We start from the raw sequence: 56,006 nt of genomic DNA, 5'->3' as shown, positions 1-56,006 counted from the left end.
GGCGGTGAGCTTTGCGCAAAGAACAGATAAATCAGCGAGGCACCCGCCATGGCAATGGCCACCGGGATACCGCCACTCATGAGGATGAGAAAAAGAATTTTCAGCATGGAAACTTTCGAGAGGGGCGGTTTTTCAGCGGTCAGTCATTTCAGATTCGGGGCGTTCCAGCACGGTGTAGCCGCGCTGCCAATGCACACGCATCACCCAAATGGCGCGCAAACACATGGCGGCAAAGCCTGCCATCACCACGCCATACACCAGGTTCATGGGCAAATCGATGATGGTCATCTTGTAGCTGCCCAGCTTTTCCATCATCTGACCTGTGAGGAAAGTGGCGATCGCAAAAAATGCGATGCGCATCACATCGACCACAGTGGCCATGGTGCGCGACAGCCAGGGGGGCATGAAACGGAAAAAGAAATCAACCTGAATGTGGTTGTTCTTGGCCACGCCAATGGTGGCACCTGTGAAAACAGTGGCGATCAATAAATAGCGTGCGATTTCTTCGGTCCATGAGGCCGAGTTGTTCAGCACATAGCGCGTGAAAAATTGGTAAAAAACCGTCAGGCCCAGGGCCCAAAAGAAGGCCAGGGAAAACCAGGCCTCAATGGGCGTTCCCGACAAGTCGACCTCTTCATCGATCGCATGGAATTGGCCATCGTCGCCCATGACTTTCGGCATGGCGTCCAGGTCGGGAATGTTGCTCATCGGCTGTCCTAGGGTTCAAAAACAATGCAGGCTGGGGTCGGCAGAGCCGACCGATCGTGGTGTCGCTGACCGACCCGAGGTCGGCAGCGACACCCAGGCTGTGCGCAAAGCACAGCCACTGGCTCACTTGGCTGCTTGAATTTTGTCGAAGTCAGCTTGCGTGAAACCCATCGAGGTGAGGGGTTTGTTTTTCAGAACGGCGTCTTGAAATGATTTGCGGTCAACCTGAACAATTTGCAGGCCTTTTTTCTTGAACTCGTCCACCAACTCGGCTTCGCGGGCCTTGATCTTGGCCGTGGCACGCACAGCCGCCGCCTGCGTCACTTCCGTGAACATTTTCTTTTCATCGGCGCTGAGTTTGTTCCACAGGTGAGGGGCCACCTGGGTGGTCAGGCCGTCCACGATGTGACCGGTCATCATGATCGCTTTTTGAACTTCAAAGAACTTTTTGGCTTCGATGGTGGTTAAGGGGTTTTCTTGCGCCTCGACAGTGCCGTTTTGCAGGGCCAGATACACCTCGGCAAAAGCAATCGGGGTGGGGTTGGCACCGCAGGCTTCAGGCGTGGCGCGGTAGGCAGGTACATCGGGCACACGGATCTTGATGCCTTTCATGCCCGCACAGTTGGTGAAGGCCTTTTGGGCCGTGGTGTGGCGCGCACCGTAGTAGGTGTAGGCCGTGACCTGGATGCCGGTTTTGCTGCGGAACTCATTCACCATTTCTTGAAAAACGGGGCTCTTGGAGTAGGCGATCAGGTGATCCCCATCACGGAAAATGAAGGGGTAGTAAGCGATGCCAAAACGTGGATACGTGCGGGCTGCAAAAGAAGGGCCGCTGATGATCATGTCAACCGTGCCCAGGGTTAGGCCCTGGTTGATGTCGGTTTCCTTGCCCAGCGTGGACGCAGGAAAGACCTGGATGTCGAACTTGCCGTTGCTGCGTTTTTTGATTTCCTCGGCTGCCCAGACCGATTCGGTGTGGTACGGCTCTGAGGTTTCATAGACGTGCGCCCATTTGAGTTTTTGCTGCGCGTACACGGTCGCGCTGCCAAACATGGCCATGGCGCCGGCGGCGATAGCGCCTGCGGTGGCCAGGGTTTTCAGGGTGAATCTTTTGCTCATTTCGGTCTCCTTTGGGTTTAAAAAATTGCTGACGCGTTAAAACTGCATACCCCTAGCGGGCGGGAGCGCGGCGCCAGCTCGCGCTGTATCTCTTGTGGGCTTGTTTCAGGTGCTTTTGCATGGCTTTGCGCGCAGCCGAGCTATCGCGTGCCTCGATGGCATCCAGCACAGCCTGGTGTTCGCCAATGGCCGTTTGCCAGGAGGCCGGGTTTTCAAAATAGTCGCCCAGTCGCTCAAACAAGGGCCCGTTGCGGGCTTGCCAGAAGCGCTGGACGGTGTCGAGTAAAACGCTGTTGCCACAAGCCTGTGCAATGCCTTCGTGAAAGGCCTCATCGCCCCGGCGGGGGACCTCATCGCGCGCAGCTTCCAGCTTCATTTTTTGCAAGCCGTTGCGGATGGTTTGCAGTTGTTTTTTTTGGGCGTTCTGGGCGGCCAGTGCCGCGACTTCAGCCTCCACCAGAATTCGGGCACTCATGACTTCCAGGGGGCCCCAGTCCGCTGGGGTGTCGGTCATCTTGGATGTCAGTGCATTTTTGGAGCGAGTTGTGCTTTGCACATAAATGCCCGAGCCGGTGCGCACTTCAATCATGCCTTCGACCTCGAGTGCAATCAGCGCTTCTCTCACCGAAGGGCGGCTCACACCCAGTTGGGTGGCCAGGTCGCGCTCGGCGGGCAAACGTGAGCCCACCGTGAACTCGCCCGAGCTCATCAGTTGCCGAAGTTGTTCGGCAATCTGGCGATACAGGCGTTGGGGTTCAACGGTTTGGATGGGCATTGGGCAGATCAGGGATAACGTGAATTGGACAAGTGGTCAGACCAGTTGCACAATCATCACATGTTCATATTTGCCCGGTCAAGCCATTTCGACTCCGCACAAACCCGCATGACCGCTGTCGCAAAAACGACCGGTGATGTTGCCCATCAGGCTCAAGCTTAGATCTCTGTCTTCTACATTTCGCCAAGTTTTTCATGTCCTCTGTCACCATTGACCGCGTGAGCCTACGGCAAGTCAATCTGCCGCCCAAGGTGCTGCGCACCGATGCCATTCAGTCCTTCGTGACCCAAGAAACCATCTTGCTCAGTTTGCACTGCAGCGATGGCATTGAGGCCACGGGTTATGCCTACACCATCGGCACCGGGGGCTCTTCGGTCATCGCCTTGCTCAAAGACCACTTGGCGCCACGCCTGATCGGTCGCGACCCGGTGCGTGTTGAGGCGATTTGGAAGGATCTGTTTTTTCACACCCACGCCACGGCGGTGGGCGCGATGACCAGCCTGGCCTTGGCCTGCGTGGACACGGCCTTGTGGGATTGGCGTGCGCAAAGTCAGGGCTTGCCTTTGTGGCAACTGCTGGGTGGCGCGCAAACGCGTGTGCCGCTCTACACCACTGAAGGTGGCTGGTTGCATTTGTCGCCGCAGGCGCTGGTGGACCAAACCCTGCAAGCGCAAGCGCAGGGTTTCAAGGGTGCCAAGATCAAAATTGGCAGACCCCATGTGAGTGAAGATGTGGCGCGCCTGAGTGCCGTGCGCAACGCGGTCGGCCCCGGCTTTGAATTGATGACCGATGCCAACCAGGGCTTTAATCGTGCCGAATCGGTGCGCCGTGCGCGGGCCTTCGATGGCTTGGGCCTGGCCTGGATCGAAGAGCCCATGCCCGCTGAAGATGTGTCGGGCCACCGCCAGTTGCGCGAGCACTCCACCATACCGGTGGCGGTGGGCGAGTCCATGTACCACCCGATGCAGTTTCGTGAATATCTGGAGCAAGGCGCTTGTTCCATCGTGCAGCCCGATGTGGCGCGCATCGGCGGCATCACGCCCTGGCTCAAGACCGCGCACTTGGCCGAAACCTTTGATGTGGCGGTGTGCCCGCATTTTCTGATGGAATTGCACGTGAGCCTTTGCGCGACTGTGCCCAACGCCACCTGGGTCGAATACATTCCGCAACTCGATGACATCACCACCTCGCGCCTGCACATCGCGGATGGTTTTGCACACCCACCCGATTCCCCCGGCCTGGGCATTGCCTGGGACTAGGCCGCCATCAACCAAAAACAAACCACTTATTTGGAGATCAAGACACCATGAGACTCAAAGGAAAAATCGCACTGATCACAGCAGCCGGGCAGGGCATTGGTCAGGCTGCTGCGCTGGCCATGGCCGCAGAGGGCGCCACGGTTTACGCGACCGATGTGAACCCCGATTTGCTCAAGTCCTACCAAGGTGTGGCCAATGTGCACACCGCTGTGCTGGACGTGCTGGACAAGGCGGCTATTGCCCGCCAGGTCGCCAGCATGGATCGCATAGATGTGATCTTCAATTGTGCAGGCTTTGTGCACAACGGCAACATTGAGCAGGCGACAGACGACGACTGGAATTTTGCTTTCAACCTGAACGCTCGCTCGCAGTTCTGGATGATTCAGGCGGTCATCCCCAAAATGCTCGCCCAGTTTGAAAAAGATGGGCACGGCGGCAGCATCATCAACATGGCCAGTGTCTGTTCCAGCGTGCGTGGCTTGCCCAATCGCTTCATTTACGGGGCCAGCAAGGCCGCGGTCATCGGCTTGACCAAGAGCGTGGCAGCCGACTACGTGCGCCAGGGCATTCGCTGCAACTGCATTTGTCCCGGCACGGTGGACACGCCCTCGCTGCAAGACCGCATCAACAGCTATGCCGATCCGGTGCAAGCCCGCAAGGATTTCATCAACCGCCAGCCCATGGGCCGATTGGCTCAGGCGCACGAGATCGCGCCCATCGTTACTTTCCTCGCGTCTGACGAGTCTATCTTTGCCACCGGTAACGCCTACATGGTGGACGGCGGCATGACCATTTAACCTTCAACAGCCCCCTTTTTAAGAAAGCCAGATATGAACTTGTTGGACATGAAAGGCCGCCATGCGGTCATCACCGGTGGCGCCACCGGTTTGGGTTTTGCCATTGCCCAGCGCATGCTGGCCTCAGGTGCCCGTGTGACCTTGTGGGACCGCGATGCGCCGGGCATGACGACGGCGGCGGAACTGCTGAAAAAAGAGCATCCGGGCGCAGTGGTCAACACGGTACAGGTCGATGTGGCCAGCCACGACTCTGTGGTCAAGGCCACGGCCCAAACCACGGCTTTGGCCGGGGTGGATGTGCTGGTCAACAGCGCGGGCATCACAGGCCCCAACACCAAGCTCTGGGACTATCCGGTGGATGACTGGAAGCAAGTTTTTGATGTCAACGTGCACGGACTTTTCTATTGCTGCCGGGAGATCAGTGCCCACATGAAAGCGCGCAACTATGGCCGCATTGTCAACATCGCATCGGTTGCGGGCAAAGATGGCAACCCCAATGCCAGCGCATACAGTGCGAGCAAGGCGGCTGTCATTGGCTTGACCAAATCACTGGGCAAAGAACTGGCGGAAACCGGTGTGCGTGTGAACTGTGTCACGCCGGCGGCCGTGAAAACCACTATGTTTGATCAAATGTCGCCTGAGCACATCCAGTTCATGCTGTCCAAAATTCCGATGGCGCGTTTTGGCTTGCCCGAAGAGGTCGCGGCCATGGTGACTTGGCTGAGTACCGAAGATTGTTCCTTTTCCACCGGCGCGGTCTTTGACCTCTCAGGTGGTCGTGCCACTTATTGATTCTTTTTAAAAACTGAAAGGCAGTTATGAAACTCGTTCGTTATGGCCAACCTGGCAAAGAAAAACCCGGATTGATCGATGCCGATGGCCGTTTGCGCGATTTGAGCGGCGTGGTCAAGGACATCTCCCCCGATCTGCTCAATGACAAGGCGCTGGCCAAGCTGGCCAAAGTCAAGACCGACAAACTGCCCTTGGTGCGTGGCAAAAAGCGCTTTGGCACGCCCATCTCCTACACCAGCAAGTTCATTGCCATTGGCCTGAACTACGCCGACCACGCGGCCGAATCGGGCATGCCCATTCCGTCGGAGCCGATTGTGTTCACCAAGGCCATCTCCTGTATCCAGGGCGCTGACGACGACGTCATGCTGCCCAAGGGCTCCAAAAAGTCCGACTGGGAAGTTGAGCTGGGCATCGTGATCGGCACCCGTACACGTTATGTGTCCCAAAAAGACGCTTTGAACCATGTGGCAGGCTATTGCGTGGTCAACGATGTGAGTGAGCGCGAATACCAACTCGAGCGCGGTGCCACCTGGGACAAGGGCAAGGGCTGCGACACCTTTGGTCCCGTCGGTCCATGGCTGGTTACACGCGACGAGGTGCCCAATCCGCAGGCCTTGGGCATGTGGCTGGATGTGAACGGCGTGCGTTATCAAACCGGCAACACCAAGACCATGATTTTTGGCGTCGCCAAATTGGTCAGCTATGTGAGCCAGTTCATGACGCTGGAGCCAGGTGACATCATCACCACCGGCACACCTCCTGGCGTGGGCATGGGCGTCAAAGTCGATGGCAAGTCAGCGCCGGTCTATCTCAAGCGGGGCGATGTCATGCGCCTGGGCATCGACGGACTCGGTGAACAAAGCCAGAAAGTCGTGGCTTTCAAGGCCTGATCAAGCCTGTGCAGGTGTCCGTCGGTGCTTTGGCACTGGCGGTGCCTGAATCCTGATTTACCCTCGTCTCTGGGGGTTCTTTGATTTTGCGACGCTTTTTGGTGCAAAATAGAACGATCGTTCTTTTTTAATCGCCATGACAGATCGCAAAACCCTCTCCAAAGTTGAAAGCGTGCCTGCTCCCGAGGCCGGTCGTCGCGTGCTCATCAAGGGCCAGCAAACCAAGGCCGTGATCGTCCAAGCTGCTTTGGGCCTGGCCTCGCAAATTGGTCTGGATGGCTTGTCCATTGGTGCTGTGGCCGAGGTCACGGGCATGAGCAAGTCGGGCGTGTTTGCCCACTTCGGTTCGCGCGAAGAGCTGCAAATTTCAGTCATCCGTGAATACCACGACCGCTTTGAGGCAGAGGTTTTTTATGCGGCCATGCAAAAACCCCGCGGTGTGCCCCGCCTGCAAGCGATGTTTGACAACTGGATGGTGCAGACCTCTGCCGAAATCGATTCGGGCTGTATTTACATCAGCGGCGCCGTAGAGTTCCACGACCGCACTGGCCCTGTGCGGGATGCTTTGGCCTCTTCGGTGGCGACTTGGCTGACCGCCTTGCGCAGGGCTGTAGAGCTGGCCCAGGCGTCTGGGCAGCTCAGCCATGAAGCCGATGCCCACCAGATCGCCTTCGAAATCCACAGCCTGATCCTGGCTTTGCACTACGAAGCGCGCTTTCTGCGCAACCCTGTCGCCACCGAGTTGGCGCGTCGTGGTTTTTCAAACATATTGGCCCGCTATGTGGCAGGGTCGACTACCCCATCGTCGGTAAAGACGAGCGCTGCCAAATCCGCCAAGCTCGTGGCGGTGCCCAAGCCCCGGCGCAAGGCCACCAGCGACTGATTTCTCCCCAACCCGCTTTTTGACTCTCTCAAGGAATTGCCATGCCTGTCTACAACCCGCCCCTGCGCGACATGCAGTTTGTGTTGCACGAATTGCTCAATGTGTCTGCCGAATTCAAGGCCCTGCCCAAGCACGCAGACACCGATGCCGACACCATCAATGCGGTGCTTGAAGAAGGCGGTAAGTTTGCGGCCGAAGTGGTGTTCCCCATCAACATTTCGGGCGACACCCAGGGCTGCCAGCTCAACCGCGACACGCACGACGTCAAAGCCCCTGATGGTTTTCAGGCTGCTTATGCGCAATATGTGGCCGGAGGCTGGCCCTCACTCAGCTGCGATCCCGAATTTGGCGGACAAGGCCTGCCCTTTGTGGTGAACCAGTGCTTTTACGAAATGCTCAATTCGTCCAATCAGGCCTGGACCATGTACCCTGGTTTGTCGCACGGCGCATACGAGTGCCTGCATGCCCACGGCACAGCCGAGCAAAAAGCGCTGTACCTGCCCAAGCTGACCAGTGGCGAATGGACTGGCACCATGTGTCTGACCGAGCCGCATTGCGGCACCGACCTGGGCATGTTGCGCACCAAGGCCGAGCCACAGGCCGATGGCACGTACAAGCTCAGTGGCCAGAAGATTTTCATCAGTGCCGGCGAGCACGACCTGGCCCCCAACATCGTGCACTTGGTGCTGGCCCGATTGCCCGATGCGCCCCCCGGTAGCAAAGGCATCAGCCTCTTCATCGTGCCCAAATTCAAGGTGGTAGCCGATGGCAGCATGGGTGAGCGCAACAGCATTTACTGTGGTGGCCTTGAGCACAAAATGGGCATCCACGGCAATGCGACTTGCCAGATGGTGTTGGACGAAGCTGTGGGCACCCTGGTGGGCCAGCCCCACAAGGGCCTGGCGGCGATGTTCGTGATGATGAACGCCGCACGCTTAGGCGTGGGTAACCAGTCGCTGGGCCTGACCGAAGTGGCCTATCAAAACGCACTGGCCTACGCCAAGGACCGCGTGCAAATGCGCTCGCTTACCGGCGTGAAGGCGCCGGGCAAACCGGCCGATCCGATCATCGTGCACCCCGATGTGCGCCGCATGCTCATGACGGCAAAGGCCTATGCCGAGGGGGGGCGCGCGCTGGCCTGCTACTGCGCCTTGTTGCTCGACAAAGAACTCCATCACCCTGACGAGGCCGTGCGGGCCGAATCGGCTGAAATCGTGGCCTTGCTCACGCCCATCGTCAAAGCCTTCACCACCGACAACGCCTGGGAGGCCACATCGGCATGCCAGCAGGTCTTTGGTGGGCACGGCTACATCAAGGAGTGGGGCATGGAACAGTTCGTGCGCGATGCCCGCATCAACATGATTTACGAAGGCACCAACACCATTCAATCGCTCGACTTGCTGGGCCGCAAGGTGCTGGGCAACCAAGGCGCCACGCTTAAAAAATTCGGCAAACTGGTCGAGCAATTGGTCAAGGCTGAAATGGCCAACGAAGCCATGGGCGAGTTCATCAAGCCGCTGGCCGATCTGGGCCAAAAGCTGACGCAGCTGACTGGCGAAGTGGGCATGAAAGCCTTGAGCAACGCGGACGAAGTGGGCGCAGCAGCGGTGGATTACTTGCGCGTGGTGGGCCACCTGGTGTTGGGCTATTTCTGGGCACGTTCGGCGCAAATTGCACTGGCCAAATTGGCCGAGGCCGAAGAGCAAGCGCAACGTCCTGATCCGTTTTACCAGGCCAAACTGCAAACAGCGCGCTTTTACTTCACGCGCCTGATGCCCGAGACCTCCAGCCTGATGCGCCGCATCCGTGCAGGCAGCGATGTGCTGATGGACACCGACGCCGCGCTGGCCTGATTTATTTCACACATCAACAGGAAGACCTCCATGATCAAATTTGCCCTGGCCTTGAGCTTCAGCTTGTTCGCGTTGGCTGCACAAGCCCAGTTGAGTCCGGTGGGTTTGTGGCGCAGCATCGACGATGACAGCAAGCAGCCCAAGGCTGAAATTCGCATCAGCCAAAACGCGGCAGGGGGCTTGTCGGGCGTGGTGGAAAAGTCATTGCTGACGGCGCCCAGCCCCGAGCCGAACTGCAATTTGTGCACCGATGACCGCAAGGACAAACCAAAAATCGGTTTGGAAATCATCCGGGGTGGTCAACAAAGCGAAGGAAAAGCCGTATGGGAAGGCGGGAAAATTCTCGATCCCGAGAATGGGAAAAACTACAGTGCGCGTTTGACACCGATTGAAGGTGGCAAGAAGCTCGAAGTCCGGGGTTACATCGGCACGCCTTTGTTGGGGCGCTCCCAAACCTGGATTCGGGTCCAATAAGCCGTTCTGCAAAGCACAACCCCACACCACATACCCTCAAGGAACACCATGTCTGACATCCTGACCCACATTGACGCGGGGGTGATGACCATCACCTTCAACCGCCTGGACAAAAAGAACTCCATCACAGCGGCCATGTATGCCGTCATGGCCGACGCGGTGGCTCAGGCTGCAGCGGACGCCAGCGTGCGCGTGGTGCTGTTTCAGGGACACGAAAGCATCTTCAGTGCGGGCAACGACATCGGTGACTTCCTGAACCAGCTACCGACCACGCAAGAGTCGCCAGTGTTCCGTTTCCTGCGCGGCATCGCCAGCTTCGAAAAACCCATGCTCGCTGCCGTGGCCGGCCCTGCGGTGGGCATTGGCACCACCATGCTGTTCCATTGCGACTTGGTCTATGCCGGAGACAACGCAGCTTTTTCCATGCCCTTTGTCAATTTGGGCCTGTGCCCCGAAGCTGCGTCCAGCCTGCTGGTCCCACGCATGTTTGGCTACCACCGCGCTGCAGAAGCATTGCTCATGGGCGAGCCTTTCTTTGCCGAAGCTGCGCAAGAAGTGGGGCTGGTCAACCGGGTTGTACCGCCCACCGAGGTCAATGGCTACGCCCAGGCCCAGGCGCGCAAGCTGGCAGCCAAGCCCTTGTCGTCGCTGATCGAGACCAAGCGCCTGATGAAGGGTGGTACCCAGCAAGAGGTGCTGAAAATCATGGACGAAGAGGGCAAAAGTTTTGGCCGCATGCTGCGTGAGCCCGCCGCCAAAGAGGCCTTTGGGGCCTTCATGGCCAAGCGCAAGCCGAATTTTTCCGCGCTGTAAACTGCCATCCAGCTTGGTCGGGCATTCGGGCCCGACCACACACTTCCTTCTGAAATGTCTGCATGCCCCATCGTCCAACCGAACCCATTGTTCTTGAGCCCGAGTACATCGAGGGCTTTCGCCAGATCTACGAAGAAAAAATCGTTTTCAACAAGTCACTGGGCCTCAAACTGGTCAAAGTCACGCCCGAAGGGGTAGAGGCCCGCATCGACATGCGGCCTGATCTTGTGGGTCACTTTGCCTACAACCGCATCCATGGTGGCGTCATCAGCGCTGTGCTGGATGCCATTGGGAGCGCGGCGGTCATGGCCGCACTGGCCGCCAAACACATGGATGAAACGCCCACCAAGCGGCTGGAACGCTTTGCCAAACTGGGCACCATCGATTTGCGCGTGGACTATCTGCGGCCGGGCATTGGTGAGTACTTCACCATCACCGCAAATGCTCTGCGTGTGGGCTCCAGGGTAGGCTCTTCGCGCATGGAGTTTTGCGGCCCCGATGGCAGCTTGATGTCCACCGGCGCTGCGGCTTACATCGTGTCTTGATGGGGGTATGCAGCCCGGGCTTTTGCCCAGGCTTCTCGTGTGACCGGGATCAGCCGGTGGCTCAGCCTCAGCCTTAGCGTCAGCTTCAAGCTTTAAGCCAGGCTTTCACTCAGCAGGCACTGCCCTCGGCTGACCCTGGTCATCGACCGCCACATAGGTCAGGTGCGCCTCGGTCACCTTGATGTACTGGCCCTGCAGCTGAAAGCGTTCAGCGAACACCTCGACCTTGACCGTGACCGAGGTCCGACCGACCCGCACGATGCGGGAAAAGAACGACAGGATGTCGCCCACCTTGACCGGTTGCTTGAAGATGAATTCGTTCACGGCCACCGTGACCATGCGGCCCCTGACGCGCCGTGCGGGCAAGACGGCGCCGGCCAAGTCGACCTGGGCCATCACCCAGCCGCCAAAAATGTCGCCACTGGCATTGCAGTCAGCGGGCATGGGGATGACCTTGAGCACCAGCTCCTGGTCAGTGGGCAAAGCCACGGTGTGGGTGCTGTGGGTTTCAGACATGGGCACAATCGGTGGTAAACGAAAAACCGGATTGTCCCTTATGCGCCACCACGGCGAAACCGCTGCCCCTGCTTCACCTGCCACGCCAAGGCCTGGCTTGCCTGGAGGCGCTGCGCCCTCAGCGCCTGCAGGGGGTGACTGGAAGACGCTGTCGCGCCTCTTGCCTTATTTGTGGCAATACAAATGGCGCGTTGTCATTGCCCTGAGCTTGATGGTGGGTGCCAAGCTGGCCAACGTGAGCGTGCCCTTGCTGCTCAAGGAGTTGGTCGATGCCATGAACATCAAGCCTGGCGATGCGCAAGCGGTGCTGGTGGTGCCGGTGGCCTTGCTGGTGGGCTATGGCGCATTGCGCCTGCTGACCTCGGCTTTCACCGAGTTGCGTGAACTGGTATTTGCCAAAGCCACGCAGGGCGCATCGCGCAGCATCGCCTTGCAGACCTTTGAACACCTGCATGCCTTGAGCTTGCGCTTTCACCTGGCGCGTCAGACCGGTGGCATGACGCGTGACATCGAACGCGGCGTGCGCGGTATCGAGTCGCTGATTTCGTATTCGCTCTACAGCATCATCCCGACCCTGATCGAGGTGGGCCTGGTGCTGACCATTCTGGCGGTCAAGTTTGATGCCTGGTTTGCGGGCATCACGCTGCTGGCTTTGGCGCTTTACATCTTTTTCACAGTGCGCATCACCGAGTGGCGCACGCAGTTTCGCAAACAGGCCAACGAGTTTGATTCGGCTGCCCACACACGGGCCATTGATTCGCTGCTGAACTACGAAACCGTCAAGTATTTCGGCAACGAGACGTTCGAGGCTGGGCGCTACGATGAAAGCCTGGAAAGCTTGCGCGTTGCGAGGCTCAAGTCTCAGACGACCTTGTCGGTGCTCAACACAGGCCAGCAGCTCATCATTGCGGCAGCTTTGGTCGCCATGTTGTGGCGCGCCACCGAGGGCGTGGTGGCCGGGCGCATGACCCTGGGCGATTTGGTGATGATCAATGCCTTCATGATCCAGCTCTACATACCGCTCAATTTTCTGGGCGTGCTGTACCGCGAGATCAAGCAAAGCCTGACCGACCTCGACAAGATGTTCGTGTTGATGGACCGCGAACGCGAAGTGGCCGATGCGCCAGGCGCCCAGGCGCTGGCCTTGCAAGGCGCACCCGATGTGGTGTTTGACAGGGTTTCCTTTGCCTACGAAAGCGACAGGCCGATCCTCAAGGGCATCAGCTTCACCATCCCCGCAGGCAAGACGGTGGCCGTGGTGGGCCCCTCGGGTTCGGGCAAGTCCACACTGGCGCGGTTGATGTTCCGTTTTTACGACGTGCAGCAAGGCTTCATTCGCATTGCGGGGCAGGACATCCGGCAGGTCACGCAATCGAGCGTGCGCAAGGCCTTGGGCATCGTGCCGCAAGACACAGTGCTGTTCAACGACAGCGTGGCCTACAACATCGCCTATGGCCGCCCCGGCGCCAGCCAGGCCGAGATCGAGGGCGCCGCACGTGCTGCGCGCATCCACGACTTCATCGCTTCCACCCCCAAGGGTTATCAGACTTCGGTGGGCGAGAGGGGCCTGAAGCTCTCGGGGGGCGAGAAGCAGCGCGTGGCCATTGCCCGCACCTTGCTGAAAGACCCTCCGATCCTGGTTTTTGACGAAGCCACTTCGGCCCTCGATTCAGCCAATGAGCGCGCCATTCAGGCCGAGTTGGCCAGCGTGGCGCAAAACAAGACCACCCTGGTGATCGCCCACCGCTTGTCCACCGTGGTCGATGCGCACGAAATCCTGGTGATGGAAGCTGGGCAAATCATCGAGCGTGGCAACCACTCCGAACTGCTGGCCAGCCAGGGGCGCTACGCCAGCATGTGGGCGCTGCAACAAAATACCGAATCATCGCCAGCAGTGGCATCCATCGCGGCCGCGACATAATCCGGCATGGAAACCAAGTGGCTTGAAGACTTTGTGAGCTTGGCTGAAACCCGAAGTTTCAGCCGCTCTGCGCAACTGCGGCACGTGACGCAGCCGGCGTTCTCCCGGCGCATCCAGTCCCTGGAGGCGTGGGCAGGTGCCGACCTGGTGGACCGCAGCTCCTACCCCACCAAACTCACCCCAGCCGGAGAGACCTTGTTTGACCAGGCGCTGGAGCTGCTTCAGTCCTTGCAAAACACCCGGGCCATGCTGCGCGGCCACAACTCGGCGGGGCAGGACTTCATCGAATTTGCCGTCCCGCACACTTTGGCTTTTACCTTTTTCCCGTCCTGGATGGCCAGCTTGCGCGAGAGCTTTGGCCCCATCAAAAGCCGTTTGATCGCCCTCAATGTGCACGATGCGGCCATGCGCTTGGCCGAAGGGGGGTGTGACCTGTTGATCGTCTACCACCACCCCTCGCAACCCTTGCAACTGGATGCCGAGCGTTACGACATGGTGGTGCTCGGGGCGGAGTCGATTGCCCCTTACGTCAAGGCGCAAGCCGACGGCAGCCCTGTGCTTGGCCTGCCTGGAACACCCTCCCGGCCCTTGCCCTATCTGGGCTATGCGCCAGGGGCGTACCTGGGTGGCGTGACCGACTGGATCCTCAAGCAAGCGGGCACACCGATTCATCTGGACCGGGTCTATGAAACCGACATGGCCGAAGGCCTGAAAGTCATGGCCATGCAAGGCCATGGCCTGGCGTTCTTGCCAGAGAGTGCGGTGCGCAAAGAAGTCCAGAGCAGAGCTTTGGTGGAAGCGCGTTTGCCGGGCGGTCAAGTCTTGTCCTTGACGATGGAGGTCAGGGCCTACAGGGCCAAACCAGGACCGAAAACCAGCGGCCACCATCCAGCCCATGAGCTGTGGGCGCACTTAACCCAGGAATCGCCACGCCCAGCTTGATCTGGCGCCTGAAGGCATTGTGTTATGCTTTTTTTGCATGATGATCTGGGGTACACCCTGATGTGGGTTGGCTGTTCAAATCACTATAGTTGTTGCTTGTTTAAAGCGGGCATATTTTGCAGGGCAGCTGCTAAAACAAGTCTGTCTAAGTGTCATGATGGTGCAACCGCGCACCGTCACGGCATGGTTTAACTTTCGCCTTTTGGCAATTTTTGGAGAACTGAATGAAAAAGCAATTGTTCGCTGTCGCGATCACCGCCCTGGCCTGCATGTCTGCTCAAGCCGACACCATCGCCAAGGTCAAAAATGCCGGCGCCATCACCATGGGTGTGCGCGACTCTTCGGGCGCCCTGTCTTACACCCTGGGTGATGGCAAGTACGCTGGTTTTCACTATGAAATTTGCCAGCGCATCATTGGCAACCTGGAAAAGACTGTGGGCAAAAAAGTCGATGTCAAGTTCCAATCTGTGACTTCGCAAAACCGCATTCCATTGGTTCAAAACGGCACGGTCGACATTGAGTGCGGCTCGACCACCAACAACACGGCACGTCAAAAAGACGTGGCTTTTGTGGTCACCACCTACGTGGAAGAAGTGCGCATTGCCACCAAAGTCGCATCAGGTATCACCAACATTGCACAACTGAAAGACCGCAACGTGGCCACCACCACCGGCACCACCTCGGTCCAGTTGCTGCGCAAGCACGAACGTGCCAATGGCATCGACTTCAAGGAAGTCTTTGGCAAAGACCACGCAGACAGCTTCTTGCTGCTTGACTCAGGCCGTGCCGATGCGTTTGTGATGGACGGCTCCATTCTGGCGGGCAACATTGCCAACGCCAAGAACCCAGCGGACTTCCGCATCGTGGGTGAGGTGCTGGCCGTTGAGCCGATTGCCATCATGATCCGCAAAGACGACCCAGCTTTCAAGAAGCTGGCCGATGACACCGTGCGTGACCTGGTCAAGAACGGTGACATGGCCAAATTGTGGGACAAGTGGTTCTTGCAAGCCATCCCACCCAAAAACGTGAAAATTGGTCTGGCCTTGAGTGAAAGCACCAAAACAGCTTGGGCTACCCCCAACGACAAGCCTGCTGAAGACTACGCCAAGAAGTAATCCCGTCGGTTGGAGCACAAACCCCGCCGAGGATGACTCGGGCGGGGTTTGTTTTTTTTGTATCTCCAAGGTTTCCAGTTTGTAAAAGGCTAAAAAAATGACATGGGATTGGCAGGTCTTTTTGACCGATGACGGCAGTGGCCGCACTTATCTGGAATGGATGCTGGAAGCCTGGCGTTGGACGCTGGCCGTTGCAGGAAGTTCCTGGCTGGTGGCGATGGTGGTAGGTGCCGTGGTGGGTACTCTGCGCACCTTGCCTGGCCGGCCCGTTGTGGCGGCGCTGGCCAATGCCTGGGTGGAGTTGTTTCGCAATATTCCTTTGTTGGTGCAAATTTTCTTGTGGTACTTCGTGGTGCCCAAAATATTCCCAGCGTTCCAGCAAGTGCCAGGCTTTTTGCTGGTGGTGTTTGGGCTGGGTTTTTTCACCTCGGCGCGCATTGCCGAACAATTTCGAGCGGGCATTCAGGCTTTGCCCAAAGGTCAGCGTTATGCGGCCATGGCCATGGGTTTCACGACCGCACAGTCATACCGCTATGTGATTTTGCCCATGGCAGTTCGCATCATCTTGCCGCCGCTGACCAGCGAGTCGATGAATCTGCTGAAAAATTCCTCGGTTGCCTTTGCTGTGTCGATTGCGGAACTCACCATGTTTGCCATGCAGGCACAGGAAGAGACTTCTCGCGGCATTGAGGTGTACTTGGCCGTGACGGCGCTGTATGCCTTCTCAGCATTTTCCGTGAACAGGGTGTTTGCTGTGATTGAAAAGAAAATGCGCGTGCCTGGCTTCATCGTCTCGGCCGGAACGGGGGGGCATTGACATGTTGGGACTCGATTTTTCTTATTTTGATCTGGACGTCTTGCGCAAGTTCGTTTGGGGTGGGCTGGTGTTCAGTTTGCAACTGACCATCGCTGCCACCATCGGCGGCATGATCTTTGGCACCTTGCTGGCACTCATGCGCTTGTCGGGCAACAGAATACTGGCTGTGCCAGCCACTTTCTATGTGAACGGTATGCGCTCCGTGCCTTTGGTCATGGTGATCCTGTGGTTTTATTTGCTGATGCCGTTTTTGATCGGCAGACCCATTGGTGCCGAATGGTCGGCCATCATCACCTTTGTGGCCTTTGAGGCGGCGTATTTCAGCGAGATCATGCGCGCGGGCATCCAGTCCATTCCTCGTGGGCAGGTGTTTGCCGGTCAAGCCATGGGCATGACCTATGGGCAGAACATGCGCCTGGTCATCTTGCCCCAGGCCTTCAGAAACATGCTCCCAGTGCTGCTCACGCAGACCATCATCCTGTTTCAGGACACCTCGCTGGTCTATGCCATCGGGGCTTACGATTTGCTCAAGGGCTTTACCAACGCCGGCAAGATATATGGCCGTTCTGAAGAGGCTTATATCCTGGCCGCGGTCGTTTATTTTGTGATTTGTTTTGCACTGTCTTGGAGCGTGAAACGCTTGCAGGCCAGGATTGCCATCGTGCGTTGATGCGCGCATTGAAAGTGGGAAAAGAAAATGATTGAAATCAAAAATGTATCCAAATGGTATGGCCCAGTTCAGGTACTCAACGACTGCTCAGTCAGCATCAACAAGGGCGATGTCGTGGTGGTGTGCGGTCCTTCGGGCTCGGGCAAGTCCACCCTCATCAAAACCGTCAATGCGCTCGAGCCCGTACAACAAGGCAGCATCCATGTGGATGGCGTGTCCTTGATGGATGCAGGCACCGACTTGCCAAAACTGCGTTCGCGCGTTGGCATGGTGTTTCAGAGCTTTGAGCTGTTTCCGCACCTGTCGGTGACCGAGAACCTGACGATCGCCCAGATCAAGGTGCTGGGCCGATCTGAAGCTGAAGCCAAAGAGCGAGGCCTCAAGATGCTCGACCGCGTGGGCCTGCTGGCGCACAAGGACAAGTTTCCGGGGCAGTTGTCAGGCGGTCAGCAGCAGCGCGTGGCCATTGCGCGTGCCTTGTCGATGGACCCGATCGTCATGCTGTTTGACGAGCCCACGTCGGCGCTAGACCCCGAAATGGTGGGCGAAGTGCTGGATGTGATGGTGCAACTGGCCAACGAAGGCATGACCATGATGGTGGTCACGCACGAAATGGGCTTTGCACGCAAAGTGGCCAACCGCGTGATCTTCATTGACGTGGGCGGGCGCATCCTGGAAGACTGCTCCAAGGACGAGTTCTTCAACCAACCTGAAAACCGCCAGCCGCGCACCAAAGACTTCCTGAACAAGATCCTGCAACATTGATCGGGGCCTGCTGCCCCATCTCTGGCGCCGGTAGTGGTCATTCACCCTTAGCCACAGGTTTGAGACAATACGTCCCATGACCCAAGAAATTACCATCATTCGCCCGGACGACTGGCACCTGCATGTGCGCGACGGCGCAGCACTGAACGTTGTGGTGCCGCACACCGCAGCCCAGTTTGCTCGCGCCGTCATCATGCCCAACCTCAAGCCGCCGGTGACCACCGCCGAGCAGGCGCTGGCCTACAAGGCCCGCATCCTGGCCGCTGTGCCCAAAGGCATGGTGTTTGAGCCTCTGATGACGCTGTACCTGACCGACAACCTGGCCCCGGCAGAAATAGCCCGCGCCAAAGCGGCCGGTGTGCTGGCCTGCAAGCTGTACCCGGCGGGCGCCACCACCAACAGCGATGCGGGCGTGACCGATCTGCGCAAGATTTACCCCGTGCTCGAAGCCATGCAGCGCGAAGGCATGCTGCTGCTGGTGCACGGTGAAGTCACCTCGCCCGACATCGACCTGTTTGACCGTGAAGCGGTGTTCATCGAGCAGCAACTCAAGCCCTTGCGCCGTGATTTCCCTGCGCTCAAGATCGTGATGGAGCACATCACCACGGCTGAAGCCGCGCAGTACGTGGCCGAAGGCGATGCCCATCTGGGTGCCACCATCACCGCCCATCACCTGCTGTACAACCGCAACGCCATCTTCACTGGCGGCATTCGCCCGCATTACTACTGCCTGCCTGTGCTCAAGCGGGAAACGCACCGACTGGCGCTGGTCAAGGCGGCCACCTCGGGCAACCCACGTTTCTTTTTGGGCACCGACAGCGCACCGCACCCGGCACACCTGAAAGAGCACGCCACCGGTTGCGCGGGTTGCTACACCGCGCACGCGGCCATCGAGATGTACACCGAAGCCTTTGACCAGGCCGGCGCACTCGACAAACTGGAAGGCTTTGCCAGCTTGTTCGGGCCCGACTTTTACGGCTTGTCGCGCAACACCGGCCGCATCACGCTGCGCCGCGAAAGCTGGACACCCGCTGAAAGCTTTGCTTTGGGCGAGGCCGAGCTCAAGCCCCTGCGCTCAGGAGAAAGCTTGCCGTGGCGTCTGTTGACGGCCTGAGTCTGGGTCCGTCCCCCAACGCCGATTTGACAGACGGGCGCTGCGCCCAAAACCTTTTGCGTGGCGTGGCCGATATCGACTGGTCGGTTCCTTGGCTCAATGGTTGGCGAGGTGTGGGGGAGCCCATTGCACGTCAGATCAAGGCCGGCTGCCCGCAGCCCCAAGCGCTGAACGAGGCAGGCCTGGCGCCCGTGCGTTTTGTGCCGCAAGGCGACTTGCCCGAAGGCCAGGCGTATGAAGACTTCATCTTTGACCGTGGCCAGGTGCCTACCCGCGAAGGTCTGCACGATTTCTTCAACGCCCTGTGCTGGATGCATTTTCCGCAGACCAAAAAACGCTTGAACCAGCTGCAGGCCACAGAGATTGCCCGGGCTGGCGTGGGCCAGGTGCGCGGCCCGGTGCGCGATGCCGCCACCGTGTTCGACGAAAACGCCTTGCTGATCCAGCCCTCGGATGACTTGTGGGCGGCGCTGACAGAACACCGCTGGCAAGATGCGTTTGTGGGGCTGCGCGAAGCGTGGACAACCACCCGCTTGTGGACTTTTGGCCATGCCGCGCTTGAAAAAACGGTCCAGCCCTACAAGTCGATCACCGTGCACATGTGGCGGGTGCCCCCATCGGTGCGGCCGGGCGACATCGACGCCTGGTTGGCGCAGGACCTGAGCGCCGACAAGCTGTCATGCAAACCTTTCAGCCCCTTGCCCTTGTTGGGCGTTCCCGGGTGGTGGCCTGCCAACCAAGACCCGGCTTTCTACGATGACAGCAGCGTCTTCAGGCCCTGCCGCGTCAAGCCGCAGACTGAAAAACCGTACGCCGTTGAGGAAATCGTTCCCCCCGTTTGATTTTGCCCGGCAAGCCCCTAACATTCCCCCCAATGAACCCGCGCCTTTCGGGTTGAAAGTGAAAAAAACCATGAAACGAATTTTCTTGTTTGTCATGACCAACCTGGCCGTTGTGGTCGTGCTGGGCATCGTCGCCAACTTGCTGGGCGTGAACCGATTCCTCACGGCCAACGGCCTGAACCTTGGCGCACTGCTCGGTTTTGCGCTCATCATGGGCTTTGGGGGCGCCATCATCTCCTTGCTCATCAGCAAGCCCATGGCCAAGTGGACATCGGGTGTGAAGGTTATCAACCAGCCCGCCAATGCCGACGAAGCCTGGATCGTGGAGACCGTGCGCAAGTTCGCCGACAAGTCCGGCATCGGCATGCCCGAGGTCGGCATCTTTCCAGGCGACCCCAACGCCTTTGCCACTGGTGCTTTCCGCGACTCGGCCCTGGTGGCGGTGTCTACTGGCTTGCTGCAAAACATGACCCACGATGAAATCGAAGCCGTCATTGGCCACGAAATTGCGCACATTGCCAACGGCGACATGGTCACCATGACCCTGATTCAGGGTGTGATGAACACCTTTGTGGTGTTCATTTCTCGCGTGGTGGGTTACGCAGTGGACAGCTTTCTGCGCAAGGGCGACAGCGAAAACACGGGCCCCGGCATCGGCTATTTCGTGACCACCATCGTGATGGACATTCTGCTGGGCTTCGTGGCCGCCATCATCGTGGCCTGGTTCAGCCGTCAGCGCGAGTTTCGTGCTGACGCGGGTGCTGCAAAGCTTATGGGTCGCAAGCAGCCCATGATCAATGCACTGGCCCGCTTGGGTGGCGTGCACACCGCCGAGCTGCCCAAGAGCATGGCCGCCATGGGCATTGCCGGTGGCATCGGTCAGTTGTTCAGCACCCATCCACCCATTGAAGAACGCATTGCCGCGCTTCAGTCCAGCGCGCAATAAGCAGTCAATAAACAGGCAATCAGGCCCCTTAAGCCAAGTCTGGCCAAGCCAAGGCCCCGCTGGACGGGGCCTTTTTACTTGTTGCGCTGTACCTTGAGGGGCCAACTGTTCCATGGCAAATGCCAGTCCTTGATGGACAAAAATCTGCCATGCAGTCAAGGCGTAACCCAAGCGACTGGTGATCAGGGTGGCCCCATTTAAGATGGCCGAGTGACCGATCACCTCTTGTTCGGGCTTGCATGAAACCGCGCAAGCCCTTTTTCTTTTTTCTGCGTCAATGGGCGCTTGCGCACCGACGCAATCTGCGCACCTTTGCCGCCTGGCCTCCAGCCGTGCGAGGCATGGTCTGGATGGTCCTGGGGGGCCTGCTTTTTTCTTTGCTGAACACCGTGGCCCGCGAACTGACTTTGCATCTGGATGTTTACCAGTCGCAGTTCTTGCGTCATGTGTTTGGCCTGCTGGTCATCCTGCCCTGGGTGTTTCGGGATGGTTGGCGCACGTACATGCCCGTCAACATGGCTGGGCAGTTCTGGCGTGGTGGCGTGCACACCCTGGGCCTGATTTTGTGGTTCACCGCTTTGCCAAAAATCCCCTTGGCCGACATGACGGCCATCGGCTTCACCGGCCCGATTTTCATCATGATCGGGGCCGCCTGGTTTTTGGGTGAGCCCATGCGCAAAGACCGCTGGATTGCTGCCGTGATTGGTTTTGCCGGTGTGCTGGTGGTGGTCTTGCCCAAGATGTCGGGCGATGGGGGCTGGTACAACCTGGTCATGCTGGCCTCGTCGCCCGTATTTGCCGCCTCGTTCCTGATCACCAAAGCCCTGACCCGTTACGAAAAACCCGGCGTCATCGTGCTGTGGCAAGCCCTCACGGTCTCTGTGCTCAGCCTGCCCATGGCCTTGCCGCATTGGCAAATGCCCACCGCCATGCAATGGGTCGGTTTTGCCGCCACGGGGGTGCTGGGTACGCTGGCCCACTATTGCCTGACGCGGGCCTTTGCCATGGCCGATATCTCGGCCACCCAGTCGCTGCGCTTTTTGGACTTGGTCTGGGCTTCCATCCTGGGCTGGCTGGTGTTTGCCGATGTGCCCAGCCAGTCGACCTGGTTGGGCGCATTTGTGATTTTGTGGGCCACCGTGTGGATTGCCCGCCGCGAGGGCCGGAGAAAGATCCCCGCGCCCGATTGACAGGGTATATTGCCGCGTCAACACCGGGAGTTTTCGTGATCGATATTGAGCCACTGCGCTTTGCATGGACCCAAGGGGACGCTGACACGCTGGTGCTCGGGCGTTTGCACCTGGACCCAGGCCAAACCGTTTTTTTGTATGGCCCCAGCGGCTGTGGCAAAAGCACCTTGCTCGGACTTTTGTCCGGCGTTTTGTCGCCCCGTCAGGGTCGCGTGTCTTTGCTGGGGCAAGACTGGGCGGCTTTGCGTGCGGGCCAGCGCGATGCCTTTCGGGCCGACCATGTGGGGGTGATTTTTCAGCAGTTCAATCTGCTGCCTTACATGAGCGTGCTGGACAACGTGACACTGCCTTGCCGGTTTTCGGCCTTGCGGCTGCAGCGCTGCAAGTCCGCAGGGGGGCCGCAGGCATCGGCGCAAAGCTGGCTGCAACGCATGGGCTTGTCCGCCGATCTGTGGCCGCGTCGGGCCGATGCCTTGTCGGTGGGCCAGCAGCAGCGCGTGGCCGCCGCCCGTGCCCTGATCGGGCAACCCGAATTGATCTTGGCGGACGAGCCCACCTCGGCACTCGACGCCGCCTTGCGCCGCGACTTCATGGACCTTTTGTTGCAGGCTGCACGCGATGCCGGCAGCACCCTGGTGTGCGTCAGCCACGACGAGCAGCAAGCTGCGCGCTTTGATGTGCAATGGTCTTTGCCTGCATTGCAAACCGCAGGGGGCCTCGCATGAACAGCTTGCTGGGCATCGCCCGCCGAAGTGCCTGGAACCGGCGCAGCACCCTGGTTTGGGTGGTGGTGTCGCTGGCGCTGGCCACCGCTTTGCTCTGGACGCTGGAGCGTTTGCGGCACGACATTCGCACCAGTTTTTCACAATCGGTCAGTGGCGTTGATTTGATCGTGGGCGCTCGCAGCAGCCCGGTGCAGCTGATGCTGTTTTCGGTGTTTCACCTGGGCAGCGTCCCGCAAACCATGTCGATGGACAGCGTGCGCGCCCTGTCGCAGCACCGCTCGGTGTCGTGGGTGGTGCCCTTGAGCCTGGGCGACTCGCACCGTGGCTTTCCGGTGCTGGGCACCACACCCAATTATTTCCAGCACTTTGCCTACGGCGACAAGCAACCACTACAGTTGCAGCAAGGCCAGGTGTTTGCAGGCACGCTGGATGGTTTGTACGAAGCGGTGATCGGCGCCGAGGTGGCGCGCCAATGGGGCTATGGCCTGGGGCAAAACATCACCTTGGCGCATGGCCTGCACGACCACGACCATGACCACGACCCGGCTCATGAAAACGCTGCAGACAAAGCCGATGACCATGCCGACAAGCCTTTCAAGGTGGTGGGCATTTTGGCGCCCACCGGCACGCCCGTTGACCGCACCGTGCATGTGAGCCTTCAGGCCCTGGAAGCCTTGCACCTCGACTGGGCCGGGGGCACGCCTTTGCCGGGCGGGCAGATCCCCGCCAACATGGCGCGCAAGTTCAACCTGGAGCCCCTAGAGGTCACAGCCGCTTTGGTCGGCCTCAAGAGCCGTGCAGCGGTGTTCAATGTGCAGCGCTTTGTGAATGTTTACGAGGCCGAAGCCCTGATGGGGGTGATGCCAGGTGTGGCCTTGGGCGAGTTGTGGTCGGTGCTGGGCATGGGCGAAAACGCCTTGCTGGCCGTGTCTGCTTTGGTGGCTTTGGTCAGCGTGGTCTCGCTCATGGCGGTGGTGCTGGCGGGCTTGAATGAGCGTCGACGCGAACTGGCGGTGCTGCGCGCGGTGGGGGCAGGGCCGCGTCACGTGCTGGGCCTGCTGACCTTAGAGGGTTTGTGGGTCACAAGCGCAGGGGTGTTCGCAGGCCTGTTGTTGGCCCAAGGTGGCATGCTGCTGGCCACGCCCTGGCTGCAAAACGCCCTGGGCATTCGTTTGCAGATGGCGGCGCCTTTGCCCTCGCAACTGGCTTTGGCGGCTTGTGTGTTGCTGGCGGGCATGTTGGCCAGCCTGGGGCCTGCCTGGCGGGCTTACCGGCTGTCTTTGGCCGATGGCCTGTCGCCGCGTGTTTGAATCCAAATTAAAGGAGTCGGCCATGAAAAAAACAAAGCGATTCGGGTTTGGCTTGTGCATTTTGAGCGGGCTGTTGGCAGGGCACGCCACGGCGCAAAGCCTGCGTGACACCGTGCGCGAAACGGTGCCACAAGTACAACCCGCTTTGTCGGCAGGGCCTGCGTCCCAAGGCGCTGGCCTGCCCGGTCCAACCCGCAGCATTGGCTGGGAGCAGCTGATTCCTGCAGGTTGGGACCCTTACAAAGACCTCAAGGCGCTGAACCTGGATGGCTTGAAAGACAACGACCCCAAGGCCGAAGAGGCGCTCAAAAAAATGCGCCAGATGTGGGATAACGCGCCCATCAACCCGATGATTTTGGGCCAGAGCGTGCGCCTGCCGGGCTTCATGGTGCCCCTGGAAGACCTGCCTGAAGGCACCAAAGAGTTTTTGCTGGTGCCCTACTTTGGCGCCTGCGTGCATTCACCGCCGCCCCCGGCTAACCAGATCGTGCACGTGGTGCTCGACAAACCCACCAAGCGCTTTCGCCTCATGGACACCCTGTGGGTGACAGGCGCCTTGAGTGCGACCAAGACCGACTCGCACATGGGCGTGGCCAGTTACCGGCTGGATGCCAAGCTGGTGGCGCCCTTCACAGAGAAAAAATAAGAGGCTAACCCGTACAAGGTTCTCCCTTTAAGCGGTCTGTCTGCGGTGGCTCATACCGGGTTGGAAACGCCAGAGGCCACATGGCCCGAAGGCACGTGGCGCGCAGCCGACTCGATGTGCCCGGTCTGGTCGTCAAAGAAAAAGTCGGGCTCGAACTCGCGCAGAAATTCGCCCTTGGGCAGGCCGCCCAAAAACATGGCTTCGTCCACTTCGATGTTCCAGTCCATCAGCGTGCGGATGGCGCGCTCGTGGGCGGGCGCGCTGCGGGCCGTGACCAATGCGGTGCGAATTCGCATGGCGGGCGTGCCCTCTTGCTGCAACCTTTGGAGGGCGGCCAGCAAAGGCTTGAAGGGGCCCGCCAACAAAGGTTGCCCGGCTTTGTCACGCTCGTGCGCCTGAAAAGCCGACAAGCCTTCGGCCTGAAAAACACGCTCGGCTTCGTCGGAAAACAGCACGGCATCACCGTCAAAGGCGATGCGCACTTCGTTCGGGTGCGCCTCGGAGGCCAGGGCCGAATGCGGGTAGACCTGTGCAGCAGGAACCCCTGCGCCCAGTGCCGCCCGCACATCCGATAAATGGGCTGACAAAAACAGGTTGGCATTCAGGGGCTTGAGGTAACGCCACGGCGGCTGGCCCCGGGTGAAGCTGCCGCGCTGGATGGCCAGGCCGTAGTGCTGCGCCGAACGAAACACCCGCATGCCCGAGACCGGGTCGTTGCGCGACAGGATGACCACCTCCACCCGCTGTGCATCCGCATCGTTGAAGGCCAACAACTTGCGCACCAGAGAAAACGCCACCCCGGGTTTTGCCGGCGCTTCCAGCCGATCGAGTTGCAGCTTCATGTAAGCCCGGTCATCGCCTTGCTCGAAGAGACGATTTTCTTCTTCAAAGTCGAACAAGGCCCGCGATGAAATCGCAACGACCAACTGACCTTCTAGGGATGCGGGCATGGGGGGTCTCTTTCTAAATTTGGCGGCTGCACGTATCTTCTGGACGGGTCACTTGACCCAGTGATTGAGTTCCATGATCGGCATCAGCACCGCCAGCACGATCAGCATGACCATGCCCCCCATGGCGACGATCAGCAGGGGTTCGAGCACGGTGGCCAGAGCCATGGCGCGGCGCTGCACTTCAGACGAGAGTTGCGTGGCGGCCCGTTGCAGCATGGCGGGCAGCTGCCCCGTTTGTTCACCCAGACGGGCAAACATCGACAGCAGACCCGGAAAGCGGGCGTTTTGGGCCAGCGCGGTACCCAGCGGTGCGCCTTCGCGCACGCGCACCAGGGCTTCCAGCGCATCGGCCCGAAGTGCCTGGTTGGACAAGGTGTCTGCCGCAGCCTGCAAGGCTTTCAGGATGGGTACGCCTGCCGCAGTGAGCATGGCCAGGGTGGAGGCAAAGCGCGCGCTGTTGTAGCCTCGCGCCAATCGACCGATCAAGGGCAGTTGCAGCCAGGCGGCGTCAAAGCGCAGACGCAGGGCGTCTTGCCGCAAGGCCAGTCTGCCGCCGATCACGCCAGCTGCACCGAGCAAAAGAATGGCCCAACCCCAAGTGCGCACAAAGTCGCTGATGGCCAGCATGGCCACGGTCAACAGGGGCAGTTGGCGTTTGGAGCCTGCAAAAACACCCGCCACCTGAGGCACCACCGACGTCACCAAAAAAATCACGATCGCCAGCGCCACCAGGCTCACGATGGCCGGGTACAGCGAGGCCGACAGCAGTTTGGAGCGCAGCACTTGCTGGTCTTCCAGGTCGTTGGCCAATTGGTTCAGCACATCGCCCAAGTGACCGCTTTCTTCGCCAGCAGCGATCACGGCCCGGTCAATCGCTGGAAACTCGCCTGGGTAGAGCCCCAAGGCGCGACCGAGGCTGCTGCCCGAATTCACTTCGGCCCGAATGGCCGCCATGAGCTGGCGCTGTTTGTCGTGTTCTGATTCTTCTGCCAATGCAGTCAGTGCGCGTTCGATCGGCAAGCCACTGCTCACAAGGCCTGCCAATTGGCGAGTCCAGACAGCGCGCTGGCTGGTGCTGAAAGCGCGGTTGTTCCCGATGGGCCGCTGCCACCAGGGCAGCAGTTTGTCGCTTGTGTCAGAGGCAATGGCTTCCACCACCAGGGGCACCAGGGATTGCGAGCGCAGTTGCGTCCTGGCCGACTTCAGGCTGTCGGCCTCGACCACACCCTTGCGCGTGGCACCATCGGCTTGCAGGGCTTCAAAACGGTAGGCGGGCATCTTGGCTAATCAGTGGCTGAAATAAATAACACCCAGTTGGCCGGCAAAGCCTTGTGGACCTCTCACAGGGGTTGCAGGTGAGATCAGGCGGCTGGTGCTGACTTGGGAATAAAAGGCCCACTTGGGCGACCAACGTTGCCGGTAAGTGATTTGTGCCCCCCAAATGCCCAGGCCTGCAGTCTGGCGCAGTGCCGAGCCTTCAGTGCGGGCCGCATCGGTTTGCCAATGGGACGCTGTGGCCCAGGTGGTGTAGGCGCTCAGCAACAAGGCGCTGTCCTTGTCCAGTGTTTTGCGATAGGTCAGCGTGGGCGACAAAGTCGTGCCATCACCACGTTTGAGCAGGTCTTGTGTCATGTTCATGCCCAGAATCCAGCGCCTGTTGAGGCTGTAATTGAGGCTTGCGCTGACACGCAATGTTTTGCGTCCTGCTTTGAAAGCATCGAATGTGGCGTCTTGGTCCAGGTTGAGCACGCTGGCTGACAAGGCGGTTTGCCATTGGCTGTCTTTCATCCAGTCATAGGTCAGGTTGCTGTCCTGTAGCGCCTGGCCAAATTGTGGCCAGGTCTGGCTGTCGACGGCGCCAACACGCCAGCGGCCATAGCGAAGGCCCAGGGTAGGGCGCAACTCCAGCCCGTTGAATTGGCGCAGGTCACCGATGTCCAGCTTGGTTCCCAGGCTGTAGGTCCAGGGCGAAGGGGGGTTGACTGGCTCGGTGTTTTCAGCCACGCTGCTTTTTGCCCCGGTGTTTTCGGCAGAAGGCGCCTCTTGCGAGCAAGCCAGTCCAGCGCCCAAAGTGTTGCTGCCCAGCATGAAGAAGATGGCCAGAGAATGTTGGCGCATTTGTGGCGCAGTCAGTCCCGCCCTGCGAGTCGGTCGGGAGGCGCTGCGTGTGACTGCTGTGGCATTCATGGCATGCCTTGCGCTCAGTCGCGCGTGACGCGCAACAGCTCTTCGGCACTGGTGATGCCCGCATCGACCAGGCGTTGCCCATCTTGTCGCATCAGCACCATGCCTTGCTGCAAGGCGGTCGCACGCAGTTCGGATTCTGCGGCACGGTTGTGGATTTGGGCACGTATCTCGTCACTGGCCACCAGCAATTCAAAAATGCCTGTGCGCCCTGCGTAGCCCGTCTGGCCGCAGGCCTCGCAGCCTGCACCGTGGCAGTTGTTGCAGCGTTTGCGAACTAGGCGTTGTGCCAACACGCCGAGCAAAGACGAGCTCAGCAAAAACGGCTCGACCCCCATGTCGGTCAGGCGGGTCACTGCGCTGGCGGCATCGTTGGTGTGCAGCGTGGCCAGCACCAGGTGGCCCGTGAGCGAGGCCTGAATCGCGATTTGTGCAGTTTCAAAATCGCGGATTTCACCAATCATGATGACATCGGGGTCTTGCCGCAGGATGGCGCGCAAGGCTTTGGCAAAACTCAGGTCGATCTTGGCGTTCACCTGGGTCTGGCCCACGCCTGAAAGCTCGTATTCAATCGGGTCTTCGACCGTCATGATGTTGTTGCGTGAGGCATCCAGGCGCTGCAATGCCGCATACAGGCTGGTGGTTTTACCCGAGCCCGTGGGGCCCGTCACCAGCAAGATGCCGTGCGGCTGGCCGATCAACTGGTCGACCTGGTGCAGCATTTGGCCTTGCATGCCCACGGCCTCAAGGGTCAGCCGGGCTTCGCTTTTGTCGAGCAGGCGCAGCACGGCGCGTTCGCCGTGGGCGCTGGGCAAGGTGGACACCCGCACGTCGACCGCACGGCTGCCCAAGCGAAGGCTGATGCGTCCGTCTTGCGGGAGTCGTTTTTCGGCAATGTCGAGTTCGGCCATGATTTTCAGGCGCGAAATCAGTGCAGCGTGCAGCGCCCGGTTGGGTTGTACCACCTCGCGCAGCGTGCCATCTATGCGAAAACGCACACTCGAATGGCGCTCATAAGGCTCGATGTGGATGTCGCTGGCCCCATCACGGGCGGCCTGCGTGAGCAGGGCGTTGAGCATGCGGATGATGGGGGCGTCGTCGCTGGCTTCCAGCAGGTCTTCCACAGCGGGCAGTTCCTGCATCATGCGCGACAGATCGGCTTCGGACTCAACCTCATTGACCACGGCAGCGGCCGTCGACGAGCTGTTGGCCAACCCGCCTGAGTAGGCCTGGTTGATGCGTTGCGCCAGTTCGGTGGAGGTGCTGTGCAGCACGAGAAAACCCTGCACAGCGAATTTTCTTGTGACTTCAGACAAGGCAGACCGGTCGCTGTTTTCGCACAAGCTCAGGCACAGCCGCTGGCCATCGTCTTCCAGCAGCAGACGGTGCGTGCGGGCAAAGGCATAGGGCAGGGGATAGAGCATGGGGCAGGCCAGGAGGGTCAGGGTTTGGCGGGCTGGGGTGCGGCATCGGGCGCTGGCGCAGAGGCTGCATTGCCGGAGCCGATGGGCGGCAACACAGCTGAGCCGCTGATGGGCAAGAGGCCTGTTTCAGCGGGCTGGAAGCCTTGCTGGTTCATGCGCATTTGCTCATAGCGGCCCAAGGACAGGGCCTCAGTGGCCGCACCATCTCGCACCACCACGGGCCGCAAGAACACCATCAGGTTGGTTTTTTTGCGACTGCGTGCTTCCGACTTGAAGAGGTTGCCGAAAATGGGCAGGTCGCCCAGGCCGGGTACCTTATCTTGGCTGTTGGTGGTGTCGTCTTGCAGCAAGCCGCCCAGCACGATGATGGAGCCATCGTCCACCAGCACATTGGTTTCAATGGAGCGTTTGTTAGTGATCAGGCCTGCACTGGACGAGCTTTTGCTGTCTATGCTGCTGACTTCCTGGAAAATTTGCAACTTCACGGTGCCGCTTTCACTGATCTGGGGTTTGACCCTCAGCGTCAGGCCCACGTCTTTGCGTTCGATGGTCTGGAAGGGGTTGACCGCGCCGCTGTTGCTGTTGTTGGCCGTGTATTGGCCTGTGACAAAAGGCACATTTTGACCAATCACGATCTTGGCTTCTTCGTTGTCCAGGGTCAGCAAGTTGGGCGTGGACAACACGTTGGCATCGCCGTTGGCTTGCAGAAAGCGAGCCAGTGCGCCCAAGGCCAAGGCCCCGTTGCGTTGTTGGCCCAAGGCTATGTTAAGGCCAGTCGAAGCCACCACCTTTCCCGTAGCAGCCCCCGCAGCCAGGTCGAGCAAATTTGTCCCCACGCCCCTTTGATTTGCGCCGCCAGAAAAGTTGGTGCCCAGTACACCTACGGTATTGCTGCCTGTGCCCGTGCCGGTTAGCCACTGCACGCCAAAATCAGCGGCTTTGTCGGCGCTGACCTCAGCGATCAGGCTTTCCACAAATACCTGAGCCCGGCGCTGGTCGAGCATGTCGATCACGGCGCGCAACTGGCGGTATTGCGGCTGGGGCGCGGTGATGATGAGCGCGTTGGTGGCCGGGTCGGCCTGGATCTGCCCACCCGTCGATGGCTGAGCGCTGGCAGCACTTGCACCTGGGGCAGATAGGCCAGCCCCAGAGGTTGTTGGGCTGACCGACCCACTCGCCGGGTTGCTGCCTTGCGCTGTCATGGCGGCGCGCAGCGTGGTGGCCAGTTTGGTCGCGTCGGCATTTTTCAGATACACCACGTGGATGTTGCCACTCGCTGCGCCTGCGCCTGTGGCATTGGGCTGGTCGAGTTGCTCGGCCAATGAACGCGTCAGTGCCAAGCGCGCCGGGTTGGCGGCACGAACGATCAGCGAGTTGGTGCGGGTCTCGGCCAGTACTGTGGTCTTGAACAAATTGTCGGTCTGTCCTTGGGCTGCTGGTGCGCCAGCAGCGGCACCCGAGTCGATCAGTCGTTGCAGCATGGGGGCCAGGTCGGCGGCAATGCCATGCTTCAGCCGAATCACCTCCACGCCTGTGGCATTGGCCACATCCAAAGCGGCAATGATGCGCCCCAAGCGCTGCAGGTTGTCGCCGTAGTCGGTGATCACCAGCGCATTGGTGCCGGGGTTCACGTTGATGGTGTTGTTGGGGCTGATGAGCGGGCGCAACACCGGCACCAGGTTGTTGGCGTTTTCGTGGTTCAGCCTGAAAATTTGCGTGACGATTTGGCCGCTGCTGGCGGGCACAGGCCCGGCTGAAACCGCGCTGCTTTGCAACTTGGCTTCGGCCTCGGGCAGCACGGTGTAAAGCCCTGCAGATTCGACCAAGGCAAAACCCTGTGTGCGCAGTTGTGCGGCAAACAAACGCAGTGCCTGGGCTGGTGGCACGGGCAAGTTGCTGGACAGCGACATCGTGCCCTTGACCCGGGGGTCCACCACCACGTTGTATCCCGACAAAGTGGCCAGCGTGCGGGCCACTGCATCGATTTCGGCATTGACAAAATTGAGCGTGACCGGCTCTTTGTGGCGTGCGTTTAACGCCGGAGGTTTGGCCACCGGGTCGTCTTTGGCAGCAGGGGTCTGGGCTTGCGCCACTGAGCCAGCCAGACACGCGCAGGTCAGGGCGAAAAGTCGCCAGCGAGCAGGCTTTGACAAAGGCTCGGACAGATGGGTGGGGAATGTTTTGGCGTGCATGGTGTGAATGGCGTGCAACAGGTGAGGCAGAGGTTGTGGGGGCTCATCCCAGGAAAATCAGGCTGCGCGTGCCTTGGCGGCGGCCCAGGATGTTCAGCAAATTGTTCAATGCCGGTTCATGGCCTTCTTGCGCACGGGCTTCACCGGTAAAGCGCAGCCGCGCACCCACCCATTGGCCTTCCCCGCTGATGAGCAACGGCCCTTGCTGGGTGCTCAGTTGCAGGCTGGGGGTGGGCGTTCCCTCGGGTGTGCCGCGCAGTTGCAGCTGGTAGCTGCCAATGGGCTTGATGGGGCTCAGACGCGAGGACAGGTTTTGCACGTGCAACTCGGCCAGGCCTTTCATTTGCATTCGCCCTTGAGCCCATTGCAGTTGCAGGGATCGGGTCTGTAGTTGCAGCTGGCCATCGGGTTGCAGGGTGTTCCAGGGTGCCCCCAATCCGGTCAGCAAGGCAGCAGGCCATTGAGAGCTGTGGTCACTGGATTGAACCTGCCAGGTCGACCAACCCGCATGCACCTGCAAATTGGCGGCTTGGGCCATGCAGCAGTCGGCCAGCCAGCCCAATTGCAGGCCAGTCCAGGCGGGTTTCAGTGTCCAGTGCAGTCGGCCGGGCAGGGCTTGTGGGTCGCGGCTGCCTGTGCCGCCAGACAGCGCCAGTTGGGCCGAGCCTGCCCATACCGAGCCACGTGGATCGAGCCATTGCACCTGGCCTTGGCTGGCTTGTGCCACGCCCCAGGCCAACCAACGGGCAGGTGCCCAAATCAGAAGGGCCACGCCCATGCCCAGCAAGGCGCCCCATGCCGCATAGCCCCAAGCCGGCCGGGCACTTGCTGGGCCAGTGTGGGCGCTCTTGTGATGGCTTGGCTTGGCAAGAGTCAGCTGTGATTCAAGGGCGTTCATGGCAATCGCAGCACCACGGTGCCTCGCAAAAGTACCGCGTTTTGGGCGGTGTTGGGGGTGATGGTGTTGATGGCCGTGTTGTTGTCTGTTTTGCTCTTGCCCTTGGGGAGAGCGGCGGCGGCATCCCGGCTGTGTTGCAGTTGCGCCTGGATGGGCAAGGCCAAAGCGCGTTCACGTGCCAGACTGAGCCAGCGTGCCACAGCCTCGGCTGGGGCGGCGTCCAGGCTCAGGGTGGCCCGATCGCCTTGCACGCTGATTTTGGCGCCCGCGCCCAATTCGGATGTACTTTTTTCAAGCCACTGAACCGATTCGTTGCGGCTGATCAGGGTCGATTTTTGCAGGCTTTTGGCTTGCGCCTGCAGCCTTTGCATGGTCTGGGTTTGCGTGTCGAGGCGGGCTTGCTGTGCGGGGGCTTCTTGCCAGGTACGCAGTGCCGGGGCCAACGCCAGGCCCCACAAGCCGGCCAGCACAAAGACCGGCGCGCCCACACCCAAGAGTCCTTTTTCGCGTGGGCTGCGTTGCCCCCAGGCTTGGTGCCAAGCCGAGCGCAACTGCTGCCAAGTGGATGGCGTGTTCATGGCTTGGCCTCTGCGCTTGGCGCAACCGTCATCAGCCATGCGTCACCCTCGGCGCGCCATCGGTAGCCGCTGTTGCCCAGCGTTTTTTGCAAAGTTTGTTGTTGTGCGCTGCTCGGCTTGAAGTCTTGCACGCGCAACTGACCGGGTTGATAAGTCCATTGGCGTGGCGCAGCTAATCCGGGCGGCAGGGCTTGCCCGAGGCTCCCCAGCATGGCCTCCAGGTCGTTGGGGGTGAGTTGGCCCGATGCCTGGCGCAGCCGCTCGACTTCTCGGGCCATTTGCAAGGGCGCATCGACCACTACCTGGGTTTGGGGAAAGGATTCGCGCAACATCGCGGTCCAATTTTGTTGCTGGGTTTGCCAGTCGGCGCGTGTCTTCCAGGCCCAGGCATTGAGCCCGACCAACTGGCTGGCCAGCAACAGCCACAGGCCCCAACGTGTGGGGCGCCACGCAGGGCTGTGCCAAAAGGTGCTGACAGCGCGCTGCACGTTTTTGATTTGGCGCGAGCGGGCATTGGCGCGCAAGTCAAATTGCGCCAAATCCCAATCAGAGGACATGGCCGCGAGCCAGTGCTGACCAGGCGCTATCAGCCGTGCTGTTTCGCCCATAAATTCTGAGGTCCAAGCCACCACACCCGGCTCGGCCTGGATGTCGATGCTTTGTCGGTCTTCGGCCGTCAGGCCAAGTGACTTGTTTGCGTTTTGCGAATGCAGTGCCTGCAAGGGTTGCCCCCACACGCCGCGCTCTGGATGGGTCACCCACAGCCAGCCGGTGTCGGCCTCGCCCAAGCCGGTTACTTGCAGTTGTGCGTCAAATGCCAGGGCACCAGAAGGGTTGAATTCGGGCACGATGCGATGCACCGTGAGCCCTGCCTGTTCCAGGGCCTGAATATGCGCGGTGAGCCAGTTGCGCGCACAGACGACCACCCAGGGGTTGGGCGTGTCTTTCCAGCCGGGTTGCAGGGCCATGTGCAATTGCGCGGGGTCGTCCAGCAAACGGTCTTCCAGCAAGCCTTGCAAGGCCGATTGAAGTTTTGCGGAATGCGCTTGCAGCCCGGGCGGCAAGTCCACCCGGTGCCAGGAGATGGCTGTTGCAGGCAGCAAGGCCAGCACTTCGGTTTGCCGGTCTGCAGCGGGCAGCAAACTGGCAGCAGCCCGTTGTATGACCAGGGGTTTTGCACCCGGTTCTGTCTGCACCACCGCGTGGGGATACGACAGGGTGGGGCTGGGCAGGCCAAGTGGCAGTTGAATGATCAGGGTGCGCATGAACAGCTCATTGTAGAGGTGAGTTCAGGCGCTGTATCGGGTTTCTGACCCGCCACACCATGCGCACCTGATTGCCGTCGCGGCGCATCAATGCGCGTTCTTGCTGCACCACATTGTCAATGCGCATGCGACCTTGCACTTCGAAAAAGCGGCTCTGGACGCTGTGCTGTTTTTCGTCCAGTTGCCGACCCGCAGCGCCAAGCGCTTCACGGGCTGCGTCCAGGCTGGGCCAATGCCCTCGCTGGCGCTGGTCCACCGCCTGGCGAGCCGAGGCCAGATCCAGCCCGGGCAAGCTGGCCGACAGCACTTCGGCTGAGGCGGTGTTCAAGTTAACGGGTGTGGCCTCGGGCAGGATGGTGATGTGCTCCTGCAAGCTCGCCAGGGTGCGAGGGCTCAGCCCCAACCAAAGCAGTTGTGCAGTTTGCTGTGGCATCAATGCGGCGCTGGCTGTTGCCGTGGCGGGCTTTGCGGCAGCTTCTGCTGTGGCTTGCAGTTGCAGGGCCAGGTTTTGCAGTTCGCTCAACGGCAGGTTGAGCCGCTCAAACAAGGCCGCAAACCGGGCCAGCGCCTTGGTGGAGACTTTGCCGTCTTCGATCAGGTTCATCACATTCATGCGCGATTGCGCATCGGTGATCTGGCCAGACAAAAACACTTCGGCATCGCCTTCATGCCATTGCTGGTCTTGTGACAAAAAGGTGGACAGCTTGGACTCTTGCACAGGCAAGGCCCAGGGCTCGCCCAAATGATCAACACCCGCGCCTTGTGCCGAAACCGCATCCTCGCGCAAGATCAGGCGGGTCCAGTCCAGCGCGCCCGTCATCATCCAGCTGGTCTGGCTGCGGCCGCGTTCGGCGGTTTCGATCTCGACTTGCCGCCATTGTTGCCAAAGCGCCGCACTGGCCAAGGTGGTGACCAGGGCCACGGTGAGCATGGCCGTGAGCAAGGCGGCGCCGCGCTGAAGCTGTTTGTTGGGGCGGGCTGTGCAAAGCGTCATGGCAGCGCCCCTGACAAAGTGGGGCGCACCCAGTCCATGCTCAAGCTGCCAGCGCCTGACGGCCCTGGGGGCAAGGTCAATACCAGGCGAACGCCATCGGGTGTGGCTCCACTTTGCGTCGTGTTGCCGTCTGCGTTGTTGCTGGTGCCTGTCGTCACGGCATCGCTCGACAAGGGGTTGGTCCAGGCGCCACCCCGGTGCACAAACAATTGCCAACCCGCCAAGGGGTGAATTTGCACTTGCCCGGTGCGGGTGGCATCGTCGGGTGTTTGGCTCCATTGCTGCGCCAGTTTCCAGGCGGTTTGCCAATCCTGGCGCTGCGTCAGCGGGGCCGATTGCCAGCGTTGCCAATCGCCTCCGCCAGGGCGTCCAGGGTCGATGCGCCAAGTCCAGGCGACCACCCGCACGCTGGGCGCGCCCATGGCGTCAATACCGACACCGACACTGGAGGGCGGCGCATCAGCGCTTCGCCGCGTCAGGCGCAGTACTTTGCCGTCCCAGTTCCAGCTGGCGATGCCTTGTAATTCAGCCAGTTGGTCCAGGTCGGTTTGCCATTGGGCCAGGCCAGCTTGCAAGGTGCGGATCTCGTCTGAGCGCGATTGCAAACTGCTTTGTGTGCGCAGCATGCCGTCCAGTCCGCGCCAGGACATCAGGGCCATCAAGGCCATCACGCTGATGGCGACCAGCACCTCGATCAGGGTGAAGCCGCGTGCTTGAAGGGCTGGGCGTGCGTGCATCAGTTGCGCCCCATCACGGTGGACAGCTGCAGCACGTAGTCCCCCTGGTCCAGCACCCGCGCATCGACCCGCCTGAAATTGGGGTTGGGTGTGGGGCGAACCGACACATCGACCTGCAGCAGTCGCCCGGCTTGCGTGCATTGGACCGTGGTGTTGCCCGTGTCGGGCAGCTGTCTGCGCAGCCGCAAGGCGATCAGTTCGTTTTCGGCGCAAATTTGTCCCAGCATGCTCACCGTCTGGCGTTCGGCATTGCGGCTGAGCGATCCGGTGGCTTTCAGCCCTGCCATCAGCGCAAGCGCCGTGATGCCGAGTGCAACAAGGACTTCAATCAACGTGAAGCCGCGCACCCGTGGTGAGGCGCCGGATGGGAAACGGACTTTGCGTGGGGGCATCAGTTGCCTCCTGTCGCTTCGAGCTTGGTTTGCACCTTGAAAGGCCGCAAGCCATCGGTGAGCACCCACAGTTGCCGGGCTGGCCGCGTGCTGCTCGACAAAGCGAGTGCCTGGGGTTCGATCAAGGGCTCGGGCCCCAAAACAATGGCTGTGCCGGCAGCAGTGCGGGTGGTCTTGTCGAGCCAGTTGCGTGGCAAGCCAGGCGGCGGCAAGCCCTCGAAAACGAAATCTTGTGAACCTCCTGGCGCTTGCGCACGCCAAACCACCGGCAGGCCACTGGCACGGGCTTGGGCTCGGCCGGTTTCAAGCAGGGCCGCCAGGCGTTGGGCATCACGTTCCAGGGCGCTGTCGGCACTGTCTCGCAGGGCCATGCTCACGCCAGCAGTGGCCACTGCGACCAGGGCAAGCACCACCAAAAGCTCCAGCAAAGTGAAGCCGCTCGCCTGCGCGGCGTGCCGTTTATTGCCAGCTGCCGATGTCCGCATTGTTGCCCTCGCCGCCGGCTTGACCGTCAGCACCAAAGGACAGCACATCCACCTCGCCTTTGATGCCGGGGTTCATGTATTGGTAAGCGCGGCCCCAGGGGTCATTGGGCAACTTGTCCAGGTAAGGCTTCCAGTTGCCTGGCACCGGCTCGGTGGCGGGCTTAAGGATCAGCGCGTTCAGGCCTTGTTCTGCCGAGGGAAAGCGCTGGTTGTCCAGTTTGTAGAGTTTGAGTGCCTGCATCAGATTGCCCACGTCGGTGCGGGCGGCGGTGATGCGGGCGTCGTCAGCACGGCCCAGCACGTTGGGCACGATGAGCGCGGCCAGCACCCCGATGATGGCCAGCACCACCATGAGTTCAATCAGGGTAAAGCCGCGTTGGCGACGGGTTGGGGCATGGGCTTTGGTTTGCATGGGGTCGATCATAATCTGCACATGAAAAGCACAGCCTCCTTGAAAACAAGCCACTGGTCCAGCGGGCTGGCCGCCTGTGCCTGGGCCTTGGCTGCGGCCAGCGCGGTGTATTGGGGCTTGCAATTGACGTCGCCGCAGACCGTTCAGTCGACCACCAGCCTTTCCACGGCGCCTGAACGGCAGCCAGAAGTCGCCCCAGCCATCGCCCGAGCCTTGGGCCAAATGGCCACCCAAGAAGGGCCAAAGGCCTCAACCAACAGCCAGTTCAAGCTGCTGGGCGTCATTGCCTCAAGCTCTGGCCAAGGCAGCGCCTTGATCGCCACCGACGGCCAGCCACCCAAAGCCTACCGCGTAGGCCAAGCCGTGCAAGATGGTTTGACCCTCGTGTCCCTGACCCCCAGACAGGCCAGGCTCCAGTCACCCAGCGCCGATATGTTGCTGGAATTACCCAATCCTGACAAACCGTAAGCACCTCTTGGTTTTGTTGCTTTTGTTGTATCAGGGTAACTACTGATGGTTTAACCGTATCAAAAATTGGAATTAAAGAGCAGAATTTGGCAAATGTCATTTTTTCTCGAAGACTATTTTAATGTTTAAAAAATTAACAAAAATGTTATTGCTGCCCGCTGCGGCAGCGGTTTTGGTGGCTTGTGGGGGAGGGGGAGGAGGCAGCAGTAGCCAAATCACCAATTCGATTTCTGGTGTTGCTGCTATCGGCGCACCAATTTCTGGTGCCCTGATCACACTTCGTGATGTGAACGGAAAAACGGTCTCGGTATCGGCTGACACGTCAGGTGAGTACTCTTTTGCAGACTTATCGGGGTTCGTTGCACCGTTTCAAATAACTGCTTCAGGGCAAATTGGTGATCGCCAAGTCGTTCACCATGCGATTGTTCCGAAAATTTCAGGTGCCCAAACAGCAAACGTTAGCCAGCTTACGACTGCAGCGACAGCTTTGTTGGTAACCTCTTCATCAATTGGCGACTTGTCACCCAGTCAGCTGAGTGCTCTTACGGATTCATCGATTCAAAATGCTTATGACTCGATTAAGATAGTTTTGAAGCCTTTGACAGATAAGCTCATTGGGAACAACTTTGATCCGTTGACCACGCAGTTCAAGGCCAACGGAGAAGGCGCAGACTTGTTGCTTGACCATGTGGCTATGAACACCCGTGCTGGATACGTCGAGTTGTCCAACAAAATGGCATCTTCAACCGAAACTGACACAGTTTCCACCGTAGTGATTAGCAAGTCTGCAGGCGTTAGTCCTTCTGGTGCCATGGACGCTGCCACCATTGAGCCACCCAAATTCAAGCTCTTATTGGATAAATTCACAGCTTGTTTTGCAGTTTCAGAAACTGCAAGGTTGACCAACAAGACGGTTTCCTCTGCTACGCTGGATCCTGCTTGTGCTGATCTGGCTGTGCCCGGCTATTTGCAAAATGGCGCACCTTTCATGCTGCGTTGGGCCAGGGCGCTCAATTCCAATACGATCAACACGACGGCTGGTGCAAAGTTCAATTCTGTTGATATCCGACTGTTAAGCAATGCAAACCCTTTGCGACTGGCGGTCAACATCAATTGGCAAGACAATGCAGGAAGTGGTTATACAACGCCCGAGGTGATTGAAAAGCAAAGCGATGACACTTGGAAGCTTTATGGTAATCGCCGAAAAGTATCTGCTTCGGTGGATGCAACTCTTAACTACTTGCGAGACATGACCGTTGCGCCAAATAACTACAACAACGTCAACTTCAGTCGCATTGAATCCGGAATGCGCTTTCAGTTTGATCCCCGGATCACATTTGATGCAACAACCGGAGAGCCGGATCTTAGTGCAACCATCGATTACAGAACTTCTACGGGTTACAAGAATACAGGTGCAAGTTTTTCCGCAATTAACACCAATAAAGGTTTAAAAACCATCACCCAGTGCGTCGTAGTCATGGGGCCAGGCAGGTTTGAAGGTTCAAAGTGGATGGGCATGTTCCCTCATGGGGTGATGTTGAAAAGGCCATCAGGTTCAACTGTTCAAGATTATTTGGCCATTGACCGTCGGTTGACCTCAGCGCAAAAAACGGCCTTGAACCAAACGGCGTTAAATTCAACTGTCAGCATTTCAAACTTTTGTGGCAATACAACTGGTCAAGTGGACAGCGTGACAGACACATCTTCTTCAACTTATTTGGTTGAGTCGGAGCCGTTGTTGAACCAAGTCCATCCTTTAACCGGGGTGGTCAGTACGGCGATGAATGGACGCGATTCACGTTGGAATACTGGTGCACGCTACGCGCGCATGAAACCAGATGCCGAGTTGGCTAAGACGTTTGACAACAACCCAGTCTTTACTTATTACGTTATTGATTCTGACAATAAGTTGAGAATGAAATTTAATGTTCGTTATTTGGGTGAATTACCTCCTGCTTCAGTGGCAAAGGACTTGGTCGATGCCGAGATGTTGAGTGTTCCAACGAAGCAGACATTGACCAAATATTTGGACTTTTCTGCAACAGGCGCGGCGACTTTGAACAATCAAAGTTCAGTCGACGCTACTTGGACCACCAAATCCGGAGCTATCGGAGCTGATTTGGTGGGCTTCTACTCCGAGGTGAGCAGAGGCCGTCCTGGGCCAGGATTGCGGGGTCCATTGTCGATTCATACTGCTAACCAAAGCTTCACGGGCCTAAATGCAGATGGCATTTGGTCAGCAGACGATGACTTGGCTGCAGAACTGGATGCCATCCCAGGAATTAACTTTTGGAATGCAGCTGGTGGATTTGCAAAAGAGAAGCATCCGACTACTGCTTGCAGTCCTAGTTCTACGACAAGCACAGTAGACACTAGCAGTTTCGGTGTTGGTCGCAGTATGCAGGAACTGTCTAGTCGCACCCTCGCGACAGGAAGTGTCTTCTACGGCGTTGATGGTTTGACCGATGCGTGTTTGGGTACTTCTTTCAGTACACCGGTAACAAATGCCTACGTATACCGTGAAGTATGGACGCGTACATATACTGAAAAGAACGTGCGCGTTTACCATATCACTGCAAACAAAGCATTTCGATAATCAGTGCACCGTTCAAAATTACAAAAGGGTCCGAGAGGACCCTTTTTTTCAGTATTGATCAAGCGCAACGACGAGCATTACCCCCGCAAGAACATCCGATAAACCGGGTTATCAGTCTCTTCCGCATACGGATACCCCAGCGCCTGCAAGAACTTGGCAAAGGCCTTGTCGTCTTTGGGGGGGACCTGCAGGCCCACCAAGATGCGGCCGTAGTCGGCGCCCTGGTTGCGGTAGTGGAACAGGCTGATGTTCCAACCTGGGCGCATCAGGCTCAAGAACTTCAGCAGAGCGCCCGGACGCTCCGGGAATTCAAAACGCATCAGGCGCTCGTCTTGTGACAGCGCCGAGTGCCCGCCCACCATGTGGCGGATATGCTCTTTGGCCAGTTCGTCGTGCGTCAGGTCGAGCGCCAAAAACTTGTGTTTGTTGAAGTTGGCGGTGATCTTGCTGCTCTCGCCTTTGCCGTGGGTGCTCAGGCCCAAAAACACATGGGCTTGGTCCGAGTCGCTCATGCGGTAGTTGAATTCCGTCACATTGCGCGTGCCGCCAGGCAGGCTGCCAATCAGCTCCAGAAAGCGCTTGAAGCTGCCGCGCTCTTCAGGAATGGTGACCGCAAACAGGGCTTCTTTTTCTTCGCCCACATCGGCGCGCTCAGCCACAAAGCGCAATCGGTCAAAGTTCATGTTGGCGCCACACAAAATGGCGGCATAAGTCTGGCCCTTGGTCTTGTGCGTGGCCACGTACTGCTTGATGGCGGCCACCGCCAGCGCGCCCGCGGGCTCCACGATCGAGCGGGTGTCCACAAACACATCCTTGATGGCTGCGCACACCGAGTCGGTGTCCACCGTCATGAACTCGTCCACCAGATTGCTTGCAACGCGGAATGTTTCTTCGCCCACCAGCTTCACGGCCGTGCCGTCCGAGAAAAGACCCACATCGGACAAGTTCACCCGTTTTTTGGCCGCGACCGACTGGATCATGGCCTGAGAGTCGTTCATCTGCACGCCGATCACCTTGACACCCGGGCGCACCGCCTTGATGTAGTTGGCCACGCCGCTGATCAAGCCACCACCGCCAATGGCCACAAATACCGCATCCAGCGGGCCTTGGTGCTGGCGCAGTATCTCCATGGCAATGGTGCCTTGGCCAGCGATCACCTCGGGGTCGTCAAAGGGGTGGACAAAAGTGAGACCCTGTTTTTTTTGCAGGCTCAGGGCATGGTCGTAGGCATCGGAGTAGCTGTCGCCAAACAGCGCCACCTCACCGCCCAGGCCTTTGACCGCGTCGATCTTGACTTGCGGCGTAGTGGTGGGCATCACGATCACGGCGCGTGCGCCCAGCTTGCTGCCGCTCAGCGCAACGCCCTGGGCGTGGTTGCCCGCCGAGGCGCAGATGACCCCTTTTTTGAGCTGCTCGGGCGACAGGTGGGCCATCTTGTTATAAGCCCCGCGCAGCTTGAAACTGTGCACCGGTTGCTGGTCTTCGCGCTTGAGCAGCACCTGGTTGCCCAAGCGCCGCGACAAAATTTTGGCCGTTTCCAGGGCCGACTCTACGGCGACGTCATAGACCTTAGCGTTCAGGATCTTGATCAGGTAATCAGCGGGTTGGAGGTGTTTTGTGGTCATGTCCAGAACGATCGCGGGCAAGCCGCACGCCTAAAAAGTTTGGCCTTAATGATAACGGCCAAAAAAAATGCCCCGAGCCTTGCGGCTTGGGGCAAATCCACCTTTTCAGAGGGTGGAGGAGACAAACGGTGCGTACAAAAAAGCACGCTTGTTCGCAATTCTACGGGTGTTTTGTTGCATTGCAGCAAGTTGTTTGTTTCAAATTGCAAAAATTTGCCAGAAAGCTCATACAGCCGTCCAATTTTGAGGTTTGCCGCGTGCAATCGGCAAGGCCGCAGTGGGTTCCAGAGTGTCTTGGTTAACATCTACCTATCCAAGCTCGCTCAAAATTTTGAGCCACTCAACCGACGAGGAAATGAAATGGAATGCACAGTCACCTGGACCGGCGCTGCCGGCACCCGCTCCGGCATGGGTTTTTTAGCCGAAACCGGTTCCGGCCATGTCATCGCCATGGACGGCGCGCCCGATGCTGTCAAGCCTGAAAACGGCGGCCAAAACCTGGCACCTCGCCCCATGGAAACCTTGTTGGCCGGCACCGGTGGCTGCACCGCCTACGATGTGGTGTTGATCCTCAAGCGGGGTCGCCATGATGTGCGCGGCTGCAGCGTCAAGCTGACCAGCGAACGTGCCGAAGTCGACCCCAAAGTCTTCACCAAGATCAACATGCATTTCACCGTCACCGCCAAAGGCGTGCCTACCAGCGCGGTCGAGCGCGCCATCACCATGAGCCACGAAAAATACTGCTCGGCCAGCATCATGCTGGGCAAGACGGCCGAGATCACCACCAGTTTTGAGGTGGTGGAAGCGGGCTGAAATCCATAAAGAATGGCATCACTTTCCATGCATTCAAGAAAACACGCGCTTTAATGCAAGCCCTCAAACCCGGTGTGCCACCTGCGTCATCAGCTTGGCGGCCACCTGCATCAGTGATTTAACGGGGGCGGGCAGCTCCACTGCCCCGGCCTTGAGGGCCATTTGGGCATGGGCTATTTCATCGGCTTTCATCTGGGCCACGATGGCCCGCGATTCGGAGTCGGCAGCAGGCAAACGGTCCATGTGGCTTTGCAGGTGGGCTTCGACCTGACGCTCGGTTTCTACGACAAAGCCCAGACTCACTTTGTCGCCCCCTAGCTTGCCTGCCGCGTAACCAATGACAAAGGACCCGGCATACCAGAGCGGGTTTAACAGAGACGGGCGGTCTTTCAGCTCGTTGAGGCGCTGGTACGTCCAGGCCAGGTGGTCGGTTTCCTCGCGGCTGGCCTCGGCCAACTGCGCCCGCAGTGCCGGGTCTTTGCAGGCCAGGGCCTGGCCGGTGTAAAGCGCCTGGGCGCACACCTCGCCAACATGGTTCACGCGCATCAGGGCTGCAGCTTCTTTTCGCTCTGCTTCACTCATTTCCAGGCCCGCGCTTTCGGCAACTGGCATGGGGCGGCTGGCGCGTGGTTCCGCGCACAGGGTTCGTAAAGCGCTGTCGGCGGCGAGGATCAGGGCATTGAGGGTCATGTGAAAACTCTTGAGTACAACAAAGGACTATAAAGGGCAACGAAAAAGCATTGCAAGACCATCCTGGCTGTTTTATTAGGGTTGCCACATTCAACCCAATGCATTCGACAGTGCGTTGAAGTTGTTGAATTTATTAGAGAAAAATGATGTTAATTGATTTTAAAAAGTCCTGACTTGCAGTGTTTGTTGCAGCGATGCAACGAAAATGACCTTTATTCTTTTAATTTCTTGGAAAAGACCTTCGGCTCTGGTGCAATAGCTCAACCTTCCGAATTTGGAGGTTGGCTAAGTGTTCGGGCAGGTGGTCTTCACCTGGTGGATACGAAGCTCTTTTTTAATCTTTGGAGAAATTTGCAATGAAAAAAACTCTGATTGCTCTGGCTACATTGGCAGCCGCAACTGGCGCTTTGGCTCAATCTACTGTCACTTTGTTCGGCGTGGCTGACGCTGCTGTTCAGTACACTAAAACTGGCGCTGCCAAGAAAACAGCCATGGCTACTTCAGCCTTGAACTCCAGCCGTTTTGGCGTTCGTGGTGAAGAGGATCTTGGCGGCGGCATGAAAGCTGGTTTCCACCTGGAAGCTGGCGTTGCCAATGACAGCGGTGCTGGCGCTGCTACCAACACCAACAACCAAACTGTGACCGCTTTGACCAGTGCTGGCACACAAGGCTTGACTTTCAACCGTCGCTCTACTCTGAGCCTGATGGGTGGTTTCGGTGAGTTGCGCGTTGGCCGTGACTACACGCCTTTGTTCTGGACTCAAACTATCTATGATCCGTTCGGCACCAACGGTGTGGGCGCATCCCAAGCCAACGCCAGCGCTAACCCAGCAACTTTGCTGACAGGCGTGCGTGCTTCCAACAGCATTGGCTACATTTCTCCTTCCTTCAGCGGTTTTGCAGTCCAAGTTCAAACTTACTTGGGTGAAAACGCATCCAATGACGCACTTGGCAAAAAGACTGGTTCTGGCAACGGCCTCCGCGCCACATACGAACAAGGCCCTGTGAGCGTCGCTCTTGCTACAGCCAAGTACGACACAGCTTTGAACACCACACACAAAGGCACAAACGTCGGTGCTTCTTATGACTTGGGCATGGTCAAATTGACTGGCCTTTACTCTACTGACGAAGACACTGGCGCAGCAAAAGTCAAAGGTTACTTGGTCGGCTTGACAGCTCCTTTGGGCGCTGGCGTTGCTAAGCTTGCATTCTCCAATGCCAAGCAAGGCACGACACTTGACACGGACAAGTTCGCTGCTGGTTACGTCTACTCTTTGAGCAAGCGTACGAGCATCTATACAACCATCGCTAACACCAAGCCTAAGACTGGTGACAAGACCACTGGTTTCGACCTGGGCGTGTCCCACTCCTTCTAATTCCCCGCTGGCGCAAGCCAGTTGAGATTTAAAAGACTAAAAAACCCACCGTGGCAACACGGTGGGGTTTTTTTATGTCTGTGCCCAGCATGGGTGCACACCTTCGGGTGCAAGCCCCTCAGCGGGTGGGGTCATGCAAGCCAATCGGCAAGCGGCTTGCCATAAGATGCGCGTCGTGTAACAAAGGGCTCAATTGACCGTTGAGGGTGTGCATGAAAACTGGGTATCTACTTGGACAATTGCTGTGGCGTTGGGTTTTGGGTGGCTTATGGGTGGGCGCGTTGCTGGGAGGGCTGACAGCTTGTGCTTTGCAACCACAGGCCGTGCCATCGGCAGCGGTGCTCACCAAGCCTGCGGGGGGCGCTTTGCACTTCAGCCCGCAACACACGGCCCAGTGGGACCCGGTGCTGTTGCCGGGCAAATTGCGCACCGCCTTCAAGCTGGAGACGCACCAACAGCGTGTGGCCGTTCAGGCAGATGCCGGGGCATCGGCCAGCATGTTGCGCCAGCGACTGAGCGTGCCGCCTGATCAATTGGGGCGTCTGAGGTTTGAGTGGCAAGTGGACAGCTTGATCGCACAAGCAGACATGGCCGAGCGCGACAGCGAAGACTCTCCGGTTCGGCTGATCCTGGCTTTTGAGGGGGACCGCAGCCAGTTTTCTGCCAAAAACGCCATGCTCAGCGAACTCACCGAAGCCCTCACCGGCGAGCCCTTGCCCTATGCCACGCTGATGTACGTCTGGTGCAACCGCCGTCCGGTCGATTCGGTCATCATGAACCCGCGCACAGACCGTGTGCGCAAGCTGGTGGTGGAGTCTGGCCCGGTGCATGTTCAGCAGTGGCGTCGCTACCAGCGCGATATCCGGGCCGATTTTGAGAAGGCCTTTGGCGAGCCACCCGGGGCATTGGTGGGCATGGCCATCATGACCGACACGGACAACACGCGGGGCAAGGTTCGGGCCTGGTACGGCAACATTGACCTCGATTGAATGCACCAGTCCTGTGCGCGACAGGCCACTTGGGGGAATTCCCTCTCCCTTACGCGGGCCTGAATGTTGCATAGTATGCAACTCCTTACATCACATTCCAAGACCGAGGTAAATTGATGAAATACGCAACAAATTTGTCCGTCCGCACCACCACACTGGCGCTCGCTTTGGGCTTGGCGGGCCTGATGGGCGCTGCCACGGTGCAGGCCAAGCCTTTCAAATGGTCCAGCGCCAGCGACATCCCCACGCTCGACATCCATTCGCAAAACAATGCCTTGGGCAATGGTGTGCACGCGGCTATTTTTGACTCGTTGGTCTACTACAACAGCAAAACCTTCAAGGTGGAAGGCAAGCTGGCCACCTCTTGGAAGGAAATGTCGGGCACCCAATACCGGTTTAATTTGCGCAAAGGCGTGAAATTCAGCGATGGCTCGCCGCTGACAGCCGACGATGTGGTGTTTTCTCTGGACCGTGCCCGCAGCAAAACCTCCAATTTCAACGTCTACACCCAAGGCTTCAGCCGCATCGTCAAGGTCGATGCCAACACCGTTGACATCATTCTCAGTGGCCCCAACCCGGTGCTGCTGAACCAGTTGACCGAGCTACGCATCATGAGCAAAGCTTGGGCCGAAAAGAACAAGTCGGTCGAGCCCAAAGACGCCAAAGTCAAAGAAGAAAACTTTGCCCACCGCAATGCCATGGGCAGCGGCCCTTTCATGGTCAAGGACTGGCAGCCCGACCAAAAGCTGGTGCTGGTGAAAAACCCCAACTGGTGGGGCTGGTCTGAGGTGCCCAGCAACGTGACCGAAATCATCTACACCCCCATCAAGAACGAAGCCACCCGCGCTGCGGCCTTGCTCTCCGGCGAGCTGGACTTCGTGCTCGACCCCAGCCCGCAAGACCTGGGGCGCATGCGCAACAACGCCAACCTGAAAGTGGTCGATGGCATCGAGAACCGCACCATCTTTTTGGGCATGGACCAGCAGCGCGACGAATTGCCCGGTTCCAGCGTGAAGGGCAAAAACCCCCTGAAAGATGTGAAAGTGCGCAAAGCGCTTTACCAGGCCATCGACATCGACACCATCCAGCGCGTCACCATGCGCGGCTTGTCTCAAACCACCGGCGCGCTCGTGGCGCCCCAGGTGAATGGCTGGACCAAAGGGGTCGACACCCGTTTCCCATATTCCCAGGATGCCGCCAAAAAGCTGTTGGCCGAAGCCGGTTACGCCAATGGCTTTGAGGTGGACTTTGCCTGCCCCAACAACCGTTACATCAACGACGAAGAAATCTGCCAGGCCATCACGGCCATGTGGGCCAAGGTGGGCGTCAAGGCCAAGCTGCGCACCATGCCGCTGGTGACTTATTTCCCCATGATCCAGCGCTACGAAGCCAGCATTTACATGCTGGGTTGGGGCGTACCCACCTTTGACGGCTTGTACAGCCTGCAGTCTCTGGTGCGCTCGGTGGGCACAGGCGGTGACGGCAATTACAACGTGGGCCGCTACAGCAACCCGCGCATGGACTACATCGTGGACCGTGTCAAAACCGAGACCGATTTGCCTGTGCGCAACCGTTTGTTGACCGAAGGCCTGCAGTTGCAAAACGACACGGTGGCGCACATTCCCCTGCACAACCAAGTCATCCCCTGGGCCATGAAGAAAAACGTCGAGGTGATTCATCGGCCTGACAACCGCCTCGACTGGTCGCTGATCAGGGTCAACTGATGCTCGCTTTCATCCTGCAGCGTCTGATTCAGGCTGTGGTCGTCATGATCACGGTGGCTTTCATCGCCTTTTTGTTGTTTCAGTATGTGGGTGACCCGGTGGTGTTCTTGCTCGGGCAAGACGCCACCAAAGAGCAGATCGAGTTGCTCAGGTCCGATCTGGGCCTGGACCAGCCCTTCTTTGTGCAGTTCGGCCACTTTTTGTCTAATGCCGTGCAAGGCGAGTTTGGCTTGAGCTTGCGCCAGGGCGCCAAGGTGTCGCGCCTGATCGCCGAGCGCCTGCCCGCCACACTGGAGCTGGCTTTGGTGGCGGCCACGCTGGCACTGGCCATTGGCATTCCCATGGGGGTTTATGCAGCTTTGCGCCGTGGCACCTGGGCCAGCCAGCTGATCATGACTGTGTCGCTGCTGGGCGTGTCCTTGCCCACCTTTCTCATTGGCATTTTGTTGATCTTGGTCTTTGCCGTGATGCTGGGCTGGTTTCCCAGTTTCGGCAGGGGCGATGTGGTGCAGATGGGCTGGTGGTCCAGTGGCCTGATGACGGCCAAGGGCTGGCACCACATTGTTTTGCCCGCAGTCACGCTGGCGATTTTTCAGCTCACGCTGATCATGCGGCTGGTGCGCGCCGAGATGCTCGAGGTGCTGCGCACCGATTACATCAAGTTCGCACGCGCCCGGGGCCTGTCCAACCGGACCATCCACTTCGGGCACGCACTCAAAAATACCCTGGTGCCCGTGCTGACCATCACCGGCTTGCAGCTGGGTGGCCTGATCGCGTTTGCCATCATCACCGAGACGGTGTTCCAGTGGCCCGGCATGGGTTTGCTGTTCATCCAGGCGGTGACCTTTGCCGACATCCCGGTCATGGCCGCTTACCTGTGCCTGATCGCCCTGATTTTTGTGGTCATCAATCTGGTGGTGGACTTGCTTTACTTTGTGGTCGACCCTCGCCTGCGCGTAGGCAAGCCAGGGGGCCATTGAACATGGGTGCTTCCTTGCAATCGGTGTTGGGGCGCGGCGCTGCGTTTGCGCGCATTGCGCAGTTTCACCCCGAGCTCACGGCCTTTCGGCGCGACCTGCATGCACACCCTGAATTGGGCTTTGAAGAGGTCTACACCTCGGGCCGCGTGGCCGAGGGCCTGAAGCTGTGCGGTGTGGACAGCGTCCACACCGGCATCGGCAAAACCGGCGTGGTGGCCTTGGTGCACGGCGCAGGCCGTTCGGCCAGCAACCCGGGCCGCATGATCGGCCTGCGCGCCGACATGGACGCGCTGCCAATGACCGAGTTCAATGAATGCACCTGGAAGTCTTCCAAACCCGGGCTGATGCACGGCTGTGGCCACGACGGCCACACCGCCATGCTGATGGGCGCGGCGCGTTATCTGGCCGAAACCCGCCGATTTGATGGCACGGCCGTGCTGATTTTTCAGCCGGGCGAAGAAGGCTACGCGGGCGCCCGCGCCATGATGCAAGACGGCTTGTTCGAGCGCTTTCCTTGCGAAAAAGTTTTTGCCCAGCACAACTCGCCTGAAACGCCTTTGGGCGTGATCGGCATCACCCCCGGCCCCATGCAGGCGGCGGTGGACCGCATCGAAATCCTCATTCGCGGCAAGGGCGGTCACGGTGCGCGCCCGCACCAGGCCATCGACCCTGTGCTGGTGGCAGGCCACATCATCACTGCCGCGCAAAGCGTGGTGGCCCGCAACCTGTCGGCGTTTGACCAGGCGGTGGTCAGCATTTGCTCGATGCAAGGCGGCCACCCGGGTGCCATGAGCGTGATCCCCGGCGATGTGACCCTGGTGGGCACCGTGCGCACTTACAGCGAGAGCGTGCAAGACCAAATCGAAGAACGCCTGCGCAACCTGTGTACTGGCATCGCCCAGGGCTTTGGTGCTTCGGCAGAACTCCATTACGAGCGCACCTACCCCGCCACCGTGAACACCGTGCCCGAGGCGCAATTTGCCTGCGACGTGGCGGCGGCCCTGGTGGGCGAAGACAAGGTGTGGCGTAACATGTTGCCCAGCATGGGCGGTGAAGATTTTTCCTTCATGCTGCAGGCCAAGCCTGGCGCCTACATCCGCATTGGGCAAGGTCTGCCCCACGGCCCTGGCCCGCACCCATTGCACAATAGCCGATACGACTTCAACGACGACATCCTGCCCCTGGGCGCCGCCTTGCACGCCAGCCTGGTCGAGCAGGCTTTGCCCCTGGGCGCTGTCGCCAAACCCTAACAACCCACCACTTTCAACTTCAGGAGTCTTTCATGCGAACATCCAAACTGTCCCGTTCCCTGATGGCTGCAGCCATCGTCTCGGCTTTGTCGCTGGGCATGGCGCAAGCCGCCACCGTGCGCATTGCCAACCAGGGGGATGCCTTGTCGATGGACCCGCATTCGCTCAACGAGTCGCTGCAACTGAGCGTGACCAACAACGTCTATGAATCTTTGGTGGGCGTGAGCAAAGACCTGAAGTTTGAACCCGGTCTGGCCGCTTCATGGAAGCAAACAGCGCCCACTGTCTGGCGCTTCGAGCTGCGCAAGAACGTGCGCTTTCATGACGACACGCCTTTCACCGCCGACGACGTGGTGTTTTCTTTGAACCGCGCAGCAGGCGAAGGCTCCGACATGCGCAGCAACACCAACGACATCAAGGAAGTGCGCAAAATCAACAGCCACACCGTCGAGATCGAGACCAAAGCCCCTTTCCCCATCCTGCCCAACGTCTTGTCCTCGGTCTACATCATGAGCAAGAAGTGGTGCGAGGACAACCAGGCCGTTCGCCCGGTAGACCGTCGCAAAGGCATTGAAAATGCCGCCTCATTCCGCGCCAATGGCACAGGTCCTTACCGTCTGCGTGAGCGCCAGCCCAACATCCGCACCACCTTTGTTCGCAATGGCAACTACTGGGGCAAGATCGAGGGCAATGTGGACGAAGTGATCTTCTCCGTGATCGCCAATGACCCGACCCGCGTAGCCGCCTTGCTGTCGGGTGAGATCGACATCATGGAGCCAGTGCCTGTGCAAGACGTGCCCCGCATCAACAGCGGTGCCAACACGCGCGCTCTGGTGGCCCCCGAGTTGCGCACCATCTTTTTGGGCATGGACCAAAAGCGTGACGAACTGCTTTACTCCAGCGTGAAGGGCAAAAACCCCTTCAAGGACAAGCGTGTCCGCCAGGCTTTCTACCAGGCCATTGACATCGAAGGCATCAAGCGCACTGTGATGCGCGGCGCCTCGAACCCCAGCGCCTTGATGGTGGGCCCTGGCATCAACGGTTACAGCCCCGACCTGAATAAGCGCTTGCCTTTTGACCCCGAAGCCTCCAAAAAGCTGCTGGCCGAAGCTGGTTACCCCACCGGCTTCACGGTGGACATGAACTGCCCCAACGACCGTTATGTGAACGACGGCCAAATCTGTGAGGCTGTGGCCGCCAATCTGGCGCGAGTCGGGGTCAAGATCAACCTGAAGGCTGAGACCAAGGGCACGTATTTCCCCAAAATCTTGCGCCGCGACACCAGCTTCTATTTGTTGGGCTGGACACCCAGCACCTACGATGCACACAACGCGTTGAACGCACTCATGCGTTGCGTGGACGACAAGGGTACAGGCCAGTTCAACCTGGGCGCTTATTGCAACCCCAAGGTGGATGAGCTGACGGTCAAGATCCAGAGCGAAACCGACCAAACCAAGCGCAACGGCATGATCCGTGAGGTGTTCCAGCTGCACAACGACGACATCGGCCACCTGCCTTTGCACCAGCAGGCCTTGGCCTGGGGCACCAGCAAAAAGGTCACGCTGGTTCAGCGCGGTGACAACTACATGCCCTTCAAGTCCATCAGCATCAAATAAGCAATGAACGCATTGAAGCGCTGGCTGAACAGCGATGTGGGTTACAGCTTCCGCCAGTCGCCTACGGCGATGGTGGCGGCTGCGATCGCCTTTGTTTGCCTTTTTTGTTCGGTATTCGCCGGCTGGGTTTCGCCCACCAACCCCTTTGACCTGGCCACGCTGGAGCTGAGTGATGCCCGACTGCCGCCCGCGTGGCTGGACGGCGGCAGCACCAAGTTCTTGCTGGGCACCGATGACCAGGGCCGCGACATCTTGTCTGCCCTGATTTATGGTTCGCGCATCTCTTTGGTGGTGGGGCTGGCTTCGGTGGTCTTGTCGGTGGTGGTGGGTGTGGGCCTGGGCTTGCTGGCCGGTTTTCGGGGGGGCTGGATCGATGCCCTCCTCATGCGTTTGTGCGATGTGATGCTGTCTTTCCCGGCCATTTTGGTGGCCCTCTTGATTGCGGGTGTGGGGCGTGCCCTGTTTCCCAATGCGCACGAGTCGCTGGCTTTTGGGGTGCTGATCATCTCGATCTCGCTCACCGGTTGGGTGCAATACGCCCGCACGGTGCGCGGCACCACCTTGGTCGAGCGCAACAAGGAATACGTGCAAGCCGCCCGCGTAACGGGCGTGGCCCCCTTGCGCATCATGGTCAAGCATGTGCTGCCCAACGTGATGGGCCCGGTCATGGTGCTGGCCACCATTCAGGTGGCGACGGCCATCATCACCGAGGCCACACTGTCTTTTCTGGGTGTCGGTGCACCGCCCACATCGCCCTCGCTGGGCACCCTGATCCGGGTGGGCAACGACTATTTGTTTTCGGGCGAATGGTGGATCACGATTTTCCCGGGGCTGATGCTGGTGCTGATCGCGCTGTCGGTCAACTTGCTGGGTGACTGGTTGCGCGACGCGCTGAATCCGAGATTGCGATGAGTCTTTTACAAGTCAAGAATTTGGTGGTGGAGTTTCCCAGCCGCCACGGCACTTTGCGTGCGCTGGACGATATTTCCTTTGACATCGCGCCCGGAGAAATCCTGGGGGTGGTGGGCGAATCGGGTGCGGGGAAATCGCTGACCGGTGCCGCCATCATCGGCCTGCTGGAGCCACCGGGCCAAGTGTCCAGCGGTCAGATTCTGCTGGAAGGCCAGCGCATCGACCACCTCAACGCCGACCAGATGCGCCACATCCGGGGCCGCAAGATTGGTGCGATTTTTCAGGACCCGCTGACCTCACTGAACCCGCTTTACACCATTGGCCGGCAACTGACCGAGACCATATTGGCCCACCTGCCGGTCACGCCCAAAGAGGCTCGGCAACGCGCCATTGACCTGCTGAAAGACACCGGCATTTCTGCGGCCGAAGAACGCATTGACCACTACCCGCACCAGTTCTCGGGCGGCATGCGCCAGCGCGTGGTGATTGCCCTGGCCCTGGCGGCCGAGCCGCAACTGATCGTGGCCGACGAGCCCACCACGGCCCTCGATGTGTCCATTCAGGCGCAGATCATCAGCTTGCTCAAAAAAGTTTGCAAAGACCGTGGCGCAGCCGTGATGTTGATCACGCACGACATGGGTGTGATCGCCGAAACCTGCGACCGCGTGGCGGTGCTCTATGCCGGGCGTGTGGCCGAAATCGGCCCGGTGCACCAGGTCATCAACCACCCAGCCCACCCCTACACCGCAGGCCTGATGGCCTCGATTCCCGACATGGACAGTGACCGCGAACGCCTGAACCAGATCGACGGCGCCATGCCGCGCCTGAACGCCATTCCCACTGGCTGCGCCTTCAACCCGCGCTGCCCCAAGGCCTTTGACCGCTGCCGGCAAGAGCGGCCCGAGTTGGTGCAGGCGGGTGCCAACCGCGCAGCCTGCTGGCTGCACGACGGGAGTGCCGCATGAGCGACACAAAACCCCAGCCACAGACCCAGCCCTTGGTCGTCGCGCACGATCTGGCCAAAACCTTTGACGTCTCGGCCCCTTGGCTGAACCGTGTGATCGAGCGCAAACCGCGCCAGATGCTGAACGCCGTCGATGGCGTGAGCTTCGAGATCGAGCGCGGCAAAACCCTGGCCCTGGTGGGCGAGTCCGGCTGCGGCAAAAGCACCGTGGCACGCTTGCTGGTGGGCCTGTATGAGCCCACACGCGGTGGCCTGACGTTTGACGGGCAAGATGCCCACGCGGCCTTCAAGTCGCCCGATGCACAAAAAATGCGCCAGCGCATCCAGATGATTTTTCAGGACCCTTATGCCAGCCTGAACCCGCGCTGGACGGTGGACAACATCATTGGCGAGCCGCTGAAAGAGCATGGCCTGATTCAAGACGCCGACGAGCTCAAAGCCCGCGTAGCCGAGCTGCTGCAGTCGGTAGGTTTGTCGCCACTCGACATGGTCAAGTACCCGCACCAGTTTTCGGGTGGGCAACGCCAGCGCATCTCGATCGCGCGGGCACTGGCCACTGCGCCTGAGTTTTTGGTGTGCGACGAGCCCACTTCTGCGCTCGATGTGAGTGTGCAGGCGCAAGTGCTCAACATCATGAAAGACCTGCAGCGTGCGCGCGGCCTGACGTATTTGTTCATCAGCCACAACCTGGCGGTGGTGCGCCATGTGAGCGACCAGGTGGGCGTGATGTACCTGGGCCGACTGGTGGAGTTGGCCGACAAACACACCCTGTTTGGTAACCCGCAACACCCTTACACACGGATGCTGCTGGACGCGATCCCCAAAATGCACGATACCGGCCGCGCCCGCACCCCGGTGCAGGGCGAAGTGCCCAACCCCCTGAACCCGCCCACCGGCTGCACCTTTCATCCGCGCTGCCCGCAGGTGACCGACATCTGCCGCACTGAGCGTCCACCGCTGCGCGACTTCAAAGGCATCAAGATCGCTTGTCACGCGGTGGTGTGAGCCCACATTGATCGGCCCTGAACCCCTGCGTTGTGCAGGGCCCACTGGCACCACATTGATCACACAGACGTAAAAAAACCCACCGTGTTGCCACGGTGGGTTTCTTAGTCTTTTAAATCTCAACTGGCTTGCACCAGCGTCAAATTAGAAAGCGTGGTTCAGACCAATGTAAGTGGCTGATGGTTTGGCTTTTTGAGCGGCCAAGCCATTTTTGTCCATGGTACGGTAGAAAGCGTAGGCGCGTGTGCGCTTGCTCAGAGCGTAACCAGCATGGACAGAGAAGCCATCGATTTTGGCAACTTGACCAGCAGCAGGAGCACTGTCTTTCACAGTGATGTAAGTCGCGCCAAAAGTCCATGCGTCCATAGGCATGGTCAAAGTCACGTGCGAAGCTTTGTCAGCAGCAGCACCAGCAGTCTTCTGGTTGTATGTACCCACGTTGATCTTGGCCATGCCCAGATCGTAAGAAGCCATCAAACGGCTTTCTTTCGACTCAACACCAGCAGCAGCATTCAAAGCAGCTTGTGTGGAAGATGCAGCCAAAGCGCCAAATGTTGTTGCGTCGCTAGGCGCAGCAGCAATTTTGCCCATGCTGTAAGACACAGCGATAGGACCTTGCACATAAGAAACTTGCGCTTCAGTCACAACACCTTCGCTGCGCAAGTTGTCACGCTCACCCAAACCGTACAAAGCTTGCACTTGGAAGCCATTGAACACAGGCGATGCGTACTTGAAAGAGTCGTTGATACGGCCAGCAGCGCCCAAAACTGGGGCAGCGCCACCGAATGCGTTGTTCACGCCAGCTTGTGCAGCAGAGTTGGCCATGAAGTAGGTCCAAACGGAACCATGGTTGCCGCCTGCGTTGTTGTTGTCGTCAGAGATGGACTGGTTGCGACCCACGCGCAATTCACCGAAACCACCCTTGAGACCAATGTACAGATCGCGGTCACCAAAAGCCAGGCCTTGGTTGGTAGCGGATGTTGCTGCAGCGCTAGTACCCATGTTAGGGTTGACTTGACGGACGAACGTATTTGCACGGTCAGCAGCGATGGTGCTGTTGGCACGGAAAATGGCGCTCAAACCGCCGCCCAGATCTTCAACGCCAGAGAAGATGATCTTGGAAGTGGATGTGGCACCGTTTTGGACAGTAGAGATCTTGCCGCCGTCAGCGGTTTTGGCACTGACGTAAGACAGGTCGATGTTGCCAGAGATGGACACCGAAGATTGAGCGAAAGCAGCGCTGGAAACTGTCAGAACAGCCAGAGCAGCTACATTTATCACATTATTTGCCAATAAAAAGTTAACATCTAATTCGTCACTCTATACTTTACTAGCCTATGACTGTCCGGCCTCTTTTTGGCTCTTTGTGTGCCAGCCTCGACGATTTTTTGACCCAGCCCATGCACATCGTGGGCGCGTCGGGCGCGTCTGCCGTGGCCATTTTGGATGCCAATCAACCCGTCTTTTACGTGTTCAGCCCAGACGCTTGGATAAAAATGTCAGAGTCCAGAGCCGTAAATGTCAAAAAGTCTAAAAACAATCAAAAAATCAATCATTTAAGCAACGAGGCAGAAGAGGCTGGTGAGGACGAGGACGATGAAGACCCCGGGCCGGCCCAGTTGCCGCGTCCGCGCAGCGTGAAACGCCCGCGTACGGGGATGACGGACTCGGTGCTGACCCAGGGCGCCATGCGCTTTAACAGTTTTGACGTGCTGGCGGAGCAGTTGATTGAGCAGGAGAACCAGCGTGTCAAGCGGGGGGAACTCAGTTCGGCGTCTGTCGGCATCCTGAAAAACCGCCTGGATGCCCATGTACTGCCTTATTTCAAATACATTCCGCCCTCGCAGGTCACGCCCATGATGATGGACGCCTTTGTGCGGCGGTTGACAGACAGCCAGCTCAGTTCCACCACCGTGTCGCAATATTTGGTGGTTGACCTTGCCCCCGAAAAACGTACTGCTTAGCTGATGGTTAAAAATCAGTTCAAGGAGAACGAAATGAGTGAAACGAGGAAACGGGCCAAGTACACGCTGGAATTCAAGATGGAGGCGGTCAGGCTG

Annotated in this window: 56 protein-coding genes (1 of these 56 running past the window's edge); 35 read left to right on the top strand and 21 right to left on the bottom strand. The window is 59.0% G+C overall.

The window, feature by feature from the left end:
• The 4 genes from B9Z45_RS12595 to B9Z45_RS12580 all read right to left on the bottom strand — a co-directional run.
• A protein-coding gene (locus B9Z45_RS12595; RefSeq protein WP_108407572.1) for a TRAP transporter large permease crosses the window boundary here: on the bottom strand, positions 1-107 show its beginning. The gene continues 1,288 nt to the left of window position 1, outside the view; the window shows 107 of its 1,395 coding nt (coding positions 1-107); it begins with the start codon at positions 105-107; its stop codon lies off the left edge, out of view.
• A gap of 25 nt (positions 108-132) precedes the next feature.
• Positions 133-708 (bottom strand): TRAP transporter small permease, encoded by a 576-nt coding sequence (locus tag B9Z45_RS12590; protein WP_108407571.1) that lies wholly within the window; start codon positions 706-708, stop codon positions 133-135.
• Between the two features lie 123 nt (positions 709-831).
• Complete coding sequence (locus tag B9Z45_RS12585) at positions 832-1,827, bottom strand: sialic acid TRAP transporter substrate-binding protein SiaP (RefSeq protein ID WP_108407570.1); 996 nt, start codon at positions 1,825-1,827, stop codon at positions 832-834.
• A gap of 52 nt (positions 1,828-1,879) precedes the next feature.
• Complete coding sequence (locus tag B9Z45_RS12580) at positions 1,880-2,602, bottom strand: FadR/GntR family transcriptional regulator (RefSeq protein ID WP_108407569.1); 723 nt, start codon at positions 2,600-2,602, stop codon at positions 1,880-1,882.
• A 194-nt stretch (positions 2,603-2,796) separates the two neighbouring features.
• On the opposite strand from B9Z45_RS12580, the gene B9Z45_RS12575 reads away from it, so the two are divergent.
• The 9 genes from B9Z45_RS12575 (at position 2,797) to B9Z45_RS12535 (ending at position 10,908) form a co-directional block, all read left to right on the top strand.
• Positions 2,797-3,861 (top strand): mandelate racemase/muconate lactonizing enzyme family protein, encoded by a 1,065-nt coding sequence (locus tag B9Z45_RS12575; RefSeq protein WP_108407568.1) that lies wholly within the window; start codon positions 2,797-2,799, stop codon positions 3,859-3,861.
• Between the two features lie 47 nt (positions 3,862-3,908).
• A complete protein-coding gene (locus tag B9Z45_RS12570) occupies positions 3,909-4,658 on the top strand; it encodes an SDR family oxidoreductase (RefSeq protein ID WP_108407567.1) in 750 nt (249 codons plus the stop codon).
• A gap of 33 nt (positions 4,659-4,691) precedes the next feature.
• Positions 4,692-5,450, top strand: coding sequence for an SDR family NAD(P)-dependent oxidoreductase (locus B9Z45_RS12565; RefSeq protein WP_108407566.1), 759 nt, complete (start codon positions 4,692-4,694; stop codon positions 5,448-5,450).
• 26 nt (positions 5,451-5,476) lie between these two features.
• Positions 5,477-6,340 carry a fumarylacetoacetate hydrolase family protein gene (locus tag B9Z45_RS12560; RefSeq protein WP_108407565.1) on the top strand — a complete coding sequence of 288 codons (864 nt, stop codon included), beginning with the start codon at positions 5,477-5,479 and terminating at the stop codon, positions 6,338-6,340.
• A gap of 136 nt (positions 6,341-6,476) precedes the next feature.
• Positions 6,477-7,223, top strand: coding sequence for a TetR/AcrR family transcriptional regulator (locus B9Z45_RS12555; RefSeq protein WP_108407564.1), 747 nt, complete (start codon positions 6,477-6,479; stop codon positions 7,221-7,223).
• Between the two features lie 41 nt (positions 7,224-7,264).
• Positions 7,265-9,076 (top strand): acyl-CoA dehydrogenase C-terminal domain-containing protein, encoded by a 1,812-nt coding sequence (locus B9Z45_RS12550; RefSeq protein ID WP_108407563.1) that lies wholly within the window; start codon positions 7,265-7,267, stop codon positions 9,074-9,076.
• Positions 9,077-9,106: 30 nt separating this feature from the next.
• Positions 9,107-9,550, top strand: coding sequence for a DUF2147 domain-containing protein (locus B9Z45_RS12545; protein WP_108407562.1), 444 nt, complete (start codon positions 9,107-9,109; stop codon positions 9,548-9,550).
• A 48-nt stretch (positions 9,551-9,598) separates the two neighbouring features.
• Positions 9,599-10,363: an enoyl-CoA hydratase gene (locus B9Z45_RS12540; RefSeq protein WP_108407561.1), complete on the top strand. Its 765-nt coding sequence runs from the start codon at positions 9,599-9,601 to the stop codon at positions 10,361-10,363.
• Positions 10,364-10,425: 62 nt separating this feature from the next.
• Positions 10,426-10,908 (top strand): thioesterase family protein, encoded by a 483-nt coding sequence (locus B9Z45_RS12535; protein ID WP_108407560.1) that lies wholly within the window; start codon positions 10,426-10,428, stop codon positions 10,906-10,908.
• 105 nt (positions 10,909-11,013) lie between these two features.
• Here B9Z45_RS12535 and B9Z45_RS12530 read toward each other — a convergent pair whose 3' ends face one another.
• On the bottom strand, positions 11,014-11,424 hold the full coding sequence (locus B9Z45_RS12530) for an acyl-CoA thioesterase (protein ID WP_108407559.1): 411 nt from the start codon (positions 11,422-11,424) through the stop codon (positions 11,014-11,016).
• A 40-nt stretch (positions 11,425-11,464) separates the two neighbouring features.
• Between B9Z45_RS12530 and B9Z45_RS12525 the strand changes: the two genes are divergently transcribed.
• The 13 genes from B9Z45_RS12525 to B9Z45_RS12465 all read left to right on the top strand — a co-directional run bounded on the left by B9Z45_RS12525 (position 11,465) and on the right by B9Z45_RS12465 (position 24,427).
• The gene (locus tag B9Z45_RS12525) at positions 11,465-13,345 is read left to right on the top strand and encodes an ABC transporter ATP-binding protein/permease (protein WP_108407558.1); all 1,881 of its coding nucleotides are present in this window, start codon (positions 11,465-11,467) and stop codon (positions 13,343-13,345) included.
• Between the two features lie 6 nt (positions 13,346-13,351).
• The gene (locus tag B9Z45_RS12520) at positions 13,352-14,287 is read left to right on the top strand and encodes a LysR family transcriptional regulator (protein ID WP_108407557.1); all 936 of its coding nucleotides are present in this window, start codon (positions 13,352-13,354) and stop codon (positions 14,285-14,287) included.
• A gap of 224 nt (positions 14,288-14,511) precedes the next feature.
• Positions 14,512-15,402, top strand: coding sequence for a transporter substrate-binding domain-containing protein (locus B9Z45_RS12515; RefSeq protein ID WP_108407556.1), 891 nt, complete (start codon positions 14,512-14,514; stop codon positions 15,400-15,402).
• Positions 15,403-15,499: 97 nt separating this feature from the next.
• Positions 15,500-16,219 carry an amino acid ABC transporter permease gene (locus B9Z45_RS12510; protein ID WP_108407555.1) on the top strand — a complete coding sequence of 240 codons (720 nt, stop codon included), beginning with the start codon at positions 15,500-15,502 and terminating at the stop codon, positions 16,217-16,219.
• A gap of 1 nt (position 16,220) precedes the next feature.
• Positions 16,221-16,889 carry an amino acid ABC transporter permease gene (locus B9Z45_RS12505; RefSeq protein ID WP_108407554.1) on the top strand — a complete coding sequence of 223 codons (669 nt, stop codon included), beginning with the start codon at positions 16,221-16,223 and terminating at the stop codon, positions 16,887-16,889.
• Positions 16,890-16,916: 27 nt separating this feature from the next.
• The gene (locus tag B9Z45_RS12500; RefSeq protein ID WP_108407553.1) at positions 16,917-17,654 is read left to right on the top strand and encodes an amino acid ABC transporter ATP-binding protein; all 738 of its coding nucleotides are present in this window, start codon (positions 16,917-16,919) and stop codon (positions 17,652-17,654) included.
• A 76-nt stretch (positions 17,655-17,730) separates the two neighbouring features.
• On the top strand, positions 17,731-18,768 hold the full coding sequence (gene pyrC / locus B9Z45_RS12495; RefSeq protein WP_108407552.1) for a dihydroorotase: 1,038 nt from the start codon (positions 17,731-17,733) through the stop codon (positions 18,766-18,768).
• 65 nt (positions 18,769-18,833) lie between these two features.
• On the top strand, positions 18,834-19,610 hold the full coding sequence (locus B9Z45_RS12490) for a DUF3025 domain-containing protein (RefSeq protein ID WP_108407582.1): 777 nt from the start codon (positions 18,834-18,836) through the stop codon (positions 19,608-19,610).
• 70 nt (positions 19,611-19,680) lie between these two features.
• Entirely contained in the window at positions 19,681-20,556 is an 876-nt protein-coding gene (gene htpX, locus B9Z45_RS12485) for a protease HtpX (RefSeq protein ID WP_108407581.1), read from the top strand.
• A gap of 239 nt (positions 20,557-20,795) precedes the next feature.
• On the top strand, positions 20,796-21,746 hold the full coding sequence (locus tag B9Z45_RS12480) for a DMT family transporter (RefSeq protein WP_108407551.1): 951 nt from the start codon (positions 20,796-20,798) through the stop codon (positions 21,744-21,746).
• A 35-nt stretch (positions 21,747-21,781) separates the two neighbouring features.
• On the top strand, positions 21,782-22,471 hold the full coding sequence (locus B9Z45_RS12475) for an ABC transporter ATP-binding protein (RefSeq protein WP_108407550.1): 690 nt from the start codon (positions 21,782-21,784) through the stop codon (positions 22,469-22,471).
• Entirely contained in the window at positions 22,468-23,781 is a 1,314-nt protein-coding gene (locus B9Z45_RS12470; protein ID WP_108407549.1) for an ABC transporter permease, read from the top strand. Before B9Z45_RS12475 ends, B9Z45_RS12470 begins: the two co-directional genes overlap by 4 nt.
• Before the next feature lie 22 nt (positions 23,782-23,803).
• Positions 23,804-24,427 carry a DUF3299 domain-containing protein gene (locus B9Z45_RS12465; protein ID WP_108407548.1) on the top strand — a complete coding sequence of 208 codons (624 nt, stop codon included), beginning with the start codon at positions 23,804-23,806 and terminating at the stop codon, positions 24,425-24,427.
• 50 nt (positions 24,428-24,477) lie between these two features.
• On the opposite strand, the gene B9Z45_RS12460 is transcribed toward B9Z45_RS12465, so the two are convergent.
• From B9Z45_RS12460 to gspG, 13 genes are read right to left on the bottom strand one after another with little or no spacing between them, the layout of a single operon-like run.
• Entirely contained in the window at positions 24,478-25,377 is a 900-nt protein-coding gene (locus tag B9Z45_RS12460; protein ID WP_108407547.1) for a 5'-nucleotidase, read from the bottom strand.
• Between the two features lie 48 nt (positions 25,378-25,425).
• Positions 25,426-26,655 (bottom strand): type II secretion system inner membrane protein GspF, encoded by a 1,230-nt coding sequence (gene gspF, locus B9Z45_RS12455; protein WP_108407546.1) that lies wholly within the window; start codon positions 26,653-26,655, stop codon positions 25,426-25,428.
• 9 nt (positions 26,656-26,664) lie between these two features.
• A complete protein-coding gene (locus tag B9Z45_RS12450; RefSeq protein WP_158270426.1) occupies positions 26,665-27,564 on the bottom strand; it encodes a hypothetical protein in 900 nt (299 codons plus the stop codon).
• 14 nt (positions 27,565-27,578) lie between these two features.
• Positions 27,579-28,985: a GspE/PulE family protein gene (locus tag B9Z45_RS12445; RefSeq protein ID WP_108407544.1), complete on the bottom strand. Its 1,407-nt coding sequence runs from the start codon at positions 28,983-28,985 to the stop codon at positions 27,579-27,581.
• Positions 28,986-29,002: 17 nt separating this feature from the next.
• Complete coding sequence (gene gspD, locus B9Z45_RS12440; protein ID WP_108407580.1) at positions 29,003-31,177, bottom strand: type II secretion system secretin GspD; 2,175 nt, start codon at positions 31,175-31,177, stop codon at positions 29,003-29,005.
• 43 nt (positions 31,178-31,220) lie between these two features.
• Positions 31,221-32,075: a type II secretion system protein N gene (gene gspN, locus B9Z45_RS12435; protein WP_199221900.1), complete on the bottom strand. Its 855-nt coding sequence runs from the start codon at positions 32,073-32,075 to the stop codon at positions 31,221-31,223.
• The gene (gene gspM, locus B9Z45_RS12430) at positions 32,072-32,653 is read right to left on the bottom strand and encodes a type II secretion system protein GspM (RefSeq protein ID WP_158270425.1); all 582 of its coding nucleotides are present in this window, start codon (positions 32,651-32,653) and stop codon (positions 32,072-32,074) included. The genes gspN and gspM overlap by 4 nt, the downstream gene beginning before the upstream one ends.
• On the bottom strand, positions 32,650-33,918 hold the full coding sequence (gene gspL / locus B9Z45_RS12425) for a type II secretion system protein GspL (protein WP_108407542.1): 1,269 nt from the start codon (positions 33,916-33,918) through the stop codon (positions 32,650-32,652). Before gspL ends, gspM begins: the two co-directional genes overlap by 4 nt.
• Before the next feature lie 7 nt (positions 33,919-33,925).
• Entirely contained in the window at positions 33,926-34,912 is a 987-nt protein-coding gene (gene gspK / locus B9Z45_RS12420) for a type II secretion system minor pseudopilin GspK (RefSeq protein WP_108407541.1), read from the bottom strand.
• Positions 34,909-35,649, bottom strand: a complete 741-nt coding sequence (locus B9Z45_RS12415; protein WP_108407540.1) for a prepilin-type N-terminal cleavage/methylation domain-containing protein — start codon at positions 35,647-35,649, stop codon at positions 34,909-34,911. Before B9Z45_RS12415 ends, gspK begins: the two co-directional genes overlap by 4 nt.
• Positions 35,649-36,041, bottom strand: a complete 393-nt coding sequence (gene gspI, locus B9Z45_RS12410; protein ID WP_108407539.1) for a type II secretion system minor pseudopilin GspI — start codon at positions 36,039-36,041, stop codon at positions 35,649-35,651. The genes B9Z45_RS12415 and gspI overlap by 1 nt, the downstream gene beginning before the upstream one ends.
• The gene (locus tag B9Z45_RS12405) at positions 36,041-36,526 is read right to left on the bottom strand and encodes a prepilin-type N-terminal cleavage/methylation domain-containing protein (RefSeq protein ID WP_108407538.1); all 486 of its coding nucleotides are present in this window, start codon (positions 36,524-36,526) and stop codon (positions 36,041-36,043) included. Before B9Z45_RS12405 ends, gspI begins: the two co-directional genes overlap by 1 nt.
• Positions 36,501-36,938, bottom strand: coding sequence for a type II secretion system major pseudopilin GspG (gene gspG / locus B9Z45_RS12400; RefSeq protein ID WP_108407578.1), 438 nt, complete (start codon positions 36,936-36,938; stop codon positions 36,501-36,503). The genes B9Z45_RS12405 and gspG overlap by 26 nt, the downstream gene beginning before the upstream one ends.
• A gap of 21 nt (positions 36,939-36,959) precedes the next feature.
• Here gspG and B9Z45_RS12395 point away from each other — a divergent pair, with 21 nt between their 5' ends.
• Positions 36,960-37,406 carry a type II secretion system protein N gene (locus tag B9Z45_RS12395; RefSeq protein WP_108407537.1) on the top strand — a complete coding sequence of 149 codons (447 nt, stop codon included), beginning with the start codon at positions 36,960-36,962 and terminating at the stop codon, positions 37,404-37,406.
• Positions 37,407-37,527: 121 nt separating this feature from the next.
• Positions 37,528-40,002, top strand: coding sequence for a carboxypeptidase-like regulatory domain-containing protein (locus B9Z45_RS12390; RefSeq protein WP_108407536.1), 2,475 nt, complete (start codon positions 37,528-37,530; stop codon positions 40,000-40,002).
• A 77-nt stretch (positions 40,003-40,079) separates the two neighbouring features.
• On the opposite strand, the gene ilvA is transcribed toward B9Z45_RS12390, so the two are convergent.
• A complete protein-coding gene (ilvA, locus tag B9Z45_RS12385) occupies positions 40,080-41,627 on the bottom strand; it encodes a threonine ammonia-lyase, biosynthetic (protein WP_108407535.1) in 1,548 nt (515 codons plus the stop codon).
• Positions 41,628-41,987: 360 nt separating this feature from the next.
• Between ilvA and B9Z45_RS12380 the strand changes: the two genes are divergently transcribed.
• On the top strand, positions 41,988-42,440 hold the full coding sequence (locus tag B9Z45_RS12380; protein ID WP_108407534.1) for an OsmC family protein: 453 nt from the start codon (positions 41,988-41,990) through the stop codon (positions 42,438-42,440).
• A 63-nt stretch (positions 42,441-42,503) separates the two neighbouring features.
• On the opposite strand, the gene coq7 is transcribed toward B9Z45_RS12380, so the two are convergent.
• Positions 42,504-43,130, bottom strand: coding sequence for a 2-polyprenyl-3-methyl-6-methoxy-1,4-benzoquinone monooxygenase (coq7, locus tag B9Z45_RS12375; protein ID WP_108407533.1), 627 nt, complete (start codon positions 43,128-43,130; stop codon positions 42,504-42,506).
• Positions 43,131-43,486: 356 nt separating this feature from the next.
• Between coq7 and B9Z45_RS12370 the strand changes: the two genes are divergently transcribed.
• From B9Z45_RS12370 to B9Z45_RS12330, 9 genes are all read left to right on the top strand, one after another.
• Positions 43,487-44,506, top strand: a complete 1,020-nt coding sequence (locus B9Z45_RS12370) for a porin (RefSeq protein ID WP_108407532.1) — start codon at positions 43,487-43,489, stop codon at positions 44,504-44,506.
• Between the two features lie 212 nt (positions 44,507-44,718).
• On the top strand, positions 44,719-45,495 hold the full coding sequence (locus B9Z45_RS12365; protein ID WP_108407531.1) for a DUF3047 domain-containing protein: 777 nt from the start codon (positions 44,719-44,721) through the stop codon (positions 45,493-45,495).
• Between the two features lie 116 nt (positions 45,496-45,611).
• Entirely contained in the window at positions 45,612-47,219 is a 1,608-nt protein-coding gene (locus B9Z45_RS12360; protein ID WP_233252189.1) for an ABC transporter substrate-binding protein, read from the top strand.
• Positions 47,219-48,199 carry an ABC transporter permease gene (locus B9Z45_RS12355; RefSeq protein ID WP_108407530.1) on the top strand — a complete coding sequence of 327 codons (981 nt, stop codon included), beginning with the start codon at positions 47,219-47,221 and terminating at the stop codon, positions 48,197-48,199. The genes B9Z45_RS12360 and B9Z45_RS12355 overlap by 1 nt, the downstream gene beginning before the upstream one ends.
• Before the next feature lie 2 nt (positions 48,200-48,201).
• Positions 48,202-49,449 carry a M20 aminoacylase family protein gene (locus B9Z45_RS12350; RefSeq protein WP_108407529.1) on the top strand — a complete coding sequence of 416 codons (1,248 nt, stop codon included), beginning with the start codon at positions 48,202-48,204 and terminating at the stop codon, positions 49,447-49,449.
• Between the two features lie 62 nt (positions 49,450-49,511).
• Positions 49,512-51,065 (top strand): ABC transporter substrate-binding protein, encoded by a 1,554-nt coding sequence (locus B9Z45_RS12345; protein ID WP_370445841.1) that lies wholly within the window; start codon positions 49,512-49,514, stop codon positions 51,063-51,065.
• Between the two features lie 3 nt (positions 51,066-51,068).
• The gene (locus B9Z45_RS12340; RefSeq protein WP_108407527.1) at positions 51,069-51,977 is read left to right on the top strand and encodes an ABC transporter permease; all 909 of its coding nucleotides are present in this window, start codon (positions 51,069-51,071) and stop codon (positions 51,975-51,977) included.
• Positions 51,974-52,942, top strand: a complete 969-nt coding sequence (locus B9Z45_RS12335; protein ID WP_108407526.1) for an ABC transporter ATP-binding protein — start codon at positions 51,974-51,976, stop codon at positions 52,940-52,942. Before B9Z45_RS12340 ends, B9Z45_RS12335 begins: the two co-directional genes overlap by 4 nt.
• Entirely contained in the window at positions 52,939-53,946 is a 1,008-nt protein-coding gene (locus B9Z45_RS12330) for an ABC transporter ATP-binding protein (protein ID WP_108407525.1), read from the top strand. The genes B9Z45_RS12335 and B9Z45_RS12330 overlap by 4 nt, the downstream gene beginning before the upstream one ends.
• A 144-nt stretch (positions 53,947-54,090) precedes the next feature.
• Here B9Z45_RS12330 and B9Z45_RS12325 read toward each other — a convergent pair whose 3' ends face one another.
• Positions 54,091-55,227 (bottom strand): porin, encoded by a 1,137-nt coding sequence (locus B9Z45_RS12325; RefSeq protein WP_158270424.1) that lies wholly within the window; start codon positions 55,225-55,227, stop codon positions 54,091-54,093.
• 119 nt (positions 55,228-55,346) lie between these two features.
• On the opposite strand from B9Z45_RS12325, the gene B9Z45_RS17270 reads away from it, so the two are divergent.
• A complete protein-coding gene (locus B9Z45_RS17270) occupies positions 55,347-55,910 on the top strand; it encodes a hypothetical protein (protein WP_199221899.1) in 564 nt (187 codons plus the stop codon).
• The last annotated feature ends 96 nt before the right edge of the window (positions 55,911-56,006 follow it).

The sequence above is a fragment of the Limnohabitans sp. 2KL-17 genome, from assembly GCF_003063415.1.
Lineage (GTDB): Bacteria > Pseudomonadota > Gammaproteobacteria > Burkholderiales > Burkholderiaceae_C > Limnohabitans_A.
The sequence above is the reverse complement of the archived record's forward strand: the minus strand, read 5'-3'. Positions and strand labels throughout refer to the sequence as shown.

Bases quoted from the DNA above. Each gene is read 5' to 3' on its own strand.
- B9Z45_RS12590 (WP_108407571.1), bottom strand. From the start codon at position 708: ATGAGCAACATTCCCGACCTGGACGCCATGCCGAAAGTCATGGGCGAC.
- B9Z45_RS12585 (WP_108407570.1), bottom strand. From the start codon at position 1,827: ATGAGCAAAAGATTCACCCTGAAAACCCTGGCCACCGCAGGCGCTATC.
- B9Z45_RS12580 (WP_108407569.1), bottom strand. From the start codon at position 2,602: ATGCCCATCCAAACCGTTGAACCCCAACGCCTGTATCGCCAGATTGCC.
- B9Z45_RS12575 (WP_108407568.1), top strand. From the start codon at position 2,797: ATGTCCTCTGTCACCATTGACCGCGTGAGCCTACGGCAAGTCAATCTG.
- B9Z45_RS12570 (WP_108407567.1), top strand. From the start codon at position 3,909: ATGAGACTCAAAGGAAAAATCGCACTGATCACAGCAGCCGGGCAGGGC.
- B9Z45_RS12565 (WP_108407566.1), top strand. From the start codon at position 4,692: ATGAACTTGTTGGACATGAAAGGCCGCCATGCGGTCATCACCGGTGGC.
- B9Z45_RS12560 (WP_108407565.1), top strand. From the start codon at position 5,477: ATGAAACTCGTTCGTTATGGCCAACCTGGCAAAGAAAAACCCGGATTG.
- B9Z45_RS12555 (WP_108407564.1), top strand. From the start codon at position 6,477: ATGACAGATCGCAAAACCCTCTCCAAAGTTGAAAGCGTGCCTGCTCCC.
- B9Z45_RS12550 (WP_108407563.1), top strand. From the start codon at position 7,265: ATGCCTGTCTACAACCCGCCCCTGCGCGACATGCAGTTTGTGTTGCAC.
- B9Z45_RS12545 (WP_108407562.1), top strand. From the start codon at position 9,107: ATGATCAAATTTGCCCTGGCCTTGAGCTTCAGCTTGTTCGCGTTGGCT.
- B9Z45_RS12540 (WP_108407561.1), top strand. From the start codon at position 9,599: ATGTCTGACATCCTGACCCACATTGACGCGGGGGTGATGACCATCACC.
- B9Z45_RS12535 (WP_108407560.1), top strand. From the start codon at position 10,426: ATGCCCCATCGTCCAACCGAACCCATTGTTCTTGAGCCCGAGTACATC.
- B9Z45_RS12530 (WP_108407559.1), bottom strand. From the start codon at position 11,424: ATGTCTGAAACCCACAGCACCCACACCGTGGCTTTGCCCACTGACCAG.
- B9Z45_RS12525 (WP_108407558.1), top strand. From the start codon at position 11,465: ATGCGCCACCACGGCGAAACCGCTGCCCCTGCTTCACCTGCCACGCCA.
- B9Z45_RS12520 (WP_108407557.1), top strand. From the start codon at position 13,352: ATGGAAACCAAGTGGCTTGAAGACTTTGTGAGCTTGGCTGAAACCCGA.
- B9Z45_RS12515 (WP_108407556.1), top strand. From the start codon at position 14,512: ATGAAAAAGCAATTGTTCGCTGTCGCGATCACCGCCCTGGCCTGCATG.
- B9Z45_RS12510 (WP_108407555.1), top strand. From the start codon at position 15,500: ATGACATGGGATTGGCAGGTCTTTTTGACCGATGACGGCAGTGGCCGC.
- B9Z45_RS12505 (WP_108407554.1), top strand. From the start codon at position 16,221: ATGTTGGGACTCGATTTTTCTTATTTTGATCTGGACGTCTTGCGCAAG.
- B9Z45_RS12500 (WP_108407553.1), top strand. From the start codon at position 16,917: ATGATTGAAATCAAAAATGTATCCAAATGGTATGGCCCAGTTCAGGTA.
- pyrC (WP_108407552.1), top strand. From the start codon at position 17,731: ATGACCCAAGAAATTACCATCATTCGCCCGGACGACTGGCACCTGCAT.
- htpX (WP_108407581.1), top strand. From the start codon at position 19,681: ATGAAACGAATTTTCTTGTTTGTCATGACCAACCTGGCCGTTGTGGTC.
- B9Z45_RS12480 (WP_108407551.1), top strand. From the start codon at position 20,796: ATGAAACCGCGCAAGCCCTTTTTCTTTTTTCTGCGTCAATGGGCGCTT.
- B9Z45_RS12470 (WP_108407549.1), top strand. From the start codon at position 22,468: ATGAACAGCTTGCTGGGCATCGCCCGCCGAAGTGCCTGGAACCGGCGC.
- B9Z45_RS12465 (WP_108407548.1), top strand. From the start codon at position 23,804: ATGAAAAAAACAAAGCGATTCGGGTTTGGCTTGTGCATTTTGAGCGGG.
- B9Z45_RS12460 (WP_108407547.1), bottom strand. From the start codon at position 25,377: ATGCCCGCATCCCTAGAAGGTCAGTTGGTCGTTGCGATTTCATCGCGG.
- gspF (WP_108407546.1), bottom strand. From the start codon at position 26,655: ATGCCCGCCTACCGTTTTGAAGCCCTGCAAGCCGATGGTGCCACGCGC.
- B9Z45_RS12450 (WP_158270426.1), bottom strand. From the start codon at position 27,564: ATGAATGCCACAGCAGTCACACGCAGCGCCTCCCGACCGACTCGCAGG.
- B9Z45_RS12445 (WP_108407544.1), bottom strand. From the start codon at position 28,985: ATGCTCTATCCCCTGCCCTATGCCTTTGCCCGCACGCACCGTCTGCTG.
- gspD (WP_108407580.1), bottom strand. From the start codon at position 31,177: ATGCACGCCAAAACATTCCCCACCCATCTGTCCGAGCCTTTGTCAAAG.
- gspN (WP_199221900.1), bottom strand. From the start codon at position 32,075: ATGAACGCCCTTGAATCACAGCTGACTCTTGCCAAGCCAAGCCATCAC.
- gspM (WP_158270425.1), bottom strand. From the start codon at position 32,653: ATGAACACGCCATCCACTTGGCAGCAGTTGCGCTCGGCTTGGCACCAA.
- gspL (WP_108407542.1), bottom strand. From the start codon at position 33,918: ATGCGCACCCTGATCATTCAACTGCCACTTGGCCTGCCCAGCCCCACC.
- gspK (WP_108407541.1), bottom strand. From the start codon at position 34,912: ATGACGCTTTGCACAGCCCGCCCCAACAAACAGCTTCAGCGCGGCGCC.
- B9Z45_RS12415 (WP_108407540.1), bottom strand. From the start codon at position 35,649: ATGCACGCACGCCCAGCCCTTCAAGCACGCGGCTTCACCCTGATCGAG.
- gspI (WP_108407539.1), bottom strand. From the start codon at position 36,041: ATGCCCCCACGCAAAGTCCGTTTCCCATCCGGCGCCTCACCACGGGTG.
- B9Z45_RS12405 (WP_108407538.1), bottom strand. From the start codon at position 36,526: ATGCGGACATCGGCAGCTGGCAATAAACGGCACGCCGCGCAGGCGAGC.
- gspG (WP_108407578.1), bottom strand. From the start codon at position 36,938: ATGCAAACCAAAGCCCATGCCCCAACCCGTCGCCAACGCGGCTTTACC.
- B9Z45_RS12395 (WP_108407537.1), top strand. From the start codon at position 36,960: ATGAAAAGCACAGCCTCCTTGAAAACAAGCCACTGGTCCAGCGGGCTG.
- B9Z45_RS12390 (WP_108407536.1), top strand. From the start codon at position 37,528: ATGTTTAAAAAATTAACAAAAATGTTATTGCTGCCCGCTGCGGCAGCG.
- ilvA (WP_108407535.1), bottom strand. From the start codon at position 41,627: ATGACCACAAAACACCTCCAACCCGCTGATTACCTGATCAAGATCCTG.
- B9Z45_RS12380 (WP_108407534.1), top strand. From the start codon at position 41,988: ATGGAATGCACAGTCACCTGGACCGGCGCTGCCGGCACCCGCTCCGGC.
- coq7 (WP_108407533.1), bottom strand. From the start codon at position 43,130: ATGACCCTCAATGCCCTGATCCTCGCCGCCGACAGCGCTTTACGAACC.
- B9Z45_RS12370 (WP_108407532.1), top strand. From the start codon at position 43,487: ATGAAAAAAACTCTGATTGCTCTGGCTACATTGGCAGCCGCAACTGGC.
- B9Z45_RS12365 (WP_108407531.1), top strand. From the start codon at position 44,719: ATGAAAACTGGGTATCTACTTGGACAATTGCTGTGGCGTTGGGTTTTG.
- B9Z45_RS12360 (WP_233252189.1), top strand. From the start codon at position 45,612: ATGAAATACGCAACAAATTTGTCCGTCCGCACCACCACACTGGCGCTC.
- B9Z45_RS12355 (WP_108407530.1), top strand. From the start codon at position 47,219: ATGCTCGCTTTCATCCTGCAGCGTCTGATTCAGGCTGTGGTCGTCATG.
- B9Z45_RS12350 (WP_108407529.1), top strand. From the start codon at position 48,202: ATGGGTGCTTCCTTGCAATCGGTGTTGGGGCGCGGCGCTGCGTTTGCG.
- B9Z45_RS12345 (WP_370445841.1), top strand. From the start codon at position 49,512: ATGGCTGCAGCCATCGTCTCGGCTTTGTCGCTGGGCATGGCGCAAGCC.
- B9Z45_RS12340 (WP_108407527.1), top strand. From the start codon at position 51,069: ATGAACGCATTGAAGCGCTGGCTGAACAGCGATGTGGGTTACAGCTTC.
- B9Z45_RS12335 (WP_108407526.1), top strand. From the start codon at position 51,974: ATGAGTCTTTTACAAGTCAAGAATTTGGTGGTGGAGTTTCCCAGCCGC.
- B9Z45_RS12330 (WP_108407525.1), top strand. From the start codon at position 52,939: ATGAGCGACACAAAACCCCAGCCACAGACCCAGCCCTTGGTCGTCGCG.
- B9Z45_RS17270 (WP_199221899.1), top strand. From the start codon at position 55,347: ATGCACATCGTGGGCGCGTCGGGCGCGTCTGCCGTGGCCATTTTGGAT.